This is a genomic window from Catenulispora pinistramenti, from assembly GCF_018274385.1.
In the GTDB taxonomy this organism is placed as follows: Bacteria; Actinomycetota; Actinomycetes; order Streptomycetales; family Catenulisporaceae; genus Catenulispora; species Catenulispora pinistramenti.
In genome coordinates this window covers 1-50,245 of sequence record NZ_JAAFYZ010000058.1, presented here as the reverse complement: position 1 = coordinate 50,245, position 50,245 = coordinate 1, and the positions used below count along the sequence as shown (strand labels likewise).

Annotated in this window: 39 protein-coding genes; 27 read left to right on the top strand and 12 right to left on the bottom strand. The window is 71.3% G+C overall.

What is annotated here, in order from left to right:
• The coding region (locus KGQ19_RS18785) for a Zn-ribbon domain-containing OB-fold protein (RefSeq protein ID WP_212010492.1) at positions 1 to 355 on the top strand (355 nt) is incomplete at its 5' end.
• Positions 355 to 1,551: an acetyl-CoA acetyltransferase gene (locus tag KGQ19_RS18780; protein WP_212010491.1), complete on the top strand. Its 1,197-nt coding sequence runs from the start codon at positions 355 to 357 to the stop codon at positions 1,549 to 1,551. The genes KGQ19_RS18785 and KGQ19_RS18780, both read left to right, overlap by 1 nt.
• Positions 1,552 to 1,605: 54 nt before the next feature.
• Here KGQ19_RS18780 and KGQ19_RS18775 read toward each other — a convergent pair whose 3' ends face one another.
• On the bottom strand, positions 1,606 to 1,998 hold the full coding sequence (locus KGQ19_RS18775; protein ID WP_230418906.1) for a MerR family transcriptional regulator: 393 nt from the start codon (positions 1,996 to 1,998) through the stop codon (positions 1,606 to 1,608).
• A 59-nt stretch (positions 1,999 to 2,057) separates the two neighbouring features.
• On the opposite strand from KGQ19_RS18775, the gene KGQ19_RS18770 reads away from it, so the two are divergent.
• Complete coding sequence (locus KGQ19_RS18770; RefSeq protein WP_212010489.1) at positions 2,058 to 3,047, top strand: aldo/keto reductase; 990 nt, start codon at positions 2,058 to 2,060, stop codon at positions 3,045 to 3,047.
• A gap of 48 nt (positions 3,048 to 3,095) precedes the next feature.
• Here KGQ19_RS18770 and KGQ19_RS18765 read toward each other — a convergent pair whose 3' ends face one another.
• Positions 3,096 to 6,377: an AfsR/SARP family transcriptional regulator gene (locus KGQ19_RS18765; protein WP_212010488.1), complete on the bottom strand. Its 3,282-nt coding sequence runs from the start codon at positions 6,375 to 6,377 to the stop codon at positions 3,096 to 3,098.
• Between the two features lie 69 nt (positions 6,378 to 6,446).
• On the opposite strand from KGQ19_RS18765, the gene KGQ19_RS18760 reads away from it, so the two are divergent.
• From KGQ19_RS18760 to KGQ19_RS18740, 5 genes are read left to right on the top strand one after another with little or no spacing between them, the layout of a single operon-like run.
• Positions 6,447 to 7,649 carry an acyl-CoA dehydrogenase family protein gene (locus KGQ19_RS18760; protein ID WP_212010487.1) on the top strand — a complete coding sequence of 401 codons (1,203 nt, stop codon included), beginning with the start codon at positions 6,447 to 6,449 and terminating at the stop codon, positions 7,647 to 7,649.
• Positions 7,650 to 7,702: 53 nt separating this feature from the next.
• Entirely contained in the window at positions 7,703 to 8,905 is a 1,203-nt protein-coding gene (locus KGQ19_RS18755) for a CaiB/BaiF CoA transferase family protein (protein WP_307856450.1), read from the top strand.
• On the top strand, positions 8,902 to 9,423 hold the full coding sequence (locus KGQ19_RS18750; protein WP_212010486.1) for an FAS1-like dehydratase domain-containing protein: 522 nt from the start codon (positions 8,902 to 8,904) through the stop codon (positions 9,421 to 9,423). Before KGQ19_RS18755 ends, KGQ19_RS18750 begins: the two co-directional genes overlap by 4 nt.
• Positions 9,420 to 9,896 (top strand): hotdog family protein, encoded by a 477-nt coding sequence (locus tag KGQ19_RS18745; protein ID WP_212010485.1) that lies wholly within the window; start codon positions 9,420 to 9,422, stop codon positions 9,894 to 9,896. Before KGQ19_RS18750 ends, KGQ19_RS18745 begins: the two co-directional genes overlap by 4 nt.
• A gap of 39 nt (positions 9,897 to 9,935) precedes the next feature.
• Positions 9,936 to 11,072, top strand: a complete 1,137-nt coding sequence (locus KGQ19_RS18740) for an acyl-CoA dehydrogenase family protein (RefSeq protein ID WP_212010484.1) — start codon at positions 9,936 to 9,938, stop codon at positions 11,070 to 11,072.
• A gap of 40 nt (positions 11,073 to 11,112) precedes the next feature.
• Here KGQ19_RS18740 and KGQ19_RS18735 read toward each other — a convergent pair whose 3' ends face one another.
• Both KGQ19_RS18735 and KGQ19_RS18730 read right to left on the bottom strand, forming a co-directional pair.
• Entirely contained in the window at positions 11,113 to 11,586 is a 474-nt protein-coding gene (locus KGQ19_RS18735; protein ID WP_212010483.1) for a GNAT family N-acetyltransferase, read from the bottom strand.
• Positions 11,587 to 11,699: 113 nt separating this feature from the next.
• Positions 11,700 to 12,548 (bottom strand): SAM-dependent methyltransferase, encoded by an 849-nt coding sequence (locus tag KGQ19_RS18730; protein ID WP_212010482.1) that lies wholly within the window; start codon positions 12,546 to 12,548, stop codon positions 11,700 to 11,702.
• 149 nt (positions 12,549 to 12,697) lie between these two features.
• Between KGQ19_RS18730 and KGQ19_RS18725 the strand changes: the two genes are divergently transcribed.
• Positions 12,698 to 13,909, top strand: a complete 1,212-nt coding sequence (locus KGQ19_RS18725; RefSeq protein ID WP_212010481.1) for an MFS transporter — start codon at positions 12,698 to 12,700, stop codon at positions 13,907 to 13,909.
• Between the two features lie 60 nt (positions 13,910 to 13,969).
• Here KGQ19_RS18725 and KGQ19_RS18720 read toward each other — a convergent pair whose 3' ends face one another.
• The 4 genes from KGQ19_RS18720 to KGQ19_RS18705 all read right to left on the bottom strand — a co-directional run bounded on the left by KGQ19_RS18720 (position 13,970) and on the right by KGQ19_RS18705 (position 21,110).
• Positions 13,970 to 14,638, bottom strand: a complete 669-nt coding sequence (locus tag KGQ19_RS18720; protein WP_212010480.1) for a hypothetical protein — start codon at positions 14,636 to 14,638, stop codon at positions 13,970 to 13,972.
• 87 nt (positions 14,639 to 14,725) lie between these two features.
• Positions 14,726 to 18,235 carry a methionine synthase gene (metH, locus tag KGQ19_RS18715; RefSeq protein ID WP_212010479.1) on the bottom strand — a complete coding sequence of 1,170 codons (3,510 nt, stop codon included), beginning with the start codon at positions 18,233 to 18,235 and terminating at the stop codon, positions 14,726 to 14,728.
• 75 nt (positions 18,236 to 18,310) lie between these two features.
• Positions 18,311 to 19,921: a hypothetical protein gene (locus tag KGQ19_RS18710; RefSeq protein WP_212010478.1), complete on the bottom strand. Its 1,611-nt coding sequence runs from the start codon at positions 19,919 to 19,921 to the stop codon at positions 18,311 to 18,313.
• A 58-nt stretch (positions 19,922 to 19,979) separates the two neighbouring features.
• Positions 19,980 to 21,110 (bottom strand): FAD-dependent oxidoreductase, encoded by a 1,131-nt coding sequence (locus tag KGQ19_RS18705; protein ID WP_212010477.1) that lies wholly within the window; start codon positions 21,108 to 21,110, stop codon positions 19,980 to 19,982.
• A gap of 79 nt (positions 21,111 to 21,189) precedes the next feature.
• On the opposite strand from KGQ19_RS18705, the gene KGQ19_RS18700 reads away from it, so the two are divergent.
• The gene (locus KGQ19_RS18700) at positions 21,190 to 21,771 is read left to right on the top strand and encodes a TetR/AcrR family transcriptional regulator (RefSeq protein WP_212010476.1); all 582 of its coding nucleotides are present in this window, start codon (positions 21,190 to 21,192) and stop codon (positions 21,769 to 21,771) included.
• A 250-nt stretch (positions 21,772 to 22,021) separates the two neighbouring features.
• Here the strand turns inward: KGQ19_RS18700 and KGQ19_RS18695 are convergent, their stop codons facing one another.
• Both KGQ19_RS18695 and KGQ19_RS51930 read right to left on the bottom strand, forming a co-directional pair.
• Positions 22,022 to 22,765: a G1 family glutamic endopeptidase gene (locus KGQ19_RS18695; protein ID WP_212010475.1), complete on the bottom strand. Its 744-nt coding sequence runs from the start codon at positions 22,763 to 22,765 to the stop codon at positions 22,022 to 22,024.
• Positions 22,766 to 23,015: 250 nt separating this feature from the next.
• Complete coding sequence (locus tag KGQ19_RS51930; RefSeq protein WP_212010474.1) at positions 23,016 to 24,017, bottom strand: helix-turn-helix transcriptional regulator; 1,002 nt, start codon at positions 24,015 to 24,017, stop codon at positions 23,016 to 23,018.
• 144 nt (positions 24,018 to 24,161) lie between these two features.
• Between KGQ19_RS51930 and KGQ19_RS18685 the strand changes: the two genes are divergently transcribed.
• A complete protein-coding gene (locus tag KGQ19_RS18685) occupies positions 24,162 to 24,359 on the top strand; it encodes a helix-turn-helix transcriptional regulator (RefSeq protein ID WP_212010473.1) in 198 nt (65 codons plus the stop codon).
• Positions 24,343 to 24,774, top strand: coding sequence for a DUF2178 domain-containing protein (locus KGQ19_RS18680; protein WP_212010472.1), 432 nt, complete (start codon positions 24,343 to 24,345; stop codon positions 24,772 to 24,774). Before KGQ19_RS18685 ends, KGQ19_RS18680 begins: the two co-directional genes overlap by 17 nt.
• 157 nt (positions 24,775 to 24,931) lie before the next feature.
• Here the strand turns inward: KGQ19_RS18680 and KGQ19_RS18675 are convergent, their stop codons facing one another.
• A complete protein-coding gene (locus tag KGQ19_RS18675; protein WP_212010471.1) occupies positions 24,932 to 26,743 on the bottom strand; it encodes an N-acetylmuramoyl-L-alanine amidase in 1,812 nt (603 codons plus the stop codon).
• Between the two features lie 202 nt (positions 26,744 to 26,945).
• Between KGQ19_RS18675 and KGQ19_RS18670 the strand changes: the two genes are divergently transcribed.
• A complete protein-coding gene (locus KGQ19_RS18670; RefSeq protein WP_212010470.1) occupies positions 26,946 to 28,352 on the top strand; it encodes a C39 family peptidase in 1,407 nt (468 codons plus the stop codon).
• A gap of 129 nt (positions 28,353 to 28,481) precedes the next feature.
• Here KGQ19_RS18670 and KGQ19_RS18665 read toward each other — a convergent pair whose 3' ends face one another.
• Positions 28,482 to 29,333, bottom strand: a complete 852-nt coding sequence (locus KGQ19_RS18665; protein WP_212010469.1) for a DeoR/GlpR family DNA-binding transcription regulator — start codon at positions 29,331 to 29,333, stop codon at positions 28,482 to 28,484.
• Between the two features lie 190 nt (positions 29,334 to 29,523).
• Here KGQ19_RS18665 and KGQ19_RS18660 point away from each other — a divergent pair, with 190 nt between their 5' ends.
• The 14 genes from KGQ19_RS18660 (at position 29,524) to KGQ19_RS18595 (ending at position 49,646) form a co-directional block, all read left to right on the top strand.
• Positions 29,524 to 31,425, top strand: a complete 1,902-nt coding sequence (locus KGQ19_RS18660) for an ABC transporter substrate-binding protein (protein ID WP_212010468.1) — start codon at positions 29,524 to 29,526, stop codon at positions 31,423 to 31,425.
• A gap of 3 nt (positions 31,426 to 31,428) precedes the next feature.
• The gene (locus KGQ19_RS18655) at positions 31,429 to 32,493 is read left to right on the top strand and encodes an ABC transporter permease (RefSeq protein ID WP_212010467.1); all 1,065 of its coding nucleotides are present in this window, start codon (positions 31,429 to 31,431) and stop codon (positions 32,491 to 32,493) included.
• 29 nt (positions 32,494 to 32,522) lie between these two features.
• Positions 32,523 to 33,329, top strand: a complete 807-nt coding sequence (locus KGQ19_RS18650) for an ABC transporter permease (RefSeq protein WP_230418910.1) — start codon at positions 32,523 to 32,525, stop codon at positions 33,327 to 33,329.
• Positions 33,330 to 33,379: 50 nt separating this feature from the next.
• The gene (locus tag KGQ19_RS18645; RefSeq protein WP_413562744.1) at positions 33,380 to 34,351 is read left to right on the top strand and encodes an ABC transporter ATP-binding protein; all 972 of its coding nucleotides are present in this window, start codon (positions 33,380 to 33,382) and stop codon (positions 34,349 to 34,351) included.
• Entirely contained in the window at positions 34,348 to 35,667 is a 1,320-nt protein-coding gene (locus KGQ19_RS18640; protein ID WP_307856449.1) for an ABC transporter ATP-binding protein, read from the top strand. Before KGQ19_RS18645 ends, KGQ19_RS18640 begins: the two co-directional genes overlap by 4 nt.
• Positions 35,668 to 35,685: 18 nt before the next feature.
• Entirely contained in the window at positions 35,686 to 37,797 is a 2,112-nt protein-coding gene (locus KGQ19_RS18635; protein WP_212010464.1) for an N-acetylmuramoyl-L-alanine amidase, read from the top strand.
• A gap of 212 nt (positions 37,798 to 38,009) precedes the next feature.
• Positions 38,010 to 39,101, top strand: coding sequence for an N-acetylglucosamine kinase (locus tag KGQ19_RS18630; RefSeq protein ID WP_212010463.1), 1,092 nt, complete (start codon positions 38,010 to 38,012; stop codon positions 39,099 to 39,101).
• Positions 39,102 to 39,657: 556 nt separating this feature from the next.
• Positions 39,658 to 40,968: an N-acetylglucosamine kinase gene (locus tag KGQ19_RS18625; protein WP_212010462.1), complete on the top strand. Its 1,311-nt coding sequence runs from the start codon at positions 39,658 to 39,660 to the stop codon at positions 40,966 to 40,968.
• Positions 40,969 to 41,147: 179 nt separating this feature from the next.
• Positions 41,148 to 41,903, top strand: coding sequence for a lysozyme (locus KGQ19_RS18620; protein ID WP_212010461.1), 756 nt, complete (start codon positions 41,148 to 41,150; stop codon positions 41,901 to 41,903).
• A gap of 13 nt (positions 41,904 to 41,916) precedes the next feature.
• Positions 41,917 to 42,888 (top strand): GH25 family lysozyme, encoded by a 972-nt coding sequence (locus KGQ19_RS18615; RefSeq protein ID WP_212010460.1) that lies wholly within the window; start codon positions 41,917 to 41,919, stop codon positions 42,886 to 42,888.
• A 161-nt stretch (positions 42,889 to 43,049) separates the two neighbouring features.
• Positions 43,050 to 43,937, top strand: coding sequence for a tetratricopeptide repeat protein (locus KGQ19_RS18610; protein ID WP_212010459.1), 888 nt, complete (start codon positions 43,050 to 43,052; stop codon positions 43,935 to 43,937).
• A 363-nt stretch (positions 43,938 to 44,300) separates the two neighbouring features.
• The gene (locus tag KGQ19_RS18605) at positions 44,301 to 45,266 is read left to right on the top strand and encodes a hypothetical protein (protein WP_212010458.1); all 966 of its coding nucleotides are present in this window, start codon (positions 44,301 to 44,303) and stop codon (positions 45,264 to 45,266) included.
• Positions 45,267 to 45,410: 144 nt separating this feature from the next.
• Positions 45,411 to 46,148, top strand: a complete 738-nt coding sequence (locus KGQ19_RS18600; RefSeq protein ID WP_212010457.1) for a tetratricopeptide repeat protein — start codon at positions 45,411 to 45,413, stop codon at positions 46,146 to 46,148.
• Between the two features lie 108 nt (positions 46,149 to 46,256).
• Positions 46,257 to 49,646 carry an AfsR/SARP family transcriptional regulator gene (locus KGQ19_RS18595; RefSeq protein WP_212010456.1) on the top strand — a complete coding sequence of 1,130 codons (3,390 nt, stop codon included), beginning with the start codon at positions 46,257 to 46,259 and terminating at the stop codon, positions 49,644 to 49,646.
• Positions 49,647 to 50,245 lie beyond the last annotated feature (599 nt).

Genomic DNA, 50,245 nt, shown 5'->3' with positions numbered 1-50,245 from the left:
CCCATCCCCCTTCGACGCCACCGCCCACCCGACGGCCGCCTCCGAAGGCACCATCGTCACCTTCACCGTCGATCGCCTCGCCTACTCCCCCAGCCCGCCGGTCGTCTTCGCGGTCGTCGACTTCGACGCCGGCGGCCGGCTGCCGATCGAGCTCACCGACGTGGACGCCGACGAAGTCGGGATCGGCCTGCGCGTGGAGGCCACCTTCCGTCGCCTCAGCACCGCCGACGGCATTCACAACTACTTCTGGAAAGCCCGCCCGATCCGCCGCCCCGAACAGCCTCGGCAACCCCGGCCGCCCCGGCCGCCTGAACAGCCTGAACAGCCTGAACAGCCCGGACAGGAGAACCGCTGATGGCCTCGCACGGCATCAAAGACCGCGTCGCGATCGTCGGCATGGGCTGCACCCGCTTCGCCGAGCACTGGGACAGCGGCGCCGACGAGCTCCTGCTCTCCGCGACCGGCGAGGCCTTCGCCGGGGCCGGGCTCGCCAAGGAGGAGATCGACGCCTACTGGCTCGGCACCGCGCAGTCCGGCATGAGCGGCATCACCCTGGCCCGTCCGCTGGAGCTGGTCGACAAGCCGGTGACCCGCGTCGAGAACTACTGCGCCACCGGCTCCGAAGCCTTACGCCAGGCCGCCTACGCCGTCGCCTCCGGCGCCTACGACGTGGCGATGGCCGTCGGCGTGGAGAAGGTGAAGGACTCCGGCTACCAGGGCCTGAACGCGTTCCCCATCCCCGGTGACGGCACCGCGCGCACCGTCACCGCCGCCGCCATGTTCTCGATGGTCGTCCCGGCCTACGGGGCCAAGTACGGCGTCCCCCCGCAGGAGATGCGCGAGGTCCTGGCCCGCATCGCCGCCAAGAACCACGCCAACGGCGCCCGCAACCCCAAGGCCCAGTTCCGCAAGGAATGGCCGGTCGAGAAGCTGCTCGCGATGCCACGGGTGGCCGGCGAGCTGTCGGTGTTCGACTGCGCGGGGGTGGCCGACGGCGCCGCCGCGGCCATCGTGGTCCGGGCCGAGGACGCCCACCGCTACACCGACAAGCCGCTCTACATCAAAGCCCTGTCACTGGTCGCGGGCAACGGCCTGCCGCTGGGCGACCCGGGCTATGACTACACCACCTTCCCCGAGATCGTCGCCGCCGCCGAGGACGCCTACCGGCAGGCCGGCCTCACCGACCCGCGCCGCGAGCTGGCCATGGCCGAGGTCCACGACTGCTTCACCCCCACCGAACTGGTTCTCATGGAGGACCTGGGCTTCTGCGAACGCGGCAAGGCCTGGCATGACGTCCTGGCCGGGGCCTTCGACCTCGACGGCGACCTGCCGGTCAACCCCGACGGCGGCCTGAAGTCCTTCGGGCACCCGGTCGGCGCGTCCGGCCTGCGCATGATCTACGAGGCGTGGCTCCAGCTGCGCGGCGAGGCGCCGGAAGAGCGGCGGATCAGTACGTTCGGCCGGCGGGAGCTGGCGTTGACGCACAATCTCGGCGGATATCCCGGCGAAATGGTCGGTTTCGTATCGATTCTGGGGACTCAGCAAGGCTGAAATCCTCAGGCGGAAATCCCAGCAGCCGCACTGAAAACCGACGTCCTCATCGCGTCAATCGCGCACACACTCCACCGGCAGCTCGGCCAAAGCCCCCCGGTAGTACGCGATCTTGTCCCGCACCTTCCGCTGCAACTCGATCAGCCGCGTCATCTCCGCCTCGACGTTGGCGTCGTGCTCCTCCAGCAGCGCCAGCCGGTCGGCGATGGTGTCGTCGCCGTCCCGCACCAGCTCGGCGAAGGTGTGCATCTGCGCGATCGGCATCCCGGTGCCGCGCAGGCAGCGCAGCATGTCCAGCCAGCCGAGGTCGTCGTCGGAATAGCGGCGGTGGCCGCCGGCGGCCCGCCGCACCGGCTCGATCAGGCCGATCCGCTCGTAGTAGCGGAGGGTGTCGAGCGAGAATCCGGACATTTCGACAGTCTGCGCCGGGGAGTAGGTCTCCGTCATGACCCCCATCGTAGGAGGGCTTGACCTGGAGCGCGCTCCAGATCCCACGATGGGGCGCCATGGAGTACACGACATTCGGCGGCGCGGCCGGCCCTCAGGTCAGCACGCTCGCCCTCGGCGCCATGATGATGGGCACGACCATCGACGAACCGACCTCGTTCGCGATCCTGGACCGCTTCCGCGAGGCCGGCGGCACCTTCCTGGACACCGCGGACTGCTACGCGTTCTGGGTCGACGGCGCCACCGGCCACGAGAGCGAGGACCTGCTCGGCAGGTGGCTGGCGGCCCGCGGCTGCCGCGCGGAGATGGTGATCGCGACCAAGGTCGGCGCGCAGCCCGACCCGGCGTACTCGGCACCCTGGCCGCGCGACGCCGAAGGGCTGTCGGCACCGGCGATCCGGGCGGCGGCGGAGGGCAGCTTGGCCCGGCTCGGGACCGACCACGTCGAGGTGCTGTTCGCGCACATCGAGGACAAGTCCGTGACGTTCGCCGAGACCGCCGGCGCGTTCGGCGAGCTGATCGGCGCGGGCAAGGTGGCGGTCGCCGGGGTCTCGAACCACCCGACGCCGCACGTGAAGCGGGCGCGCGCCGCCGCCGAGGCGCAAGGCGTCCCCGGATACACGGCGGTCCAGCAGCGGCACGCCTACCTGCGAGCGGTGCCGGGGGCGAGCTTCACCTCGCCGCAGGAGCCCGCCGACGACGAGCTGCTGGCCATGGTGCGCGGCGGCGAGCTGTCGATGATGGCGTACGCGACGCTGCTGGAAGGCTCGCTGGTCCGCGAGGACCGTCCGCTGTCCCGGGAGTATCAGAGCCCGGAGAACCAACGGCGGCTGGAGATCATGTGGCGGATCGCCGAGGAGGCCGGGGTGACGCGCACGCGGCTGGCGCTGGCCTGGCTGCTGTCCGGCGACCCGGCGATCGTGCCGGTCGTCGGGGTGAGCTCGGTGGCGCAGCTCGACGACGTGCTCGGGGCGGTCGACGTGCCGCGTGCGGTGGTCGCGGCGCTGGCCGAGGCGGTCGCCGAAGCGCCTGCCGGGGCCGGCGTCTAGCGGGGGCGGTCGCGAAGGACGGTCGCCGAAGCGCCCGCCTGCCGGCGCCTAATCGGCCGCCCGCTCGTCAACCACCGACCCCCGTGGCGGCACCGGATGCCGCGGCATCCACGCCGGCCACTGCTCGCCGCGGCCTTCCGCCGGCTCGGGCCCGGCCGGGGCGCCGCTGTCGGCGACCACGGCGCCCGGTCCGGCGTCGAGGCCGAGCAGTTTGCGGAGCTCGACCGTGACCGGCGAGGACGTCCCCTCGAACACCGCGTAAGCGTCCTGCCAGGCCGCGCGCGCCCCGGCGGCGTCCCCGCGCCGGTCGCGGATCCGGCCGGCCAGCGCCAGGGCCAGGCCCCGGCCCGGCCGGTCGCCGAGTTCGGTCAGGATCTCCACCGCCTGCCCGGCCGCCTCCAGCGCCTCGTGGTACACGCCCTGGTCGGCGAGGGCTTCGGCCAGGCGCAGGCGTGACCAGCCCAGGCGGCGCTGCTGGCCGATGCTGCGGTGGATGTCGGACGCCTCGCGGTGGCAGGCGGCGGCGCGGTCGGGGAAGCCAGCCTCGCGGAGCACCATTCCGGAGGCGTGCAGGCCGTAGGCCAGGGAGCTGGCGTCACCGAACGCGCGCCGTAGCGTCAGGCCGCGCTCGGCCAGCTCCCGCGCCTCCTCGGCCCGTTGCAGGCGGCACAGGCTCTGGGAGAGGTTGAGTTGTGCCTCGGACAACTGCTCCCAGCCCGCGTCGGTCTGTTCCAACAGGTGCAGCGCCTCGGCTGAGGCCCGCATGGATTCCTCGTCACGCCCGGCGCGCCAGTGGTTCGCGGCCAGTACCGACAGCGCTTCCAGGAGGTAGCCGGGCTCGGGCAGGTCACGGGCCGCCGCCACCGCGGCCGCGGCCTGGATGTGCGCCTCGGCCAGGAACCAGGACTGCGACAGCGAGTGCGCGAGTTCGAACCGGGCGACGACCTCCGCGCGGCGGTTGTCGTCCCGGTCGGCCTCGTCGATGACCACCGCCGCCAGCCGGGCCAGATCCTGGTCGCCGGGGCCGGACTGGCACAGGATGCCCAGCCAGTAAAGGAGATCGGCACCAGCGTCCACGACATCGATGTCGTCGGTCGAGGCGGTCGAGGTCGAGGTCGAGGTCGAGGCGATCGAGATCGAGGCGGCGGAGGCGGTGGGGGCGGTCGCACGGTAGGCCGGGACCGGGCCGTCGTCGCCCACCGTGCCGCCCTGCCGGCTCAGCAAGGCCTGGGTGGCCGCCGCACAAGCGGCTTCCCGCTCCCGCTCAGCCCACTCCAGGCACGCCCCGGCATCGCCGGGGGCGTCCGAGGGCGTCGGCTCGGCGATCAGCCCGACCAGGTTGGCCGCGCAGTGGTTCGCCACGTTCGCCGCCGCGGCGGCGACCCTCAGGTAGTGCCGGATTAAGCGGTCCAGTGCTGTGTGCGGCACATCCGGGCCGTCGATCTCGGCCCCCAACCGCCGCGCGAACATGCGCAGCAGCGCGTGCAGCCGGTAGCGGCCCGGGCTCGGCGACTCGACCAGGCACAGGTCGACCAGTTCCTCCACGAGGTCTTCGGCTTCCAGATCGGTCCGGTCCAGCAGGGCCGCGACCGCCTCGACGCCGATGTCCGGGCCGTCGGGCACGGCCAGCAGCCGGAAGGCCCGCGCCTGTTCCCCGTGCAGTTGCTCGTAACCGAGCCGGAAGGTGGCCTCCACGGCCAGATCCCCGGCCCGCAACTCGTCCAGCCGCCGGGCCTCGTCACACAGCCGGCCGGCCAGCGTCTCGGCGGTCCAGTGCGGCCGGGCGGCCAGCCGCGAGGCCAGGATCCGCACGGCCAGCGGCAGATGCCCGCACACGGCCACGGCCCGCCGCACCGCCGCCTCGTCCCCGGCCACCCGCTCCGCTCCGGCGACAGCCCTGAACAGCGCGAGGGCTTCGTCAGGCTGGAAGGCGCCGAGTTCCAGCATGCGCGCTCCGGGCACGCCGGTGAGCCGGGAGCGGCTGGTGGCCAGGACCGCGCAGCCGGGCGTGCCGGGCAGCAGGGGGCGGATCTGCGCGGCGTCGCGGACGTCGTCGAGCACGATCAGCACGCGCCGGCCGGCCAGAGTGCTGCGGAACAGCGCCGTGCGCTCCTGCACGGTGTTCGGCACGGCGCCGGGATCGGTTCCCAGGGCCCTGAGAAAGCCGCCGAGGACGCCGCCGGGATCGGCCGGTTCGCGGTCCGTACCGCGCAGCGCCGCGAACAGCTGGCCGTCGGGGAACCTGGCGGCGGCCAGGTGCGCGGTGTGGACCGCGAGCGTCGACTTGCCCGTGCCGCCGATGCCGGACAGCACGGCCAGGGGCATCGCGTCGCCGGGCTTGATCAGGTCCAGGAGCTGGCCGGACCAGGCGGCGCGGCCGGTGAAGTCGGCGACGTCGGCGGGGAGTTGCGCGGGGGCCGCCGCAGTGGCAGGGACCTGCGAAGGGGTGTCGGGGTAGGACGGCGCGGCGGAGGCCGGATTCTCGGGCTCGGCCGCGACGACGGTCTGGGCTTCGCCCCGGATGCCGCCCCGAGTGCCGCCCGCGGCGCCGCCGCCGCCGGGATCGGGGCCGTCGAGCCCGGCCATCACCTGCCGGTGCAGCAGCTGAAGGTCCGGCCCCGGATCGACGCCCAGTTCCTCGGCGAGCGTGCGGCGGGTCTGGTCGTAGACGGCCAGCGCTTCGGCCTTGCGTCCGCTCCGGCTCAGCGCGAGCATCTGCAACTCTCGGAAACGTTCCCGGAGAGGGAACTCAGCGGCCAGGGCGGCCAGCTCGACGGTGACCGCCGCATGCCGGCCGACCTCCAGATCCAGCGCGATCCGGGCTTCCAGCGCGGCCAGGCGGCGTTCACACCACTGGGAGCGCTGGGCGGTCGCGAAGGGGCCGGTCAGCCCGGCCAGCGGTTCGCCCTGCCACAACTCCAGGGCCTCGTGCAGCCGGCGGGCGGCGCCGGCCAGGTCGCCGGCGGCGCGCAGGCCGGCCGCCGCGCTGTGCCCGGCTTCGAAGGCCAGCGCGTCCACCGCGGACGGGTCGACGCTCAGGGCGTAGCCGCCGGCCACCGAGCTGATCGGGTCGGCGTGGTCCTCGGCCACGGCCAGCACCCGGCGCAGGCGCGAGGCGTAGGTGCGGATGGTGCTCAGCGCGCCTTTCGGGGCGGTGTCGTAGCCCCACAGGGCTTCGATCAGCTCCTCGGCCATGGCCGCCCGGCCGGGCCGCAGCACCAGCAGGGCCAGCAGCTCGCGCTGCTGGGGCGAGCCCAGATCCAGCTCGCCGTGCGGTCCCCAGCCGCGGACCGGGCCGAGGACGCTGAACCGCCACGCGCTGTCTGCCACCCGGGCAGCTTACGCGCGCCGCCGGCGAGTATTGATCTGACACGCCGTCAGATATATGTTCACCGCACTATGGACTTCGACTTCACGCCCGAGCAGCGGGCCTTCGCCGCCGACGTCGAAACCTTCCTCGACACCGAACAGGTCCCCGGTGACACCAGCGTCTTCGACGTCACCCGGGAGAACATGGCACAGATCGTCGACACGCCACCGCGCCGGGCGTTCATGAAGAAGATGAGCGAGCGGGGCTGGCTGGGCATCACCTGGCCCAAGGAATGGGGCGGGGCCGAAGGCGACGGTGTCTACGAGTACCTGCTCAACGAGGCCCTGGCCCGGCGCGGCGCCCCGCAGATCGGCAAGGGCGTGGGCATCATCGGCAAGACGATCCTGGCCCACGGCTCGCCGTCCCTGCGGCAGAAGTTCCTGCCGAAGATCCTGCGCAACGAGGTGGAGTTCGCCGTCGGCTACAGCGAACCGGACGCCGGTTCCGACGCCGCGTCGATGAAGCTGAAGGCCGAGCGCACCACCGGCGACGGCGTCGACGGCTGGATCCTGAACGGCCAGAAGACCTGGACCACCTCCGCGCACTTCGCCGAGTGGTACTGGGTCGGCGCGCGCACCGATCCCGAGGCCCGCAAGCACTTCGGCATCACGCTGTTCCTGGTGCCGCTGGACCACCCCGGCATCACCGTCCAGGGCATCTGGACGATGGGCGACGAGCGCACCAACTCAGTGTTCTTCGACGACGTCTTCGTCCCCGACGACCACCGCGTCGGCGAGCTGAACAAGGGCTTCCAGTACATCTCCGAGGCGCTGGACCTGGAACGCTTCACGATGTTCACCTACTCCCCCATCGCCGCCCGCTTCGAGCTGCTGGTGGACTGGCTGCGCGGCGCCACGGTCGACGACGAGCCGGTCCGCGCCGACCCGGTCACCCGCCGCCGCGTCGCGCGCCTGGCCACCGAGGCGGAGGTGGCCCGCCTGCTGGGGCTGCGCGTGGTCGCGGCCTCCACGAAACCGGGCCCGCCGCCGACCACCGAGGCCAGCGAGTACAAGCTCTACGCGACCGAGCTGTCCCAGCGTGTCGCGGACACCGCGATGGACCTGGCCGCGCCCGGCTCCCAACTGCGGGTCGGCACCGAGGAGGCGCCGATGGGCGGCCGCTCGGAGTCGACGTACCGGTACACGGTGCTCGACACCATCGGCGGCGGCACGTCGGAGGTGCAGAAGAACATCATCGCGCGGCGGCGCCTGGGCCTGCCGAAGAACTTCTGATGGCTCGCGGGAGCGACACAACCGGCGGTGCTGCTGGCGGCGGAGCGAACGACGTGGCAGGCGGCGTTACAGCCGGCGGCACCGCCGAAGCGGCCGGCGGCACCGGCGCGACCACGCCACTGCTGGCGGGTGTTCGAGTCCTGAATCTCGCCAGCGTGGGTCCGGCGGCGCGCGCCGGGCGCTGGCTGGCCGACTACGGCGCCGAGGTGATCAATGTCGGCGCGGTCCCGTCGCGCGGCGCAGTCCAGATCACCCCGGTCTTCCACGCCTACAGCGGCCACCGCGGCATGCGCCGCATCCTCCTGGACCTGAAGTCCGACCACGGCCGCGAAACCTTCCTGCGGATGGCCGAGCGCGCCGACGTCGTGATCGAGTCCTTCCGCCCCGGGGTGACCGACCGGCTCGGGATCGGCTTCGAAACGGTGCGCGGCCGCAACCCGAAGATCGTCTACTGCTCGACCACCGGCTTCGGCCAATCCGGCCCCTGTTCGCAGTGGGCCGGGCACGACCTCGACTACCTCGCCGTCAGCGGCTACCTGGCCGTCGGCGAACCCGGCGCGCGCGGCAACCCGGCACTGCCCGGGGCGACGCTCGCCGACAGCGCGGGCGGCGGCATGCACGCGGTGATCGCCATCCTCGCCGCGCTGGTGAAGGGCGAAGGCGCCTACCTGGACGTCTCCGTGGCCGACGGCGTCCTGTCCCTGATGTCCCTGGCAGTGGACGAATACCTCGCCACCGGCAGCGAACCCGGTTATCAGCACTCGATGACCTCCGGCCGCTACGCCTGCTACCGCACCTACCAAACCGGCGACGGCCGCTGGCTCGCGGTCGCGGCCATCGAGCCGAAGTTCTGGGCGAACTTCTGCCGCCTGCTCGGCCTGGAGAAGTGGGCCGCGCACCAGACCGACGACGCGGTCCAGGACCAGATCCGCGCCGACGTCGAGGCTGTGCTGGCGTCGAAGGAGCGCGACGTGTGGATCGGGATCCTGTCCGGATCAGACACCTGCGTTGCTCCCGTCCTGACCGTCTCAGAACTCTGTGAAGACGCTCAGTACCAGGCGCGGGGCGCGTTCGCGGAAGCGGTCCACCCCGAGCACGGCGACCTGCGCCAGACCGCGCCGCTTCTGGCCGGTATGGCTCGCCCGGAACTCCCCTATCGACTCCCGTCCGGCACCCACAGCCACCGACTCCTGTTGGAAGCCGGATTCACCGAAGCCGAGATCAAGGAACTGCTGGAAGAAGGCACCGTAGCGTGAGCGACGAGCTCCCCGAAGATGTCATAACCCTCATCGACCAGACCGTCCACGAGGAGACCGCCGACTTCCCCGTGGAGCGCGGCTACGTCTGGACCGCCTGCGCCTCGGTCGAGAACGGCAACCCGCTCTACTGGGACGAGACCGCGGCCGCCGAGATCACCGGCGGGCCGATCGCGCCGCTGTCGATGCTCTCGACGTGGTTCCGTCCGCACCACTGGGCCCCCGGCCGGGACGAGCCCAAGCTGCCGCTCCAGGTGCACTTCGACCTCAAGAAGCGGCTGAACCTGCCGGAGGCGATCATCGCGGAGTTCACCACGGTGTTCCACGAGCCGGTCCGGCCCGGGGACGTCCTGACCACCTGCCAGCGGCTGCGCTCGGTCAGCCCGGTCAAGCGGACCAAGCTGGGCCGGGGCCGGTTCTGGACGATCGACGTGGAGTACCGGAACGTGCGCGGGGAACTGTGCGGCGTCGAGTCCTACACCGGGTTCGGCTACAACCGGGAGGAGGCGGCCGCATGAAACCGCAGCTGACTCTGGACCAGATCGCCGCCGGGGACGCGTTGCCGGTGCTGCGCTACCCGGTGTCCGCGACCACCGTCGTGCTCGGCGCGCTCGCCACCCGCGACTGGCGCCCGATGCACCACGACCACGAGTTCGCCGTCACCCGCAACGGCGTGCGGGACATCTTCCTGAACACCCCGAACCAGGCCGCCTGGTTCGAGCGCTACCTCACCGACTGGACCGGGCCGCACGGCCGCCCCGGACGCATGCGCTTGCGGATGAAGGACTCGGTCTTCCCCGGCGACGAGATGGTGATCACCGGCACGGTCACGGCCGTGGCGGTGGACCAGGCCGGCTGCGGCTGGGCCGAGGTGGAGCTCGACCTGGCGGTCGGGCAGGAGTCCAAGACCGGCTGCTCGGCGCGCGTCGCCGTGCCGGTCTCCCCCGACGACAACCCGTGGGCGCGGCGCGGCGAGCGCTGGCGTCCGTAGTGAGTGCGACCCCCGGCGAGTGAGAGAAGGCCCGGACTGATGGACCTCGACTTCAGCGAAGAGCAGATCCTGCTGCGGGACACGGTGCGGGACCTGTGTGCCAAGCACGTGCCGCTGGACACCGTGCGCGCTCTGGAGAACGACCCCGAGCGCTATCCGGAGGATTTCTGGAAGCAGGCCGCGCAGCTCGGGCTGCACGGGATGCGGCTTCCGGAGGAGCATGGCGGTACGGACATGACGCTGCTGGACGCGGCGCTGGTTTATGCGGAGTTCGGGCGCGCGCTGGTGCCGTCGCCGCACTTCGCGAGCACGGTACTGGCCGGTCAGGTGATCGCCGCGGCCGGCAGCGCCGAGCAGCGGGAACGGTGGCTGCCGCGGATCGCGTCCGGGGCCGGGGTGTTCACCGTCGCGTGGCTGGAGCCGGAACGGAGCTGTGGGCCGAAGGGCGTGCGGGCGCGGGCGGTTCCGGCCGAGGGCGGCGGGTACCGGCTCAGCGGGGCGAAGCGGCATGTCCCTTATGCGCGCGGTGCGGAGCGGGTGCTGGTCCTGGCGCGTGAGGAGGGCTCGGGGGACGAGGGCCCCGGGGACATCGCCTTCCTGCTGGTGGACCCGGCGGCCGAGGGCGTGCGGCTGACGCAGCAGCTGACCGTGGCGTCCGATACCCAGTACCGCATGGACTTCCAGGACGTGCCGGTAGCTCAGGACTCTGTCATCCGCGGCGGCTGGAGCGTGTGGGACGCGGTCCTGCACGACGCGATCGTGCTGGCGGCGGCCCAGTCCTGCGGCGCGGCCCGCCGGACGCTGGAGTTCACCGTCGACTACGCGTTGACCCGGCACCAGTTCGACAAGCCGCTCGGCGCCTTCCAGGCCATCGCGCACTACCTCTCCGACGCGGTGACCGCGATCGACGGGGCCGAGACGCTGGTCTGGGAGGCGGCCTGGGCCCGCGACGCGGGGCGCTCCACGGCGAAGCTGGCGCCGATGGCGAAGCTGTTCGCCGGGGACACGTTCCGGGACGTGACGGCCACCGCGCAGCAGATCTTCGGCGGCAACGGGTTCACGGTCGAGTTCGACACACAGCTGTACTTCCGGCGCGCCAAGCAGTGGCAGATGGCTTGGTGGGACGCGCGCTATCTGGAGGAGCTGATCGCGGTGGAGGTGCTGGACGCGGCGTGAGATGGGGCGAGGTGGCGTGAGGTGGCGCGCCGGGGCGCGATTATCGTGCGCCGTTCGGTGTCCAGCGAAGGGTCATGTCGGGCAGATTCTCCATGTTCCGGCGGCCGTCGTCGGTGTCCAGGACGGTAAAGCCGTGACGCTCGTAGAACGCGCGGGCATCGGTGTTCTGATCGAAGACCTGCAGGGACACGCCGTCAGGACTGTGCCGTCTGACCTCGTCGAGCAGAAGCGTGCCGACGCCTTGGCGACGGACGTCCGGTCTCAGATAGAGGTGTTCAAGCATGTCACCCTCAAGGGCGGCATAGCCGAGGATCTCCGTATCGCGCACTGCCACCCACACGCGGCAGGTCTTGAGCAGGACCTCCTCGACCCACCGGGTGACCTGGTCGTGACTGCGCTTCTGCGGAGGCAGGTACGGCATCGCCGCGGCCCGAGAAGCCATGTGAATGCGTGCGATCACCGCCGCGTCCGCCGTGTCCGCGAGCCGGATCTCTGCCATGCCGACAACACCCATGGCCGGAGAACCTACAAGACCAGCCGGGACGCAGCCAACGGATAACCCGGTGAACCGTCCCGGCCGCAGCACCGGCAAGCCTGCCCGCCCTGCACGCCTGCCCCGCCCGGCCGCTACCTCTTGCGCGCCACCACTCCATAAGAGATCTGCCGCGCCCGGATCGTCTTCGACACCGCCCGTTCGGCCCGCCACTCCACCATCGGCACCAGTCCCGGCTCCACCGGCTCCAGGTCCCCCAGCAGTTCCAGCACCTCGTCCCGGTCCCGGGCCTGGCACGGGATCGCCGACTGCCGGAACGCGGCGGCGGTGGCCCGGGCCAGTTCCACCACCAGGTCCGACGCGCCGTGCGTCGCGACCAGGTAGCTGTCCGGCGGGCAGGCGTCCATCAGGGTACGGAGATGCTTCGCGGGCTGTTCGTGGTCGGGCAGGTAGTGCAGCAGGCCGGTGACCACCATGGCCACCGGCTGCTCGAAGTCGATCAGTTCGCTGAGCGCCGGATCGCGCAGCAGGGCCCCGGGTTCGCGCAGGTCGCCCTCGACGAAGGCGGTGCCGGGGCCGCCGTCGGCCAGCAGAACCCGGGCGTGGGACAGCACGATCGGGTCGATGTCGACGTAGGCGACGCGGACCTCGGGCGCCACGGTGCGGGCGATCTGGTGCGTGGTCGGCAGCGTGGGCAGGCCGGTGCCGATGTCGACGAACTGCCGCACGCCCTCGGCCGCCAGGTGCCTGACCGCGCGGCGCAGGAAGTCGCGCTGTTCGCGGCAGGTGTCCCGCAGGTAGGGGTTGGCGCGCAACAGGAGCTCGGCGGCGGTCCGGTCGGCGCGGAAGTGGTCCTTGCCGCCGAGCAGGAAGTCGTAGACCCGCGCGACGTGCGGGGTGTCGGTGTCGAGCGGGACCGGGCGCCCCGGCCGGACGGCGTCGAACAACGGCGGCAGCGGGCCCAGTCCTTCGTTGTCGGCCATGCACCCTCCTGGTGGGCCGCGCCCCGGGTTGGTTGTCAGCGCTCGAAGGGCCCAGCTTAACGAAACTCCTTCTGAGGTAAACACCATTGCGCTGGAGGATAGGATCTTTACTGGTAAGGGGCGGATCGGGTCAGGGGCGGAGACAGCGCATGTGGGACAAGGAGCGACGCTCCGTCGCGACGGTGTTCGCCACGCACGGTGCCGCTTCCGGCACGTTCGCCTCGCGGCTGCCGTGGTTGTCGGACCACCTGCAACTGTCTGCGGGAAAACTCGGCATCGCATTGTTGATGACCTCCATCGGGGCCATCACCACGATGCCGTTCGCCGGCCGCGCGGTGGCGCGGTTCGGGACGGGAACAGTGGCCCGGACGCTGATCTGCGTGAACGTGGCGGTGCTGGTGGCAGCGGCGTGGATGCCGAGCCTGCTGACGCTGGCAGCGTGCACGATCGTGATGGGCGCGGTCGCCGGCACCTCCGACATGGCGATGAACGCGCAGGGGATCCTGGTCGAGAAGCGTCTCGGCCGCTCGATCATGTCGGGCCTGCACGGGACCTGGAGCACCGGCGTACTGGTCGCCGCGATGGCCGGTTCGCTCGCCGCACACCAGCACATCGACGCGCGCGTGCACTTCGCCATCGCGGCGGCGGTACTCGCGGTCGCGGTGACGTGGGGCACGCGCTCGTTCCGCACCACCGCGGCCGACGTGGGCCTGGCGGCGGAGAAGAAGGAGGACGTCCCGCTGTTCGTGATCCCGCGCGGGGTGATCCTGCTGATCGGCCTGGTCGGCTTCTGCGGCATCTACGCCGAGGTGGCATCCCAGGACTGGTCCTCGGTCTACATGCACCGCGTCCTGCACGGCGACGAGGCCGAAGCCGCCTTCACCACCGGCATGTTCGCCTTCACCATGGCCGCCGGCCGCCTGTCCGGCGATGCCGTGGTGGGCCGCCTCGGCGCCGCCACCACGGTCCGCGCCTGCGGGGTACTCGGAGCACTCGGCGGCATCCTGGTGATCGCGGCCCGCAGCCCGCTGCCGGCCGTCGCCGGATTCATGCTGATCGGCATCGGCGTCTCCGTAGTGGTCCCCCTGGCCTTCGCCGCCGCGGGCCACGCCGGCCCCAACCCGACCATGGGCGTCGCCGGCGTCGCGACCATCGCCTACGGCGCCGGCATGGCGGCCCCCGGCATCATCGGCGGCGTCGCCGACCTGACCTCGCTGCGCGTGGCCTTCTGCGCGGTCGCGGTGCTGGCCGGCATGGTCGCCCTCGGCGGCGGCCTGCTGGGCCGGAACGCGCCGGCCGCGCTGCACGGCGCGGAGCCGGTGCGGGTCGCGGAGGCTGAGGTGTTGGCTACGGAGGGGTGAGGGCCGGCTAAGAGATCCTTTCCGTTCAAGTAGTGCGCGCGGGCAGTTCCGATCACCGCATCAGAGCTTGTGGGACCAGTCGTGGGCGCAGCGGAAGCCGGGGAAATCCGGGAGGGCCTCCAGCACATCTCGTTCAAACAGCTGGTTGGCCGCGTCGTAAAGGGCTACGGCAGCCTGGAAGCCCGCGTCGCCGGCCGGGTCGGTCTCGTGAGTGGCGAGGTCGTTCCACAGCCCGGTCGCGACGACGCCCTGGGCGATGGCCGCGTTGACGGCTGTTATGTCCGTCGCGGAAAGGTAGGACGCCTGCCCCGTGCTCGCCCATGCACTCAGCATCCTCGCTCGGTCCACGCCCACCGCATACATCTGCTTCGCGAGGGTTGCTCGGTCGGCTGTCGTTTGGGCGAAGGAGTCCGTGGAGTCCTCACTCACCCACGGCACGCAAGCCTGCGCGGCGTTGTCGATGTAGTCGATGCGCCTGAGCTTGGCCTCGTAGGCGGTTTGGGCGGCGACCTGCTGCTGCGCTCTGGCCTGTATCGCGGCTTCCGACTTGGTGTAGCCCGTGAGGACACCGACGATCGAGGCCACGCTCGACGCCCCGGTCACCAGCGCCAGCAACCCCAGGACCGCCCCGATGTGGTCAACGGTCCATTTCGACTCGGTCTTCTTCGACTCAGTCTTCTTCGGCTTGGTCTTCGCTTCCCCCGTTTGTGAGGGCTTTGATTCGCTCACTCACAGCATGGTAGCCGGGACCACCCCCAGGCCGAACGGGCCGCGCGTGGCATGAGAGAGCGCCGAGAAACGTGTTGCGGCCGGCCCTCACCCCGCGTTGAAGTACGAAGCCTCCGGATGGTGCGCGACGATCGCGTCCGTCGACTGCTCCGGATGCAGCTGGTACTCCTCGGAAAGCAGCACGTTGATCCGCTCCGGCTTCAGCAACTCCACGATCTTCGTCCGGTCCTCCAGGTCCGGGCACGCCGGGTACCCGAACGAGTACCGGCATCCGCGGTACTCCACCTTGAACAGCCCCTCCGTGGACTCCGGGTCCTCGGCGGCGTAGCCCAGCTCGTCCCGCACCCGGGCGTGCCAGTACTCGGCCAGGGCCTCGGCCAGCTGCACCGACAGGCCGTGCAGTTCCATGTACTCGCGGTAGGAGTTCGCGGCGAACAGTTCCGCGGTGGCCTCAGCGATGCGAGCGCCGACGGTCACCAGTTGGAAGGGGGCCACATCCAGTTCGCCGGAGTCCTGGGGGCGCCAGAAGTCGGCCAGGCACAGGTGCCGGTCGCGGCGTTGGCGGGGGAAGGTGAAGCTGGTGCGCTGTTCGCCGCTTTCGTTGAGGATCAGGAGGCTGTCGCCCTTGCTGACGGCCGGGAAGTAGCCGTAGACGACTGCCGCCTCAAGGAGGTTGTCGGTCTGGAGGCGCTCCAGCCACATGCGCAGGCGGGGGCGGCCCTCGGTCTCGACCAGTTCCTCGTAGGTCTTACCGCCGGCGCCGCGGCCCGGCTTCAGGCCCCACTGGCCGAGGAACAGTGCGCGCTCGTCGATGTAGGGGGCGTACTCGGCCAGGCGGATGCCCTTCACCATGCGGTCGCCCCAGAACGGCGGGGTGGGGATCGGGTTGTCGACGGCGACGTCGGAGCGGGCGGGGATCGGTTCGGCGGGGAGTTCGCGGAGCGGGCCGGTGGCCTTCACGCGGCGGGGCCGCAGGGCCGGGAGTGCGGCGCCGGGGACGCCGGCCTTGACCGCCGCGACGGCGTCCATCAGGTTCAGGCCCTCGAAGGCGTCGCGGGCGTAGCGGACCTCGCCGTCGTAGAGTTCGGCGAGATCCTGCTCGACGAAGGCGCGGGTCAGCGCGGCGCCGCCGAGCAGGACCGGCCAGCGGCCGGCGACGCCGCGGGTGTTCATCTCCTCCAGGTTCTCCTTCATCACCACCGTGGACTTCACCAGCAGCCCGGACATCCCGATGGCGTCGGCGGTGTGCTCCTCGGCGGCGTCCAGGATGGTCTGCAGCGGCTGCTTGATGCCGAGGTTGACCACGTTGTAGCCGTTGTTCGACAAGATGATGTCGACCAGGTTCTTGCCGATGTCGTGGACGTCGCCCTTCACCGTGGCCAGCACGATCGTGCCCTTGCCGGTGGAGTCCGACTTCTCCATGTGCGGCTCCAGGTGCGCCACGGCCGTCTTCATCGTCTCAGCGCTCTGCAACACGAAGGGCAGCTGCATCTCGCCGGAGCCGAACAGCTCCCCGACCGTCTTCATGCCGTCCAGCAGCACCTCGTTGACGATCTCCAGCGCGGGCCGCTCGGCCAGCGCGGTGTCCAGGTCGGCCTCCAGGCCCTTGCGCTCGCCGTCGATGATGCGCCGCTTGAGTCGGTCGTTGAGCGGCAGCGCGGCCAGCTCGTCGGCGCGCGAGGCCTTCTGCGAGGCGGCGTCCACGCCCTCGAACAGCTCCAGCAGCCGGGTCAGCGGGTCGTAGTCCTCGGCGCGGCGGTCGTAGACCAGGTCCAGGGCGACCTTGCGCTGCTCCTCCGGGATGCGGGCGATCGGCAGGATCTTGGAGGCGTGCACGATCGCCGAGTCCAGGCCGGCCTCGACGCACTCGTGCAGGAACACCGAGTTCAGCACCTGGCGCGCGGCCGGGTTCAGGCCGAAGGAGATGTTCGACAGGCCGAGGGTGGTCTGGACGTCGGGATGGCGGCGCTTGAGCTCGCGGATCCCCTCGATGGTCTCCAGGCCGTCGCGCCGCGACTCCTCCTGCCCGGTACAGATCGTGAACGTGAGACAGTCCACGAGGATCGAGTCCTCCGGCACGCCCCAGTTGGCGGTGATGTCCTCGATCAGCCGCTCGGCGATCGCCACCTTGTGCTCGGCGGTGCGGGCCTGGCCCTGCTCGTCGATGGTCAGGGCGATGACGCCGGCGCCGTGCCCGGAGACCAGCTCCATGATGCGCGCGAACCGCGACGCGGGGCCGTCCCCGTCCTCGTAGTTCACCGAGTTGATGACGGCCCGGCCGCCCAGCGTCTCCAGCCCGGCCTGCAACACCTGCGGCTCGGTGGAGTCCAGCACGATCGGCAGCGTGGAGGCGGTGGCGAACCGGCTGGCGACCTGCACCATGTCCTGCACGCCGTCCCGGCCGACGTAGTCGACGCACAGGTCGAGCATGTGCGCGCCGTCGCGGATCTGGTTGCGCGCGATCTCCACGCACGCGTCCCAGTTCTCCGACAGCAGCGCCTCGCGGAAGGCCTTGGAACCGTTGGTGTTGGCCCGCTCGCCGATCGCCAGGTAGCTGATGTCCTGCCGGAAGGGAACGTGCTGATACAGCGAGGACGCGCCGGGCTCGCGCCGCGCGTCCCGGGCCGGCACCTCACGTCCGCCCAGCCGCTCGGCCAGCTGGCGCAGGTGCTCCGGGGTGGTGCCGCAGCAGCCGCCGATCAGCGAGACGCCGTACTGGTCGACGAACCGCTCGTGCCAGTCCGCGAGCTCCACCGGGCTCAGCGGGTAGTGCGCGCCGTCGGAGGTCAGCACCGGCAGGCCGGCGTTCGGCATGCAGGACAAGCCGATCTGCGCGTGCTTGCCCAGGTAGCGGATGTGCTCGCTCATCTCGGCCGGGCCGGTGGAGCAGTTCAGGCCGATCCGCTCGATGCCCAGGGACTCCAGAGCGGTCAGTGCCGCGCCGACCTCGGTGCCGAGCAGCATCGTGCCGGTGGTCTCGAACGAGGCCTGGGCCCAGACCGGGATGTCGACGCCGGCCGCGCGCGCCGCCGCCTTGCAGCCGTGCACCGCGGCCTTGATCTGCAACAGGTCCTGGCTGGTCTCCACCAGCAGCGCGTCCGCGCCGCCGGCGATCAGCCCGGCGGCCTCGGCCTGGTAGGCGTCACGCAGCGTGGCGTAGGAGATCTGGCCCAGGGACGGCAGCTTCGTGCCGGGGCCGATGGAGCCGATCACCCAGCGCGGCTTGTCCGGGGTGGCGAAGCCGTCGGCGACCTCGCGCGCCAGCCGGGCCCCGGCCTCGGAGAGCTCGAAGATGCGGTCGGAGATGTCGTAGTCGCCGAGGTTGGTGTGGTTGGCGCCGAAGGTGTTGGTCTCCACGCAGTCCACGCCGGCCCGGAAGTACTCCTCGTGCACCGAGCGGACGATGTCGGGGCGGGAGATGTTCAGGATCTCGTTGCAGCCCTCGTGGCCCTGGAAGTCGTCGAGCGTCGGATTCTGCGCCTGCAACATGGTGCCCATGGCCCCGTCGGCCACCACCACCCGCCTCCGGAGGGCTTCGCGAAGTGCGGCGATCCGGGCGTTTCCGGCGTGCGCGGAAAGGACGGCGGTCGAGGCCATGACGGTTCCTCCGGGGTGAGCGGCTGCTCTAGCGTGACCAATTGGAGATGATTCTAGTCCGCGGAGCGCGTCGGATCATGGAGTGTCCACGAAGTGGAGGGCCGCCGCCTCGGCCATCACCGCCTCCACCGGCCCCGCTGCGGCGGCGAGCCGCCGCGCCACCGCACGCCAGCGGTCCGGACGTCCGTCGAGCTGCTCGGCGACCAGCGCTTCGAGCGGCAGGTGGCCGGTGCGGTCGAGCTCGGCCTCGGTACGCAGCAGCTGACAGCCGAACCCGTCGTCGTCCAGAGTGTCGATCCAGTGCCGACGCGGTGTCCGCCGGGCGGCCTCGATCAGCGGGGCGGCGGAGCAGGCCGCCATGGAGGCGCGGACCTCGGGCATCGCCTGCTCCAGGGTTCCGGCGCGGCGCAGTTCGAGCGCCCAGACCGGCTCCGGTCCGGCCGCCTCGGCGAGGGCGGCGTACATACAGGTCAGCATCGACGGCTCGACGGGGTCGGGGAAAAGCGCGAGTACCAGTTCGTGCAGCGGGCCCGGGGCGTCGGTCAGCGACCAGGCGAGGTCCATGAGCTGGTCCTGGGACGCACCGCGCACCCACCACGCCAAGCGCACGCGGTTCTGTCCCTCGCGGTCCATGGAACGGAAGGCCCGGCCGGCGACGTGCGGCGAGGTGAGCGGGAGGTCGAAGATGTCGGCGGCATGGCCGGGCAGCACCCGCTCCAGCGTCGAGTCCGGACACAGCTTGTTCTTGACCAGCCACAACACCTGCTCGGCGGTGCCAAGCGCGATGACATGCTCGATCAGCGGCCGGCAGAGCGGGCCGCTGGAAAGCATCAACTCCCACCGGGGGTCTGGCGTCCCCGAGCCGCGGACGGCCGGCGGTCCGTCCAGATCGGCGAGGTAGCGGGCTGCGATGCCGCGCGGGGCCAGGGCCAGCAGGACGTTCTGCGCGGCGTGGTCGGAACGGGTCTCGCGGACGAAGCGCCACACCCGCGGGGTGGCGTCATCGCCGTGGAGGAGTTCGGCGAACGTGCCCCGGAAAGTGCCGCCGAGGGTGATCACGGCGGCCCAGCTTTCGTAGTCCTCGCCCAACTCCTCGGCCAGGCGCCGCGCGAGCAGGGCTCTGATGTCCCCGGTCGCACGGCGGACCCAGGGCCGCAGCCGGTCGGCGGGCGTGCAGACGGCGAGCGCCAAGGTGAGCCCCGCCGGTCGGGTGTGCTCGACCAGCTGCTCGGCGGTCAGGGTCGCGCCGCAGAGGGCTTCGAGCGCGCGGGCCCGCAGGCGGGGCAGGAGGTCGTTCCAGGGGTCGTCGGTCTCGACCTCGGGCAGGGCCCGGAGATAGGCGTCGAGGGTGAGGGGACGCTGTGGCACCGACTCCGGCTGCTCGACCAGGCGGCGTGCCAATATCCGGCGCGCCGGCGCGGGGCCGTGCTCGGAGATGTGGGCGACGACGGCCGGGGCGAGCGGCAGCGCGACAGTCGTGACGGCCTCGGCGAGCTGGTCGGGGCTGAGGGTGTCGAGGGCTTGCGCGACGTCAGCGCGCCGCGCCGAGCCGAGCAGCCTGAGCACCGCGGCCGGGCCGGGCACCGAGTCCGGGGCCTCGGCCCGCAGCCGTACGCTCTCGGTCGGCCAGACCGACGGGCACTCGCTGTGCGCCGTCGGCGCCGGCGCAGACGTCGCATCTCCCACCCGGGCATCCTGCCCAGCCGCAAGCCGGGTGGATACAGCGGCCCCGTCCCAGAAAGCGCTACGCCCCCACGGTCAAGATGGTGCTGACCATCTTCAGCCAGCGGGTGTGGAACCGGGTCACCAGGATGTCCGGGATGAGCGGCATCACGGCCGGCTGGTACTTGTCCGTCAGCTCCGAGCCGGCGATCCGCTGGGTCAGCCGGGCGCCCTTGAGCCGGGTGCGCTCGTACTCGGCCAGCCCGGCGGCCAGGTCGCCGGGCTTCACCCGCAGCCCGCGGGCCAGCGCCCAGGCGTCCTCCAGTGCCTGGTTGGCGCCCTGGGCCACGGTCGGCGGCATGGTGTGCGCGGCGTCGCCGAGCAGCACCACGCGGCCCCGGCTCCAGCCGCGGCCCACCTTCTGGCGCCGGTGGGCGAAGAACTCGATCTGCGAGTCGTCGGCGGCGGCCAGGGTCTCGGCCACCGGTGCGGCCCAGTCGCCGAAGCGCTCCTTGAGCATGGCCAGCGCCGACGCCGGCTGCGGGTCGTCCTGGTTCCAGGGCCGGTCGAACCACCACATGACCAGGCCGTCGCCGGCCGGCAGCAGCCCGCACATGCCCTCGCGGCCGACGATCATCAGGCCGCGGGTGGAGCGGGCGGTCTCGATGTCGACCCGGGTCAGGCCCTGCCAGGTGGCGAAGGCGGCCGGGCGGGTCGGATCGCCGAAGACGGTCTCGCGCAGCACCGAGCACGCGCCGTCGGCGGCGATCACCAGCTCGGCGGTGACCGAGGTGCCGTCGTCGAAGCCGACCTCGGCCTGCTCCGGGGTCTGGCTCACGCCGACCGCGCGCTTGTCGAAGTGCACGGTGCCCGGCGGCAGGCCGTGGGCCAGCCGCCGGATGATCTCGCGCCGGGGCGAGGAGCGGTGCGGGAAGCCGTAGCGGTCGGCCGCGTGGGCCACGTCTATGTCCATCAGGGTGCGGCCGTCCGTGCCGCGCACCGTGGCCAGGATGTCGATCGGCGCGCCGAGGTCGGCGTAGGGGACGCCGAGCGCGTCGAGCACGGCCGTGCCGTTGCTCCAGAGCGTGAGCGCCGCACCGGAGGTGCGCAGCGCTTCGGCGCGTTCGTAGCACGCCACCTGGTGTCCGTCCGCGATCAGCGCCCGCGCCACGGCCAGCCCGCCGATCCCCGCCCCGACTACCGCCACCTGCATGATGACCCCTCCTGAGCCGCACCGATTGATACCACCACGGCCATAGTACTATCACGGTTCCGGTATCATCCACCGGGTGATGGCCCCTCCCCCTAACCTCGCCCGCCGCCGGGCCCTGGCCGACGGCGCGCTGCGCGTCCTGGCCGCCTCCGGCCTGCACGGCTTCAGCCACCGCGCGGTCGACGCCGCCGCCGAACTGCCGCCCGGGACCGCCGCGAACTACTTCGGCAGCCGGGACGCGCTGCTGGGCGCGGCCGCCGAACGGGTGTTGGAGCTGCACGAGGAGGACATGGCCGCCGCCCACGGCCTGGTCGTCGGGCCGGTGGACCGGGAGGGGCTGATCGGACTGCTGGCGATGTCGCTGGAGATGTCGGCGAAGCTGCATCGGGAGCGCTATCTGGCGGTGTACGAGCTCACGCTGGAGGCCACACGGCGGCCCGCGCTCCAGGAGACGTTGGACACGATCAACCGGGCCGCGGTCGACTACAGCCACGAGCAGCACCAGGTGCTGGGGTTGAAGACGTCGCGCGAGGACGTGCAGACCCTGGCCGCGCTGTTCGGCGGGGCACTGTTCACGCTGGTCACCCGGCAGCCCACAGAGGTCGATGCCGCGACGTGTGCCGCCTTGGCGCGGGCGATGGTGGCCGGAATCGCTGAATGAGGGAACCGATATGCGCGCGAGCATGAGAACGCCTATAGGCCCGCGGACGTGACAACGCCCGCCACGAGAGATCGTGGCGGGCGTCGGAGGCGGACCGGTGGCTGTCGACGACCGGTCGGTCCGTCTGTCCTTCTCTTCGGTCACCGGCTTCAGAGCAACTGGTTACGGCCCATTCCCAACCGTTCCAGCCAAACCGCCGGCACCGTCTTGCAGAACCGCATCCTACTTCTGGAGGCAGCCTGCTTCCGCGCTACTTCCGGGCGTTGAAACCGGCCCCGGGCTCCATCGCGAACGAGCCGTTGCTCAGCGCGGTGGGGCCGTAGCCGCCGCTGGTCAGGGCCTGCGGGTTGGTCGAGTCGAAGACCTGGCCGTCGACGGTGACGTTGCTGAAGTCCTGCTCGGAGAACGACGGGTAGCTCGACGTCGGCGACTCGATGACCGCCTCGGCGCTGGCGTCCTGGCCGTTGTACTGCTGCTGGGTGGTCTCGGTCCAGCCGGCGGTGTTGTCGGTCAGGGTGATGGTGTAGTTGCCGCCGCCACTGTCGGCCACGCTGCCGGTGAAGGAGTCGCCGGCCGAGACCGGGTCGTTCCAGTAGACCGGCTGCGCCGGGTACATCTCGTACCAGGCCGAGTAGACCGGGCTGCCCGAGGAGCAGTCGGTCTGCACGCCGGTCTGCTCCACGCTCTCCGAGCCGTAGCCGTCGATGCCGACCCACGGCGCGTACAGGTCGTTGCTGGTGTTGCAGGTGACCTGCGGCTCGGTCCATGAGCCGGAGATGCTGGTGAAGTTGCCGGTGGCGACGTAGCCGCCCCAGTTGCTGTCCTGGAAGTTCTTCACGTTCCGGTGGTGGCCGAACGATATCGGGCTGTGGTGCGCGGCGGCGGCGGGCGTGGCGGCGCCGCTGCCGACGACCAGGGCCCCGCACGCGATCGCGACGGCGGCGAGTCGGGTGCGGCGGACGCCACGGAGGTGGGGGGCGAGGGAGGTGTGCATGGGGTATCTCCAGTTCCGATGAATGGACGGGGACTGATTGGTCAGTCTCGGAACCGAACGGCCGGTTGGGAACGTGTGGACATGGGCCGATGGCGGACATGGCCGGTCGCGGCCTAGGTGCGGCAAGAGGTGTTCAGGCTGTTGAGCGGCCCGGACGGGGGCAGCGGGAAGCGGCTGGACTGCTGGTTTTGCCATCGTTTGGGATGTTCGTTGCCATCTGCTGGGATCGATGGCGGACCGGTGCAACGCTTCAGTCCAGAAGCCCCAACTGAGCGGCCTTGGCCCCGGCCGCGAACCGGCTGCGCACCCCCAGCGTCTCCAGCGTCTGCGCGACCAGGCGGCGCAGCGTCCGCTCCGAGCACCCGAGCTGGCGGGCTATCGCCTCGTCCTTCGCGCCGGTCGCCAGCGCCCGCAGCAGTCTGACGTGCACGGCCGTCAGCTCCTCGCCCTGATCGCCGCCCGCACCGACGAACGTCGCGTACTTCTCCGCGCCGACCCACAGGTGCTCGAACGCCGCCAGCAGACAGCGCCCGACCACCGCGCTGCGGATCACCACGTCGCACGGCTCCTCGGTATCCGCGCCCGGGGTGACCACGACCGAGCTGTCGAGCACCAGCATCTGGAGCGGGATCGCGTCGGCGACGCGTACCTGGCCGCCGGTGCGTTCCAACGCGCTCAGATACGCCGCCGCACCGGCCCGGCGCGCGGCGGTCCGCGACACCAGCATCCGGAAGCCCACCCCGCGCCGCAGCAGTTCCAGGTCCACTTTCAAGCTCTCGCGCAGCACGTCGTTCGGGGCCAGCGCGGGATGCATCGCGACCGCCTCCTGGCGGTTGAGCGGTGCGCGGTCGTCCAGCCAGTGCCGGAGTTGGGCCCGGTCGGTGAAGCGCAGGACCTCCACGCGCTCGGACTCGAAGCTCGGGGGTGCTCCGGAGACCAGGTCCGCCAGGTCGGCGACGGCGCCGCGCCAGCGCTCGACCTCCTCGGCCATCCGGCCCAGGCCGCCGCGCGCCTGCGCCAGGACGTCCAGCACCGCGTGCTCGGGGAGCGCCACCGCGCCGTCGTCGGGGGTCAGCAGGCTGCGCTCGCCGAGCCATTCCACGCCGGCGCGCGCCTCGTCTTCGGAGACGTCGAGGCCCGAGGCGACGGCCGCCACCGGATCGGCCTGGGCCGGGCGGCCGGCGGCCAGGAGCCGGTATGCACGGTGTGCGGTAGTAGCCGGGTCCGGTGGGCGTAGTCCACGGCCTGACACGTGGGTCACCGTAGTCCGGCGAGAGCGAAGCGTAAAGGACGGGTCACTGCGCGGGTGCGCTCCTACGGGCGCACTACTATCCGGCCCGTTGGCCGATGTAAAGGGTGTTTGACAGTCGCGCGATGTAAAGCGTACTTTCCATTCATGCGGAACGACATGCGGGCACTGCGGCAGGCCAAGGGCCAGTCGCAGCAGGACCTGGGGCAGGCGCTCGGGGTGTCGCGGCAGACGGTGAACGCGATCGAGCAGTCGCGCTACGACCCCTCGCTCCCCCTGGCGATCCGCATCGCCCGGTATTTCGGCACAACAGTGGAGGGGATGTTCCATGTCGACGGATGCTGACGCGGAAGCGGAGGGGACCGCGCGGGGGCGCGGCGGCCGGCGGGGGTCGTGGATCGTGCCGGTGACCGCGATCGTCATGGGCGGGGTGTTCCTGGCGATCTACCTGGGCCACCACGACATCGGGATGGCGGTCGCCGGGCTGGTCGTCATGCTCGGTTACGCGGTGGTCCTGGTCTTCGGCTCCCGGCGCTCGGAGGCGCTGTCGCTGCTGCGCGGCCAGAGCAGCGACGAGCGGGGCCGGTCGATCGAGCAGCGCGCGTCCTCGGTGACGCTGCACGTGCTGGTCATGGTGCTGGTCGGCGGCTTCATCGTCTCAACGGTCCGCGGCCACGGGCAGGACACGTGGGCCAACCTGTGCGCGGTGGCGGGCGGGGTCTACATCCTGTCGACGATCGTCCTGACCCGGCGCGGCTGACAACGCGGGCCGGCAGACAGCGTGGTGCCGTGGCGCGGAACCCAACATTCCACGCCACGGCACCATGATTCGTCAGTATTGGTAGATCTTGATTACCGATAGATCTTGATTACCGATAGATCTTCAGTACCGGTAGATCTTCAGCACCAGTAGAGCCTCAGTACCAATCGATGACCGTCACCTCGGAGCTGGGCACCCAAGCCTCGCGGTGGTTGTAGTCGATCCCGAACCACAGGTTCTTCGTCCCGTCCTCGAACACCGACTTCGGCGCGGCCCACAGCGAGCCGGTCGGGGCGGTGCCGATGATGTCGGAGGCGTCGGTGGTCGGCCGGCCGTAGACGCCGATCGTCGCACCGGCGGTGCTCGGCTTCAGGCTCACCACGTAGGAGTGCACGGGCACCGCCGAACCTGCCGGTACCGCCAGCCACGCCTTCTTCGCGTCCGCGCTGTAGCTCGGCGTGGAGTTGCCGAGCTGGTCGTTCTCGCCGTACCAGATCTCGTACATGGTCATCCCGGTCCCGGCCTGGTCCGGCTGGGAGGCCAGGGAGTAGTACGGCATCTGGGTCTCGACGTTCGTGGTCTCGTCCGTCGGATCGGTGCCCGGCGCGCCGGGGATCACCGCGTCCTTGGTACTGGGACCGGTGTAGAGGGTGAAGAAGCTGTTGTTGGCCGTCGTCTCGGTCCCGTTCGGGCCGTCCGGCGCCTGGTCGCTGCTCGGGTCGACCCGGAACAGACCGGCGGCCGGGGTGTTCCCGGTCGGGTAGGCGACGCCCAGGGAGTGGATCAGCCCGAAGTAGTAGTCCCACAGCCAGTACTTGCCCGGGTCGACGTGGTTCGGCGAAGTGCCGACGGTCGGCGACGGGGTGGTGCCATGCGAGTTGATGTGGGCGTGGTCCAGCGGGATGTTGTACTTGTTCAGCAGGTATGCGGTCAGCTTGGCCGAGGCCAGGTACTCGGTGGCGTTGTACCACTGGTAGCCGGTGGCGTCGATGCCCGCGTGCTCGATGCCCACGGCGTGCTCGTTGTACCAGAAGTTGCCCGCGTGGTAGGCGATGTCCTTCTCTCTGAGCGTCTGGTAGACGGTGCCGTCGCTGTCGACGACGTAGTGCACGCTGACGCCGCTGTTGATGTCCTGGAACGTGCTGATCGCGTCGGCGGCGGTGCCCTCGATGTCGTGGATGGTCACGTCGTACAGGGCGAAGCTCGTCGGCCGGTTCGAGCTCTGGTAGGTGCACGCGCCGCTGACCGTGTTGCAGTCATACGTCGTGGGCACCACGCAGTCCACGGCCGACGGGTAGTCGACGTTGCTGTCCTGCGTGCAGCCGGCCGGCAGCGCCGCCGGCGCCAGCGGCACGGAGTCCAGCTTGGACTTGTCCGGCATGACCGCCTGCGGCGCCAGGGTCACCTGGGAGCCGTCGTCGGCCGTGCCGCTGAAGCCCGTCTGGATCAGCTGGAACGCCGCGTCGGCGTACATGCCGGCCACCGAGCGCGAGGAGGCGTGGCTGTAGGCGGCGATCGGCCCGTACCAGCCGGCCAGCGTCGCCGGGAGCTTCGGCGCCAGGGTCAGCGCCGCGGCCCGCAGCACCGCCGCGCCGCCGCGGATGTTGGCGGCCGTGTCGTGTTGCAGGGCACTGACACTGAGCCCGGTCAGCTTCGCCGCCTGGTCCAGGGTGTCGGTCTTGTCGTTCTTCACCAGGTTCATGCAGCCGTAGCCGTTGTCGATGCTGGGCTGACCGCTGTGCGCGCTGAGCCGGCCCTCCAGGTAGCAGACCGATTCCAGCACCTGCTGCGGTACCCCGTAGGCGTGCGCCGCATCGGCGAAGGCCGCGTTGACACTGCCGCCGCCGACCGTCCCGGCCCGGGCCGGAGCGCCGCTCAGGCCGAACGTGAGCAGCGCCGCGGCGGCCAGCGCCAGCGCTGCCCCGCGCCGGCGCGCACCACGGGCTCGGCTCGTATCCCGTCTCATCATCTGTCGCTAACACCGTCCAGACATCGTGGGGTGGGGGTATCAGAGTCCGGATCGACTCCTCGGACATGGTGCGGCCGGCACCGCGGTTTGTCACGCAAAATCAACAAGAAACCAAGATGATTCTTGACGGGTGCTGGGGTGACTGCCACACTCCCGGTTCGGGGAGGGCCCCAGCACCGCCGAGGAACATCCGGAGGCAGTCATGCGCAGCGCCCACGCACCTCGCACCCGGCGCACACTGCGCTCGACGAGGGCCCTGACCTGCGCGGCAGTGCTGACCGCGACCGGCATCGCGGGCACCGGGACCGGGGCGGCCGCCGCTCCCGGCACCAGCCCGGCTCCGGCGACAGCCCGGACCGTCCCCGCCGGGGCCGCGCCGACCGCCGGCGAGCGCGTCACCTTCCACAAGTGGACCACCCAGGCCGACTTCCAGGCCGGCACCGCGGCCGGGGTGACGGCCCTGGCCGGCGACCGGCAGGGCATCGCCATCTCCAGCACCGTCGGCAGCACGCGCTATAAGGACCCTTACCTTCACACCACCAAAACCTACGCCTTCAGCACCTGGACCTCGCCGTCCTACACGCCGGGATTCGGTGCCACCGAGCTGGTCTCGTCCTGGGACGCGCAGACCCCGGCCGGCACCTGGCTGGAGGTCGAGCTGAACGCGACGATGGAGGACGGGCACCAGACCGGCTGGCTGGACATGGGCGACTGGGCCTCCGGCGACACCGACATCGACCGCACCTCCACCAGCCCTTCGGCCGGGGTCTACGGCCAGGTCGACACCGACACCTTCAATGCCGCGGCCGGGCACTCGATCCAGGCCTACCAGCTGCGGGCCACGCTGTACCGGCTGCCGACCAGCACCGCCTCGCCGCGGTTGTGGCAGCTCGGCGCGTTCGCCTCGGCCGTGCCGGCCCGCACCGGCGTCACCCCGAGCCCGCTCGGCGGCGCCGAGGGCACCGAGCTGGCGGTTCCGCGATACTCGCAGCAGATCCACGTCGGGCAGTACAACCAGTACGGCGGGGGCGGGGACGCCTGGTGCAGCCCGACGTCCAGCGAGATGATCGCCGAGTACTGGGGCGACGGGCCGAGCGCGGCGGACCTGGCGTGGGTGGACCCGTCCTACGCCGACCCGAGCGTGGACTACGCGGCCCGCTCGACGTATGACTACGCCTACCGGGGCACCGGCAACTGGCCCTTCAACGCCGCCTACGCCGCGCACTACGGGCTGGACGCCGAGATCGTCCAGCTGCCCTCGGTCGACGCCCTGGAGACGCTGGTCAAGGCCGGGATCCCGGTGGCGATCTCAGTGGCCTTCGACAACGGCGAGCTGACCGGTTCCGGCTACGGCACCGCCGGGCACCTGATGGTGGTCGTCGGGTTCACCGCGACCGGGGACTTCATCGTGGACGACCCGTTCTCACCCTCGGACGCGGCGGTACGGCACGTCTACCAGCGCGGCCAGCTGGAGAACATCTGGCTGCGGACATACTGGACCCGCACCGACGGCACCACCGGCTCCGGCTCCGGCGGCGTGGCCTACGTCTACAAGCCGCACGACCTGGCGCTGCCGCCCGTCGCGGATCCGAACAACCCGACCTGGTGAGCCGGGACCGGACGGCTTCCTCAAAACCTCAGGACCGGTCGGGCTCACAGGCCCGTTGAGCTTCGGCCCGATCAGGCCCAGAGCGATCAGGCCCAGGGTCATCAGACTCAGAGCGATCAGACTCAGGGCTCAGTCGAGCTCGGAGCCGGTCGGCGCGACGATCACCCGGGTCCCGCTCTGCTCCAGCGCGCGCACCGCCTCGGGGTCGGCGCCGGAGTCGGTGACGATCGCGGTGACCGCGGACAGCGGGCACACCCGGCCGACCGCGACCCGGCCGAGCTTGGCGCCGTCGGCGAGCACGTAGACGGCCTGGGCCTGGGCCAGGATCGCCTGCCGGACCGGGATCTCCTCCAGCCGGTCGCTGGTCACCCCGGCCTTGAGGTGCACGCCGGAGGCCGCGATGAAGGCCCGGTCGGCGAAGAAGCGCTCGAAGAACTTCTCCGAGCCCGGGCCGACGCAGGACAGGTCGTCGCGCCGCACCTGACCGCCGGCCAGGTGCACCTCGACGCCCTCGCGGCCGGCCAGTTCGGCGGCGGTCGGCAGCCCGACGCACAGCGCCCGGCCGCTGAACGTGGCGGGCAGCGCGCGGGCCGTCTCGGCGACCGTGGTGCCCAGGTCGAAGACCAGCGTCTCCCCCGGTTCGACCAGCGCGGCGACCGCGGCGGCGATGGCCCGCTTGGGGTCCAGCCGGGCGATGGCCCGCTCGTCGGCGCCGGGTTCCCAGCCCCGGGTCTCCTGCGCGACGGCTCCGCCGTAGACCCGGCGCAAGATGCCGCGTTCCTCCAGGACCTGCAGGTCGCGGCGGATCGTCTCGCCGGAGACGCCGTAACGGGCGGCCAGGTCCTCGACCCGCACTCGGGTGTCGCGGCGCAGCTGCGCGGCGATGCGCAGGCGGCGCTCCTCGGGGAGGACCGCGTCGAGCAGTTCTTCCTTCATCTCCTCGGGACTCCACTGGCCGGGGCGGGCAGCGTGCGGACGCACGCTGCCCCCAGCGTAGTGGGGCGCGCCCGCGAGGGAAGGCCGACGTCCCTCGCCATCAGCAGAATATGTGGTTTCTTGGCCGAACAATACGTGGACTCTTGACGACTCCTCAAGGAATTGCCACACTCGGCGCACGACTTACGCGGACACCCGCCCCGCAGGGCTGCACCGATATCGCTGTGAGGATGCCATGCCTTTCCGAAACCCCCGACGACGTGCTTTCGCCCTCGCGGCGGCCCTGGCCGGGGCGGCGGTGCTGAGCGCTCCGGCCGCCGCCGCGTCCGGTCCGGCGCAGGCGCAGGCGCGCGGCGCACATAGCCAGAGCACATACTCCGAGGCGGATACGGCCTCTGCTTCCAGCAGCGGCAAGACCCTGACCGTCGGGGTCACCAGCACCATCGACTCGCTGTCGCCGTTCCTGGCCCAGCGCGCGCTGCCGACCCAGATCCACCGGCTGATGTACGACTTCCTCACCAACTACGACCCGACCGACGACCATCCGATCGGCGCGCTGGCGACCTCCTGGACCACCTCGGCCGACAAGCTGACCTGGACCTACACCATCCGCGACGGGATGAAGTGGTCCGACGGCCAGCCGGTGACCGCGGCGGACGCGGCCTGGACCTACAACCTGATGATGACCAACCCGGACGCGGCCACCGCGAACGGCAACTTCGTCGCCAACTTCGCCAAGGTGACGGCGACCGGGAACCAGCTGGTCATCACCTTGAAGCAGCCGCAGTCCACGATGCTGGCGCTGGACGTGCCGATCGTGCCGGAGCACATCTGGGCCGGGCACGTGAAGGACATCGGCACCTTCAACAACGACACCCAGTTCCCGGTGGTCGGCGACGGTCCGTTCATCCTCACCGGCTACCAGAAGGACCAGTACCTGACGCTGGACGCCAACCCGGACTACTGGCGCGGCAAGCCGGCCTTCGACCACCTGGTCTTCAAGTTCTACAAGGACGCCGACTCCGAAGTGGAGGCCCTGAAGAAGGGTGAGATCGACTTCGTTGACGGCCTGACCCCGGCGCAGTACGAGTCGCTGAAGGGCCAGTCCGACATCGTCACCAATGACGCCCCCGGCAAGCGCTTCTACGCGCTGGCGGTCAACCCCGGCGCCACCACCGCGACCGGGCAGGCGTTCGGCGACGGCAGCCCGGCGTTGCAGAACCAGCAGTTCCGCCAGGCGCTGATGTACGCGATCGACACCAAGACGCTGGTCACCAAGACGCTCGGCGGCTACGGCACGACCGGCAGCGGCTACATCCCGCCGGTGTTCTCCACCTATCACTGGAGTCCGGACCCCTCGACGGCCTACACCTACGACCCGGACAAGGCCAACCAGATGCTGGACGCCGCCGGGTTCAAGAAGGGCTCGGACGGGATGCGGACGATGCCCGACGGCAAGCCGCTGAACCTGCGTCTGATGGGCGAGACCAACCGGCCCGACGACACCCAGGACGCGACCTACGTCGCCGAATTCCTCAAGGCCGTCGGCATCGCCACCACCACCTCGCTGGTGGACCAGGGCAAGCTCGGCGACACCGAGGTGGCCGGCAACTTCGACCTGGCCTTCGACAGCTGGACGGCGAACCCGGACCCGGACGCCGTGCTGTCGATCCAGACCTGCGCCACCCGCCCCAGCGCCCCCGGCAAGACCGGCGCCACCGACGACTTCCTCTGCGACAAGAACTTCGACGCGCTGTACGCCAAGCAGATCACCGAGTACGACCCGGCGACCCGCGCCGATGACGTCAAGCAGATGGAGCAGGTGCTCTACACCGACGCCTACATCAACGTCCTGTACTACCCGGACGTCCTGGAGGCCTACCGGTCCGACGTGATCGGCTCGTGGGACAAGCAGCCGCAGCCCAAGGGCGTGTACTGGGGCCAGGACGGCTACTGGTCCTTCTGGTCCGCCAAGCCCGCCGCCGCGTCGGCGGCCTCGGGGTCCTCGTCGAAGTCGTCATCGAGTTCCACCGGTCTGGTCATCGGCATCGTGGTCGTGATCGTGGTGGTCGTGGGCGGCGGCGGCCTGGTGCTGATGCGCCGGCGGCGCACCGCGAGCGCCGAAGAACGCGAGTAGCACGTGTCGATCACCGCCTCCGCACTGCCGGACACCGCCGCCGTGCCGCCCGCCCCGGAAGGGGGCGCGGCGGCCCGGCGCGGGCCCGTCATCCCCCTGCGTTACGTCGTCGGCCGCCTGGTCGGGGCCGCTGTGAGCATGCTGGCCGTGGTGTTCACCGGCTTCTTCCTGTTCCGCGTCGTGCCCGGCGACCCGGTGCGGTCCCTGACCCGGGGCCGGGCCATGACCAACGCCCAGTTGGCCACGCTGCGCCACCAGTTCGGCATCGACAAGCCGCTGATCTCGCAGTTCGGCGACTACACGTCCCGCATCGTGCGGGGCGACCTGGGCACGTCCTACCAATACAAGACCTCTGTCAGCTCTCTGATCGGCAGCCACGTCTGGGCCACGGTCTACCTGGTCGGCACCGCGACGCTGATCTCGGCGTTCCTGGGGCTGCGGATCGGCGTGCGCTCGGCGTGGCGGAACGGCAGCCGATCGGATCGCGCCAACACCGGCATCGCGCTGGTGCTGTGGTCGATGCCGACGTTCTGGCTCGCGCTGATCATGATCATGGTGTTCAGCGTCGGCTTCGGGCCGATCCCGGGGATGTTCCCGACCGGCGGCATGAGCTCGCCGAACGTGCACGGGCTGTTCCCGGTGATCTGGGACCACTTCCGGCATCTGGTGCTGCCGTGTCTGACGCTGGTCGCGGTGCTGTACGCGCAGTATCTGCTGACGATGCGCGCCACGCTGCTGGAGGAGGTCGGCTCCGACTACCTCACCACGGCGCGGGCCAAGGGGCTGCGGGAGGACGACGTGCGGCGCAAGCACGCCGTGCCGAACTCGATGCTGCCGGCCGTCACGCTGGTGTTCCTGAACCTGGGCACCGCGGTGTCCGGCTCGATCCTGGCCGAGACCATCTTCTCCTGGCCCGGGCTCGGGTCGCTGTTCTACGAGGCGCTGACCGTGCCGGACCAGCCGCTGCTGGAAGGGCTGTTCATCTTCTTCTCGGCCGCGGTGATCGTGATGAACCTGCTGGCCGAACTGCTCTACCCGATCCTCGACCCGAGAGTGCGCACATCGTGATCGCCGACTTCCGCCGACGGCGGGCCGGGATGGTCGGCCTGGGCTTCCTGGTGCTGACCGCCCTGGTGGCCCTGGCCGCCCCGCTGTTCATCTCCGCCAACGACCTGTCGGCGGCGTTCGCCCCGGGCACGCCGCGCCAGGCCCCGTCGGGCCACTTCCTGCTCGGCACCGACGCCTACGGCCGGTCGATGGTGGACGTCACGATCTGGGGCGCGCGGATCTCGCTGACCGTGGGCGCGCTGGCCACGCTGCTGGCGGTCGGGATCGGGGCGCTGGTCGGGGTGGTCGCCGGGCACTTCGGCGGCTGGACCGACACGGTGCTGATGCGCGTCACCGACTGGTTCCTGGTGCTGCCGGTGCTGGTGCTGGCCACCGCGCTGGCCTCGGTGCTGACCCCGGGGGTCGGGACGGTGGTGGTGGCGATCGGGGTGACGGCCTGGCCGACCACGGCGCGCGTGGTGCGGGCGCAGACGCTGTCGGTGGAGTCCCGGCCGTACATCGAGCGGGCCAAGGCGCTGGGCGGCGGGCACTGGCACGTGATGCGGGTGCACATCCTGCCGAACGTCATGCCCCTGATGCTGGCCCAGGCCACGCTGACGGTGTCGGCGGCGATCCTGACCGAGGCGACGCTGGCCTTCCTGGGCCTGAGCGACCCGACGAAGGTGTCCTGGGGCACGACGCTGCAACTGGCCCGCACCGTCGGGGCGTTCAGCGCCGGGGAGTGGTGGATCCTGATGCCCCCCGGCGTCGCGATCGTCCTGGTGGCGCTGGCCTTCACCCTCGTCGGCCGGGCGCTGGAACAGGTGCTCAACCCGCGGCTTCAGGAGCGGATGTGACAGAGACAGTGCACGACGACGCGGTCCAGGACCAGGCATCGGGCGGCGATGTGCTGAGGTTGGAAGACCTGCACGTCTCCTACAAGACGGCGGCCGGCCCGATCCCGGCGGTGCGGGGCGTCGACCTCGCGCTGCCCGCCGGCGGCCGGCTGGGCCTGGCCGGGGAGTCCGGCTGCGGCAAGTCCACGCTGGCCGGTGCCGTGCTGCGGCTGCTGCCGAAGTCGACGCAGATCACCGGCAGGATCCTGCTGGCCGGCGAGGACGTCCAGGCCATGACCTGGGGCCGGCTGCGCGCCGTGCGCTGGGCCGAGGCCTCGATCGTGTTCCAGGGCGCGATGCACTCGCTGAACCCGGTCCGCCGGGTCGGCGACCAGATCGCCGAGCCGATCCTGCTGCACGACAAGAGCGTCTCGCGCGCCGCCGCCGACCGCCGGGTCGCCACCCTGCTGGACCAGGTGGGCCTGGTCGCCGCGCGGGCCTCGGCCTACCCGCACGAGCTGTCCGGCGGGCAACGGCAGCGCGTGATGATCGCCATGGCCCTGGCCTGCTCGCCCCGCCTGATCGTGGCCGACGAGCCGACCACCGCACTGGACGTGATGATCCAGGCGCAGATCCTGCGCCTGATCGGCGAGCTGGTCACCGAGCACGGCATCAGCCTGCTGATGATCAGCCACGACCTGGCGGTACTGGCCGAGCACTGCGACCGCCTGGCGGTGATGTACGCGGGCCGCATCGCCGAGCAGGGACCGGCCGACCAGGTGTTCACCGACGCGCGCCATCCCTACGGCCGAGCACTGGCCGGCGCCTTCCCGCGCATCGGCGACGCCGCCTCACGTCGGGGCCCGCGCGGCCTGCCCGGCGATCCACCGGACCCGGCGCAGCTCCCGGCCGGCTGCACATTCGCGCCGCGCTGCCCGATCGCCGCGGACGAGTGCCTGACGGCCGAGCCGCCGCTGGTGGCCGCGGGCCCGGGGCGGACAGCGGCTTGTGTGCGGATGGACGTTCTGCGGGAGGCGTTGTGAGCGCGGAGGTGGAGATGGGAGCGACCGGCGAGCCGCGCCTCGGAGGGGACGAAGCGGGGCTGGAGCACGAAGCGGTGCCCGAGCAGGAAGCGGCGCCGGAGCTGGCGGCGCAAGGCGTTTCGGCCGGTGCTGAGGCAGAGGTCGATGAAAGTGCGGCGGCAGAGCAGCCAGCGACTGAGCGGCAGGCAGCTGATTCCGGGCCGGTCGCCGAGACCGTGCCGGAAAGTGCTGTGCAGGCGTCGGCGGGTGAGTCCCGGCCACCCGTTCTGTCCGTCCGCGACCTCTACGTCACCTTCCGATCCCGCCACGGCCGGGGCCGGGCGCGTGCCGTGGACGGCGTCGACCTGGACATCGCGCAGGGCGAGATCGTCGCGCTGGTCGGCGAATCCGGCTGCGGCAAGTCCACGCTGGCTCGTGCGCTCACCGGGCTCGTCGTGCCGACGGCCGGGCGGGTGCTTCAGGACGGCAAGCCGGTGTCCTACCGGGCCCGGGCGTTGAAGGCGTATCGGCGCGGTGTGCAGTTGGTGTTGCAGGATCCGACCGGTGCGCTGAATCCGCGCCGCAGTGTCTACGAGGCCGTGGCTGAAGGCTTACGTATCCACGGCAAGTCCGCGCTCGGCGAGTTCCGCGATGAGAAGGCCAAGGTCGCCGACGCCCTGTCGCGGGCCGGGCTGCGTCCGCCCGAGCGGTTCGTCGGTCAGCATCCGCATGAGCTCTCCGGCGGGCAGCGGCAGCGTGTGGTGATCGCCGGGGCGTTGGTGCTGGATCCGCAGGTGTTGGTCGCCGACGAGCCGGTGGCGTCGCTGGACGCCTCGGTGCGCGGCGAGATCCTGAAGCTGATGCTGGATCTGCGCGCCGGGGCCGGGTTGTCGGCGCTGGTCGTCACGCACGACTTGGGGCTGGCGTGGAACATCGCCGACCGGGTCGCGGTGATGTATCTGGGGCGGATCGTGGAGACCGGGACCGTCGAGGAGGTCCTGACCGAGCCTCAGCACCCTTATACCAAGGCTCTGCTTTCGGTGGTCGCCGAGTCCGATCGGGAGCCGGTGATCCTGTCCGGCGAGACGCCCGACTCCGCCGCGATCCCGCTCGGCTGCCGCTTCCATCCGCGCTGTCCGCTGCTGGCCTCCGGTGAGGCCGAGCGGCTGGGCGTGGCCGAGCAGTGCCGGACTGTCGACCCCAAGCCGCTGCCCTCGAGCGGGCGGCACGCTGCCTGCCACGCGGCCGCCCTGGTCGGCGTGGCCGCACCGAACGCACCGATCGCATCGAACGCACCAATCGCATCAAAGAACGACGCTCCCGCTCCCCCCTCCTGAAGAAGACGAAGGAGCCCCATGAGACGCCCCCCGAGGCGCAGAGCACTGATTCCCGTCCTCGCCACCGCTCTGGTGGCGGCCGGCGCCGCGGTCGTGCCGGCCGCGCACAGCGCCGCCGCGGCCGGCAGCCCGATGGCCGGTCCCAAGGCGGGCCCGTCCAGCCCCGCCGACCCGGCCGGGCGCCAGGCCGCGTTCGCCGCGGCGGCCGCCGAGTTCGGCGTGCCGCTGCCGGTCCTGCTGTCCGTGTCCTACAACGAGTCGATGTGGGAGGCGCACGGCGGCAAGCCCAGTTTCTCGGCCGGCTACGGCCCGATGAACCTGACCAACCTGACCCAGGCCGAGCTGAACAGCGCCGGTTTCACCAGCACCTTCCGCAGCCCGGATCTGCTGAACGCGCCGTCGCTGCACACCGCCGCGAAGGCCGCGGCGCTGGCCGGAGTCGACCTGACCACGGCCGAGACGAACGACGTCCAGAACATCCGCGCCGGGGCCGCGCTGCTGGCGTCCTATGAGAAGCAGTACAACCACGGCGTCCTGCCCCCGGCGCTGGACCTGCCGGGCTGGACCGTCGGCGTCGCGCGCTACTCCGAGGCCTCGGAGACGAAGGTCGCGCAGGTCTTCACCGACGACGTCTTCACCACGATCCGCACCGGCCAGTCGGCCACCACCCAGGACGGCCAGACCCTGGCGCTGCCCGCGCAGCCGTGGGCCTTCGACGACCCGAACGGCGCCCAGCGGCTCGGCCTGGTCAGCGTGGTCCCGCCGGCCGACCCGGTCCACGACCCGTCCCAGCTCAGCGCCCCGGAGTGCCCGGCCAACCTGGACTGCAGCTACTCCCCCAGCGGCTTCTACCAGCTCAGCGCGACCGACAAGTCGGACTACGGGGATCACGACCCGGCGAACCGTCCGGTCACCACCGACATCCGCTACATCACGCTGCACGACAACGAAGAGACCAACGACGGCACGCTGTGGCTGTTCCACGACCCGTCGTACTTCGCCTCGGCGAACTACGAGGTGCGCTCCGAGGACGGCCACGTCACCCAGCTGCTGCCGACCGAGGACATCGCCTGGGACAGCGGCAACGAGTCGTTCTACCAGCACTCGGTCGGCATCGAGCAGGAGGGCTACGCGATCGACGGGGCCACCTGGTACAGCGAGGCGATGTACCGCTCGACGGCCGCGCTGGTCCGCTACCTGGCCGCGAAGTACGACATCCCGTTGGACCGCCAGCACATCCTCGGGCACGACAACATCCCCGGCAGCAGCGACGGCAGCATCGCCTCGCAGCACTGGGACCCGGGACCGTACTGGAACTGGTCGCACTTCATGGACCTGCTCGGCGCGCCGATCCACGCCGACGCCCCGCCGTCGTCGAACGTGGTGGCCGTCAACCCGGTCTTCCAGCTGAACCAGCAGGTGGTCTCCGGCTGCCAGAACATCCAGGACCTGACGCCGTTCCCGGGGCCGTACCACGGCGCCGAGTGGCCGAACCTGAACGGGCCCTGCCCGGCCAGCTACTACAAGGACATGCCGAAGCAGCCCACAAGCTTCGTGTTCCTGCGCACGGCGCCCAGTGACAGCGCGCCTCTGCTGTCCGATCCCTACCTGCACACCGACGGCTCGGCCGGCACCATCCAGGCCGACGACTGGGGTGACAAGGCCAGCAGCGGGCAGGAGTTCGTGGTCGCCGACCGGGCGCCCGGCGGCTGGATCGCGATCTGGTACGCCGGGCAGAAAGCGTGGTTCCACAACGAGTTGGGGCCGGTCAGCGCGGCGCCGGTGAAGGCGCTGACGGTGACGCCGAAGCCGGGCAAGGCGACGGTGCCGGTGTACGTCGAGTCGTTCCCGGAGGCCTCGGCCTACCCGGCGGCGTTCACCAGCTGGTACGGCGGCGTGCCGCGCTCGCAGCGGATCGCGTCGAAGTACGTGCTGGCCGCCGGTCAGGCTTATGTCACCGACGGCAAACCGCTACAGAGCGACTGGTTCAACGCCTACAACATCGACGGGTCGGCGTTCATGGACCAGACCGACTTCAAGGGTGCGACGCAGTACTACCTGATCACCTACAACCACCGGATGGCGTTCGTGAACGCGGCCGATGTGAACGTGGTGGCCTCCACGTCCTGACGGTGCGCGGCGGATCGGCGAGCGGGCGGACCGGAACGCGCGGTCCGCCCGCTTCGTCGGCCGCCGTAACCGGTCGGCGGACCTGGCCGTAACCGGTCCCGGACCTGGCCGGAACCGTTCTCAGGCCCGGGTTCGCATGCCAGACTGTGTCAGGCACCGACCAGTCCGGCAGCGCCCAACACCTGGGCGTGAAGGCCACGCCAGGAGGACCCATGCCGTCCGCTTCCCCCGCCGCCTCGGCTCCGACTCCGGCCGTCCCGGCCGCGGGCCCCGACCGCGCAGCCGCCGGGGCGGCGCCGCGGCGGCAGGCCGCGCGGACCGGCGTCGTGCTGGGCGTGGAGGCCGGGTCGACGCTGGTGGAGGCGGTGGTCGCGACGGTCGGGGGCGAGGTGATCGGGCGCGGGCGCTCGGCACTGGCGAACCCGACGGCGCTGCCGATCCCGGACGTCGTGGCGCACCTGAGCGACGCGGTCAGGCAGGCGATGGGCACGGTCACCCCGGCGTCGGTGGCCGGCGTGGTGGTCGGCGCGGCCGGCATCCTGCGCTACTCCCGCGGCTCCAGCGCCGAGGCACTGGCCAAGACCTGGGTGGACGCCGGGCTGACCTGTCCGGTCCTGGTGGTCGCGGACGCCGTGACCGCCTTCGCCGCCGGCACCCCGCGCCCCAGCGGCTCGGTCCTGATCGCCGGCGTCGGCTCGATAGCCGCCCGCGTCGAGGGCGAGGAGGTCACCGCCCGCATCGACGGCAACGGCTGGCTGGTCGGCGACGACGGATCCGGGTTCTGGATCGGGCGCCAGGCGGTCCGCGCGGTGTTCGCGGCCCTGGACGGCCGCGGCGAGCCGACGCTGCTGGCCGGGGCGGTCCTGTCCACGGTGACCGACGACGTGGTGCCGCAGTCCACCGGCGAGCAGATCGCGGCGCTGCGGGACGCGGTCTACGACGGCCCGCCGATCGCCCTGGCGGCACTGGCCCCGCTGGTCTCGGCGGCGGCGACGGCCGGGGACCGGGTGGCGCAGCGCATCGTGGACCGCGCGGTCAGCCTCCTGATGGCCACCGCGACCGCCCTCACCGGCGACAACTCCGAGGAGCCACTGGTCCTGGCGGGCTCGCTGCTGACGGCGCCCGGCCCGATCGGCGCCGAGGTACAGCGGCGGCTGGCCGAGCACCACGGCGGGACGCCGCTGATCGCGGCGCCGGGCGCGGTGGGCGCGGCCTGGCTCGCGGCGCGGGTCATGGAGCCGGGGATCGACGCCGGGGTGCATGCCCGGTTGGCGGCGGGGGCCGGGGCTGGTTGCCAGGAGTAGGCGGCGGCCGGGGCTGGTTGTCAGGCAGCTGGTTGTCAGGAGTGGGCGGCGGCCGAGGCTGGTTGTCAGGAGTGGGCGGCGGCCGGGCGATCGGCACTGAGGTATAACAGCGCTCTGCGATCCCTGGGCCCGGCCAGCCGGTCGCACTCGGAACGCCCGCAGGCGCTCAGCCGATCAGCTCGGGACTCGGCAGTAGCGGCCGACCCCCGATCCTCTACGCGTTGAGCTGGTCCGCCAGTCGCGGTCAGCAGATCCGCGCAGCGCTGCCCGGCCCGCCCCACCCGCCGCCGTCGCACCTGGTCCGGCCGGACCTGCGGCAAGAATCCACATCAACCCAGAAGCGCCGATCCGTCCCCCGCCGGTTCCGCCCGGGCCCCGGCGCCGCCCCTGTCCACCTGCCATAGCGCCACTCAAACGGGGAGCGTCCCAGATCGGGCGGGCGCCGTCAAGGGTCTGCGATGGCGTTGAGTTGTGGTGCGCACTCTGGCAAGATCCCACACAACGCCACAGGGCACATCCGGTGCCCGCCGGGGCGAGGTCGGAGGTGGCGGCATCCATGGCGGACCCGTGCGTGGTGGGGCTCGACGTCGGAGGTTCGCATTCGCGCGCCGTGCTGGCCACCGTCGACGGGCGCACGCTGGGTACCGGGCGGGCCGGCGGCGGGAATCCGACCGTGTCGGGGGCCGGGGCCGCCATCGCGAACATCGTCGCGGCGTTGAAGGCCGCGCTCGGCGGGATGCCCGGTGAGCGGGTCGGCGCGTGCGTGATGGGGCTGGCCGGAGTCAGTACCCTGATGGCCGATCCGCGCGCGCCGCGGGTGCTGGAGCAGGCCTGGGCCGATGTCGGGCTGACCTGTCCGGTGCAGGTGCTCTCGGATGTGACCGTCTCCTTCGCCGCCGGCACCCCCGCCCCGGACGGGACGCTGCTGGTCTCCGGCACCGGCGCCGTCGCCGCCCGCATGCACGACCGCCTGCCGGCCCGCTTCCGCGACGGCTACGGCTGGCTGCTGGGCGATGAGGGCTCCGGCTTCTGGATCGGACGCCAGGCCGCCCGGGCCGCGATCGCCGCCGCCGACGGCCGCGAGCCGATGGCCGAGTTGGCCACGTCGGTGCTCGCGCAATTGCTGGATCACCACCCGGAGCACGGTCAGGAGGCTGATCCGGACGCCGATCCGGTCGCTGATCCGGACTCCGGTCCCGAAACGGCTCCGAGCCGAGTCTCGGAATCCGATGCCGGCCCGCGCACGACTACTACCTCCGGCCGTAGCACCCCCGGCGGCACGTCCCGCAGCGCGGCCGGCGCCGCACCCGACCGCGCGCCGAACCGGTCGTCCGTTCCCACCGAAACCCAAATCCCCCAAACCCCAACCGTCCAACACCCGTCAGCCCCCGTTCGCCCGGCCGCCACTGGCCGGCTCCCGATCCCGGCCAGCATCGGCGAGGGCTTCACGCTGCGCGGCCGGCGCCGCGCCGCCGAGCTGGTCCGCGCGGTGACGGCGCAGCCGACGGTGGCGCTGTCCAAGCTCGCGCCGCTGGTGATGGCGGCGTACGAGCTCGGCGACCCGGCGGCGGCGCGGATCGTCGCCGCGGCGGCCGAGGTGCTGGTGGAGAGTCTGGCCGGGGTCGGGCCGGTCGCCGGGGAGCCGGTGGTGCTGGGCGGTTCGGTGCTGGTCAGCCGCTCGCCGGTGTTCCAGGCGGTGACCGCGGCGATCGGCCGGCGCTGGCCGGACTCGCCGGTCGGGCTGGCCGCGGACGGCGCGGCCGGGGCCACCTGGCTGGCCGCGCGGCAGGTGCTGGGGGCGGCCGCGGCGGCCGCCGGACACGCGGCGTTCACCCGTGCCGACCACCAGTTCGCAGAATTCTCATAAACAGTCGTTGACTGTTGTTGTTTTCCCGCTACATTGGCTGATGCCGACGGCGGCGAGCACCGTTGCGAAACAGCACCCTGACGCCGGCGCCGGCAAACAGGAGGGGGGCGTCTTCGGGCGTCCACGTCCCCGTCCACGTCGTGGTTCCACCATCAGGTCTCACCCCACAGGAGAGCTCAATGGTCAAGATCTCGTCGTCCGGCCCGCGGCACAGCACCCCCCGCAAGCGGCGCACCGCGCTGGCCGCGCTCGCCGTCGGCACCCTGGCCGGCGCCGCCGCGCTGGTGCCGGGCATGGCCCAGGCGGCCGGCAACCCCCATGGCGACGACGTGTCGTCGCACCAGGGCAACGTGGACTGGGCGGCGACCAAGTCCGCCGGCGCGCAGTTCTCGTACTCGAAGGCGACCGAGGGCACGTACTACACCAACCCGTACTTCGCCCAGCAGTACAACGGCGCCTACAACGCCGGCCTGATCCGCGGCGCGTACACCTTCGCGATCCCGAACGGCTCCACCGGCGCCGCGCAGGCCGACTACTTCGTCGCGCACGGCGGCGGCTGGTCCAGGGACGGCAAGACCCTGCCGGGCGCGCTGGACATCGAGTACAACCCCTACGGCGCCGAGTGCTACGGCCTGAGCCAGAGCTCGATGGTCAGCTGGGTGTCCTCGTTCGTCAACGAGTACCACGCCAAGACCAGCCGCTGGGCCGTCATCTACACCACCACCGACTGGTGGAAGACCTGCACCGGCAACTCCGGCGCGTTCGCCAACAACGACCCGCTGTGGATCGCCAACTACAACGGCTCGGCGGGCACGCTGCCGGCCGGCTGGGGCTTCTACACCATCTGGCAGTACGCCGACTCCGGCTCCATGGCCGGCGACCAGGACGTCTTCAACGGCGACTACAGCCGCGTCCAAGCGCTGGCCAACGGCTGAGCAGGAGCCGACGATGTCCTCATCCACCCACGGAACCCGCCGCGCGGCCCTGCTGGCCCTGGCGGTCGCCACGGCCGGCGCGCTGCTCCTGCCGGCCACCGCCGGCAGCGCCTCGGCCAGCGGCACCACCAAGCCGAGCGCCCCGGCCGGCGTCCCGGCCCCGCACGCCAACCCGCACCCGGGCTACGCGCGCACCGTCACCGGTCAGCTGGTCAAGGTCGACACCACCCGGCACAACACGCCGGTGCACCCGACGGTGGCGACCCACCCCCAGTTGGACTACCTGGGTTCCACTATCAAGGCCCACGAGCCCGCCGCACAGCCCGCCGTGCGGCCGGCGCCCCTGGCCTCGGTGCCGCAACTGCCGGGCATCGACGTCAGCGCGTACCAGGGCAACCTGGACTGGGCCAGTATCGCGCCCAACATCGACTTCTCCTACACGAAGGCGACCGAGGGCACGTATTACACGAACCCGGACTTCTACAACCAGTACGTCGGCCCCTACGACCAGGGGCTGATCCGGGGCTCGTACCACTTCGCCAACCCCAGCGACTCCAGCGGCGCCGCCCAGGCCGACTACTTCGTCAACAACGGCGGCGGCTGGTCCTCCGACGGCCTCACCCTGCCCGGGATGCTCGACATCGAGTACAACCCCTACGGCTCGGAGTGCTACGGCCTGAGCGGAAGCCAGATGAGCAGCTGGATCTGGGACTTCGTGAACGAGTACGCGGCGCGCACGGGCGTCTACCCGGTGATCTACTCGACCACCGACTGGTGGAACACCTGCACCAGCCAGGACACGAACTTCGCGAACTACGACCCGCTGTTCATCGCGAACTACGTGGCTTCCGGCGGCGGCCCGCTGCCCCCGGGCTGGGGCTTCTACACCTTCTGGCAGTACGCGGACTCCGGTTCGGAGCCCGGTGACCAGGACGTGTTCAACGGCCCGTACAGCCAACTGCAGGTCCTGGCCAAGAACGGCTGAGGGTCCGGCATCGACTGACACAGCAGCCGACACGGCGAGTCCCCGTCTCCGCTCCCGGAGGCGGGGACTCGGTGCGTGTCCGCGTCGGTGGCGGGCCGGTTCGGCGCCCCGTTTCCGATCGCTAGTCTGTTCTCTTCTGCGAGCACGAATTGGGGAGAGAGATGAGCGGGGTTCAGCTGTCGGGCGCTGAAGCCATGGAGTTGTTACAACGGGGCGAGGACGCCGCCGAAGCCCAGGACTGGCCGGTGGTCGCGGCCTGCTACGAGCAGTTCCTGACCGCCTTCCCGGACACCCCGATCAGCGCCGAGCTCTGGTTCGACGCGGCGCTGGCACACAAGCTGCTGCGCAACTGGCCCAAGGCCTACGAACTGGGCCGGCAGGCGGCGCTGCGGGCCGGCGAGGCGGAGGGCAACGCCGCGTGGTGGAACCTGGGGATCGCCGCGACGATGGTCGGCGACTGGGGCACGGCGCGCGAGGCGTGGACCAAGTACGGCGTGCCGCTCACCCCCGGCGAGGGTGAGATCGAGGACGGATTCGGCTCGGCACTGGTGCGGCTGGACCCCGACGGCGCCGCGGAGGTGGTGTGGGTGCGGCGCATCTGCCCCACGCGGGCCCGCGTGCTGTCGGTACCCTACGGCGAGCGCCGCTTCGGCGAGATCGTCGTGCACGACGGCGCCGCCACCGGCGAGCGCCGGGTCGGCGACCACACGTTCCCGGTCTTCGACGAGCTGGCCCTGTGGCTGCCGTCACCGACGCCGACCTGGCGCGCGCAGGTGACCGCCCCGGCGCCGGAGGACATGACGGCGCTGGCCGACGCCTTCGACGATCAGGGACTGGCGATGGAGCCGGTGGACAGCGTGACGTTCCACTGCACCTGTTGCAGCCGCGGATCGCTGGAGTCGGCCACTACGGTGCTCGCCGGCGCGCGGGACGTGTTGCTGGCGGCGCCGGACGAGCAGACGGCGACCGGGATCCTCACGGCGTGGGCGGTGGCCGGCGCGGGGCGGGCCTGGCACGCGATTCACGCCAAGGCGGGGGCGGATCGGTGATGCGGAAGCAGTCGGTGCGGAAGCGGCCCGACAATGCGAGGTAATCCTCAAGCCCTGATATGAGGATCGGCGTCTACGCGTCTATGCGTCTACAGCGGAATTCGTATTTTGACTACGCAGTCTTCTCCGCACGGACGCGACAATCCGCACGGCATATCGGGCAAGCGGTCGCAGGCCGCCCACACCGGCCGGTCAGGGTGTCGAATCTACGTCTTTTGTCACCCTGTACCCGCCTTCCCGCCCCAGGTCAGGGTGGGATAAGCTCCAGCGCTGTCCATGAGCGAAGCTATGCCGCTGACATCCCAGACACAACCTAAGTGATCCGGTCGCGAGGGCTCGGGGCCGGCACAGAGAAGAGCCAGCATGACCACCAGCCGAATAGGCCGCGGAGCGCTCGTCACGCTCGGCGCGGCAGCATCGATGGCTTGGGCCGCGGGTGCCGCGAACGCCTGCATTGAGACCCCGCACCCGCCGTCGACCCCGAAGCCGCCGGCTCCCACGAACCACAACCCCGACCACGTGTGCAAGGTCAGCGACAACGACGTGCAGTACGCGGTGTCCGGCCAGAACGGTAACGCTGTCGGCGCCTGGCACTCGACCCACGGGTTCTACCGGACCCAGGCCGAGCCGACCTACGGCTATGTGGTGCAGCTCAACCCGGGCCGGGTCGCCGAGGGCTGCACCGGCAGCGTCGATGTCTCGCTGGCCTCCTATGACGCCGACCACGCGAAGTGGGAGGACACGGGCCTGCAGACGTTCGTGGACTTCTCGACCACGACCCTGAGCACGGCGTCGAAGACCTCGACCACCGCGCACCTCACGGTGAAGCTCCCCGGCGGCACCGCCCCGACGTGCTTCGGCCAGATCGACCTCTACCCCGGCAGCATCAAGTACGACGGCACCAACGGCCACGGGCTGCCGAACCACAAGGACGGCGTCGACACGCCGCCCGGGGTCTGGACCGCCTGGAACGACTCGGACGCCACCGGGGACTGCGCCGCGCCGTCGACCGGCGGCAGCACCACTCCGCCGCCGTCGACCGGCACCACCACGACGCCGCCGTCGACGCCCCCGACGACCACGCCGACCACGCACCCCTCGACGCCGGTCTCCTCGACCCCGCCGGCGGCGCCGAAGCCGAGCAGCAGCACCGGCACCAGCACGCCGACCACCCCGGCGACCACCACCAGCCCCGGCACCCCGACCCTGGCCCACACCGGCGCCAACGTCGGTGAGGTCAGCCTGGTGGCGCTGGCGTTCTTCGGCGCGGGCGGCACGGCGATGTTCGCCTCGCGGAAGGCCAAGGCCGTCGGCGCGCGCCGGCACTGAGGCGGACGACGCGGCGCAGCGGCACCGCTTCGCGTTCGCATCCGCATCAGGACTCTGATGCGATGCGATGGACGCTCTCCAGAACCGCCGACCGGCATCGCCGGTCGGCGGTTCTCGTTTGTCTCCTCCGATAGCCTTCGAACCATGGGGACAACGGGAAGCACAGCTGACACAGCGGAACAGTTACTGGCGGACGGCACCGACGCGCTGATGGACGCCTCGTTCAGCCTGGGCGACTTCGACGACGCGCAGGCCAAGCTGGAGGCGGCCCGGGCGCGGGCCGTGGCCGACGGCGACCGTCGGAGCGAGGCCTTGGCGCTGGACAAGCTCGCGATGGTGCTGCACTACCGCGCGTTGGAGAACAACCGCGACACGTCGAACGCGGACGCCGAGGAGGCGCTGTTCCGACAGGCGCTGGCGACGCAGCGGGAGATCGGCGACCTGGCGGGCGTCGCCGAGTCGCTGTTCGGCATCGGACTGGTGCACCAGGTGCTGCACGGCGACTGGGCGACGGCGATGCCGTACTACCGCGAGGCACTAGAACTGGCGGATCAGCATGCCGACGCTTACGTGCGCTCGGAGTGCTACCGGCACCTGGGCTTCTACTACTTCGCCGAGGAACACGACGCGGACACCGCCCTGAAGCATCTCCAGACCTCGCAGCGCCTCCGCGAGGAGTGGGGCGACCCGCGCTCGATCTCCAGCGGCACCCTGACGATCGGCCAGCTCCATCTGCTCGCCGGCCGGCACGCCGACGCGGCCCGGGACCTGCGGACAGCCCTGGAGCAGATGGAACAGGCCGGCGTCGGCGGACGGCGTGCGGAGCAGGGCGCCGAGTGGCTGCGGCGCGCTGAGGCGGGGGAACCAGCACCAGCGATTTAGAGCGTGCGCCCCAACTCCCGATCAGGCCGGGCCGACTGCAACCATCAACACCCTCGGCAAGTCGTAGTGTGATGGAGGCGCACGAAGTGGGCCAGGGTGGAGGCTGCGATGTGGTTCGGGGTGTTGGGACCGACGATCGTCGTCGACGAGGACGGTGCGGATGTGCCGCTCGGGCCCGGGATACCGCGCGCTGTGCTGGCGATGCTGCTGGCCCGGGCGAACCGGACGGTGCCCGCCGATCGGCTGGCGGCCGCGGTGTGGGGCGGGAAGCCGCCGCCGTCCGCCGAGGCGTCGCTGCGCAACCATGTGGCGCGGCTGCGCAGGCAGTTGGGCGCGGCGGCCGGTGAGCGGATCCAGACCGCGAATCCGGGCTACCGCATCGAGGTGCGCGACGGGGAGTCGGACGAGCAGGACTTCGCCGACCGCACCCGGCGCGGGCACCAGGCGCTGGCCGACCGGGACTGGGCGACGGCGGCGGCCGAACTGGGCGGTGCGCTGGCCCTGTGGCGCGGCGAGCCCTACGCCGACCTGACGGCCGAGGCCGGGAACGAAGCGCACGTCCAGCAGCTCCAGGAGTCGCAGATGCTGGCCTGGCAGGCCCGGATCGACGCCGACCTCCAATTGGGCCGGCACCGGGAAGTGGTGCCGGAACTGGTCGCCCTGGCGGCCCGGAATCCGGTGCGCGAGGCCCTGCACAGCCAGCTGATGCTCGCCCTCTACCGATCGGGCCGCCAGGCCGAGGCCCAGGAGGTCTTCCACACGCTGCGGCGGACGCTGTCCGACGAGCTGGCCGTACAGCCGTCCGCCGGGATCAGCGGGCTGCATCGGCGGATCATCGCCAACGACCCCGGTCTTGAGCTGGCCGCCCCGCAGGCGCCTGCCGGGACCGTTACCTCCCCCGCCAACACCAACACCAACACCAACACCAACACCGCAGCGGCATCCGGCGTCCCGCCGACAGCGGTCCCCGACGGTTTCCGGTTCCAACTGCCCGCCGACACCAGGGCCTTCACCGGCCGCGACGCCGAGCTGCAAGCCCTGTTCGCCGCGGCCGACAGCGGTGACGGCACCGTGGTGATCACTGCCCTGGACGGCATGGGAGGGGTGGGCAAGTCCACGCTCGCCATGCACGCCGCGCATCTGCTCAGCCCCCGCTTTCCGGACGGTCAGCTGTTCGTCGACCTGCGCGGCAACACCGCCGGTCTGGAACCGCTGAACCCCATGGACGCCTTGCACCACCTGCTGACCTCCCTGGGGGTGCCGGCCCAGGCCGTACCGGCCGATCCGGCCTCCCGGGCCGCGTTCTACCGGGCCCGGCTGGCTGGTACCAGAACACTGATCGTCCTGGACAACGCCGGCGGCACCGCCCAGGTGCGGCCGCTGCTGCCGGGCTCGGCCGGCTGCCTGGTCCTGGTCACCAGCCGCAAGCGGCTCAGCGGGCTGGAGGACGCACACCTGTTGACGGTGGACGTGCTGCCCGAGGCCGAGGCGCTGGTCCTGTTGCAGCGGCTGGTCGGCGCCGAGCGGGTGTCGGCGGCCGATCCGGCCGTGGCCGAGCTGATCGCGCTGTGCGGGCGGCTGCCGCTGGCGATCCGGATGGTCGCCGCCCGGCTGCGGGTCTCGCGGCGGCGGACCGTGGCGGACCTGGTGGCCGCGCTGCGGGACGAGGCCGGCCGGCTGGACCGGCTGCACGACGACGACCGCGACCTGACCTCGCTCTTCGAGTCCTCCTACAGCTGGCTGCCGGAGCCCGAACAGCGTCTGTTCCGGCGGCTCGGCCTGATACCCGGCACCGAGGTGGACGCCCCGGCCGCCGCGGCGCTGCTGGGCGCCGAGATGCGTGAGGCCGAGCGGGTCCTGGAGTCGCTCGTGGATCACAGTCTGCTGATCGAGCACTCGCCGAACCGGTACCAGATGCACGATCTGGTGCGGGTCTTCGCGCGGAGCGTCAGCGAGCGGGAGCCGGAGGGGCAGCGCCTGGCCGCGACCGACCGCCTCTTCGACTACTACCTGCGGGCCTCGGGCGCCGCCGGTCTGCTCCTCGCGCGCTATACCCGGACCTGGCTGCCGGCACAGAGCAACGGCGGCGACTCCGGCGGATCGTCGGCCGGCCAACCGCCCGGCCCGGTGGCTCCGGTCCAGCCGCCGCTGAACCGCGACGCCGCGCAAGCCTGGCTGAGTACCGAGCGCGCGAACCTGCTCGCCGCCGTCGAACAGGCCTGGGCCGCCCGCCAACCGGAGCGCGTGATCGGGCTCGTGGCCGGGCTGGCTCCGTTGCTGGAGTCCGAAGGCAACTGGCAGGAAGCCGGGCTGCTGCACGAGAAGGCCATCCAAGCCGCTGAGGAGTCCGGCGAAGCGCTCGCCGCGCGCGAGGCGTTGTTCCACCTCGGGTCCATCCGCCGCGTCCTGACCGATCTGGCCTCGGCCACCGAGATCCACACCCGGATCCTGGAGCAGTGCCGAGCGGCCGGCGACCGGCTCGGCGAGGCCAACGCCATCCACGAACTCGGCTGCGTCAAGTACACCCAGAGCGATTTCAAGGCCGCCACGGAGCTTTTCGAGACGGCTCTGGGCCACTACCGGGACCTCGACGACCCCCGCGGCCGCGCCTACACACTGCTCTCCCTGGGCCGCACCCTCCACGGCACGGGCGACTTCGCCGGAGCCGCGGCACTGATGAGGTCGGCCCTGACCGAGTTCGAAGGCCTGGGCGACGCCAAGAACCGCGGCATCGCCCTGGCGATCCTCAGCCACACCCACCGCGAAATCGGCGACTACCCGGCCGCGATGGCGTCCGCCTACGAAGCCCTGGAGATCTTCCAGTCCCTGGGCCAACGCGGGAACGCGGCCAACGTCGCCGTCGAACTCTGCCGAATCCGCTACGCCCTCGGCGAATACCGGGCCGCCCTCGAACTCGCCGAAAGCGCCCTCGCCTTCTTCCGCGAAGTACGCGTCCCCCTGGGCATCGCCTACGGCCTGCGAGACACCGGCCGCATCCGACTAGCGCTGGGCGAAACCCCGGCCGCCATCACCCTGCTCACCGAAGCCCTCACCGCCTTCGAAGAGATCGGCAACCACCTCGGCATCGCCAACACCTGCCACGACCTGGGCCGCGCCCACCACACCACCGGCCGCACCCACAAAGCAGCCGAGTACCTGGAGCGCGCCAACGCCGAGTTCCGCAGCGCCGGCGACCGCCACGGCGAGGCCGACGTCCACGCCACCCAGGGCCGACTAGCCCTGGACACTTCCCGCCCGGACCAGGCCCGCGAACACTTCGACCAGGCCTGGAAACTGGCAACCGACGTCGGCAGCCCGCCGCTCACCGCCAGCGCACTGGAAGGCCGGGCACACCTCGCCCTGCTCGCCGACCAGCGCGAGGAGGCAATCGCAGACCTCCGCGAAGCCGTCGCCATCTACGAGCGGATCTCTTCGCCGAGGGCTGCGCAGACGGCTGCGGAACTGGCGAGGTTGGGTGATGGGTCAGAGGAGTTGTGAGCATCGGAGGAACGAGCTACTGCTGTATCAGGCAACGTTTGCCCGGGAGTTTGCGCGATGTGGTTCGCGATGTGGTTCGCGATGTGTGCCGGTCGGCGGGCGGGATTCGTTGGCGGGTGAAGTTTGCTGGGGGCTGGAGTTTGCTGGGGGCTGGAGTTTGTGGGCCGGGTTGCTGTTGCGGTGTGGGTTGAAAGGCGATTTTTACGGCCTTCGGTCATAATTGTGCCGGTTCGGGGTTCGGGGCGGCGGGTGTGCTTGTCGGCTGCCGGTTTCCGCGTTCACAACCCCGCCGCACCTCAGGCCTCTTCAACTCCAGCAAGTCCGGGCAAGGGGCACAAGCAAGATCAACAGCACGGGCAAGATCAAGAGCCACAAGCAAGATCAAGATCAAAAACTGTGATGAAGGGCCGGGCCTCCGGCGGGCCTCGGCAACCTCAGGGAAACTAGCGCGGTTCCCTCGGGTGGCTGGGTGAGTCTCAGCGGCGGCGGTTCCTGAGGTGGTGCGGTCCGTTCCCCTCGGTCGCGTCGTCAGCCCGGGGGGTACAGCACCGGTGTCCGGGGGTAAAGTCCGCGCGCTTGCGGTCATGCGTGTGAGCTGC

Bases quoted from the DNA above. Each gene is read 5' to 3' on its own strand.
- KGQ19_RS18780 (WP_212010491.1), top strand. From the start codon at position 355: ATGGCCTCGCACGGCATCAAAGACCGCGTCGCGATCGTCGGCATGGGC.
- KGQ19_RS18775 (WP_230418906.1), bottom strand. From the start codon at position 1,998: ATGACGGAGACCTACTCCCCGGCGCAGACTGTCGAAATGTCCGGATTC.
- KGQ19_RS18770 (WP_212010489.1), top strand. From the start codon at position 2,058: ATGGAGTACACGACATTCGGCGGCGCGGCCGGCCCTCAGGTCAGCACG.
- KGQ19_RS18760 (WP_212010487.1), top strand. From the start codon at position 6,447: ATGGACTTCGACTTCACGCCCGAGCAGCGGGCCTTCGCCGCCGACGTC.
- KGQ19_RS18745 (WP_212010485.1), top strand. From the start codon at position 9,420: ATGAAACCGCAGCTGACTCTGGACCAGATCGCCGCCGGGGACGCGTTG.
- KGQ19_RS18740 (WP_212010484.1), top strand. From the start codon at position 9,936: ATGGACCTCGACTTCAGCGAAGAGCAGATCCTGCTGCGGGACACGGTG.
- KGQ19_RS18735 (WP_212010483.1), bottom strand. From the start codon at position 11,586: ATGGGTGTTGTCGGCATGGCAGAGATCCGGCTCGCGGACACGGCGGAC.
- KGQ19_RS18730 (WP_212010482.1), bottom strand. From the start codon at position 12,548: ATGGCCGACAACGAAGGACTGGGCCCGCTGCCGCCGTTGTTCGACGCC.
- KGQ19_RS18725 (WP_212010481.1), top strand. From the start codon at position 12,698: ATGTGGGACAAGGAGCGACGCTCCGTCGCGACGGTGTTCGCCACGCAC.
- metH (WP_212010479.1), bottom strand. From the start codon at position 18,235: ATGGCCTCGACCGCCGTCCTTTCCGCGCACGCCGGAAACGCCCGGATC.
- KGQ19_RS18705 (WP_212010477.1), bottom strand. From the start codon at position 21,110: ATGCAGGTGGCGGTAGTCGGGGCGGGGATCGGCGGGCTGGCCGTGGCG.
- KGQ19_RS18700 (WP_212010476.1), top strand. From the start codon at position 21,190: ATGGCCCCTCCCCCTAACCTCGCCCGCCGCCGGGCCCTGGCCGACGGC.
- KGQ19_RS18695 (WP_212010475.1), bottom strand. From the start codon at position 22,765: ATGCACACCTCCCTCGCCCCCCACCTCCGTGGCGTCCGCCGCACCCGA.
- KGQ19_RS18685 (WP_212010473.1), top strand. From the start codon at position 24,162: ATGCGGAACGACATGCGGGCACTGCGGCAGGCCAAGGGCCAGTCGCAG.
- KGQ19_RS18680 (WP_212010472.1), top strand. From the start codon at position 24,343: ATGTCGACGGATGCTGACGCGGAAGCGGAGGGGACCGCGCGGGGGCGC.
- KGQ19_RS18675 (WP_212010471.1), bottom strand. From the start codon at position 26,743: ATGATGAGACGGGATACGAGCCGAGCCCGTGGTGCGCGCCGGCGCGGG.
- KGQ19_RS18670 (WP_212010470.1), top strand. From the start codon at position 26,946: ATGCGCAGCGCCCACGCACCTCGCACCCGGCGCACACTGCGCTCGACG.
- KGQ19_RS18660 (WP_212010468.1), top strand. From the start codon at position 29,524: ATGCCTTTCCGAAACCCCCGACGACGTGCTTTCGCCCTCGCGGCGGCC.
- KGQ19_RS18650 (WP_230418910.1), top strand. From the start codon at position 32,523: ATGGTCGGCCTGGGCTTCCTGGTGCTGACCGCCCTGGTGGCCCTGGCC.
- KGQ19_RS18635 (WP_212010464.1), top strand. From the start codon at position 35,686: ATGAGACGCCCCCCGAGGCGCAGAGCACTGATTCCCGTCCTCGCCACC.
- KGQ19_RS18630 (WP_212010463.1), top strand. From the start codon at position 38,010: ATGCCGTCCGCTTCCCCCGCCGCCTCGGCTCCGACTCCGGCCGTCCCG.
- KGQ19_RS18625 (WP_212010462.1), top strand. From the start codon at position 39,658: ATGGCGGACCCGTGCGTGGTGGGGCTCGACGTCGGAGGTTCGCATTCG.
- KGQ19_RS18620 (WP_212010461.1), top strand. From the start codon at position 41,148: ATGGTCAAGATCTCGTCGTCCGGCCCGCGGCACAGCACCCCCCGCAAG.
- KGQ19_RS18615 (WP_212010460.1), top strand. From the start codon at position 41,917: ATGTCCTCATCCACCCACGGAACCCGCCGCGCGGCCCTGCTGGCCCTG.
- KGQ19_RS18610 (WP_212010459.1), top strand. From the start codon at position 43,050: ATGAGCGGGGTTCAGCTGTCGGGCGCTGAAGCCATGGAGTTGTTACAA.
- KGQ19_RS18605 (WP_212010458.1), top strand. From the start codon at position 44,301: ATGACCACCAGCCGAATAGGCCGCGGAGCGCTCGTCACGCTCGGCGCG.
- KGQ19_RS18600 (WP_212010457.1), top strand. From the start codon at position 45,411: ATGGGGACAACGGGAAGCACAGCTGACACAGCGGAACAGTTACTGGCG.
- KGQ19_RS18595 (WP_212010456.1), top strand. From the start codon at position 46,257: ATGTGGTTCGGGGTGTTGGGACCGACGATCGTCGTCGACGAGGACGGT.